The following is a 57,671-nucleotide window of genomic DNA, read 5'->3' as shown; positions in this document are numbered from 1 at the left end:
CAGTAAGATTAATAGCTCAGATATATCAGAGCTATTTCTAAGTGTTTTAAACAATAATATTTCTTAAGTTTTTGATTTAGATCATTTTGTATTAGAATTGTCCATAATTAAATATTTGCCTGTTTCGCTTGGCAAAAGGCAAATATTGTTTGTTGTTAACCAAATATAAAAAACTTCCTTTACCTCTATTTGTAGCTATCCAAAAAAACAACCTTTCCATTTATTTTGCCTCCTACAAAAATGCAATATTTTGTGCTAATCCATTTTTGTTGTTAAAGACACAAAATTAAGATCAGTTTCTTTACTTTGTGCTAGTACCAAACAACTAAGCAATATACTTACTAAGTTAATAAATATTAGCCTTAAGAAAACCCCAAAATAGTTTTTGTTAGATATCTAACTAGATACTTAGCTAAAGATTTAAGCAATGGCATAATAAGCAATATTACTAGAAAAATAAAAAAATAGTCCCTTATAATTTTAATTATTTAGCAAAAACTCTATCCAAAAATTGTTGCTTTTTTCTTCGATAAATATTATATCTAGTGTCCTCAAGCTATATGCCAACAACATATAGTGACTGAAAAGAATATCTACTTAAAACTACTATCATAATAAAACAGCAAGGAAATGTTATGGCTTCTTTTGATTTTGATCTAAGCTACAATAGTCAACAGATAGATTTTGATAGCAATACTCCCACATTTTTAGCTACTGGTATTGATATTGTTAAGCCAGATACTAAATCAAAAACTGATAAGTCTGGGGCATGGTGGCGCAAGAGTGTACATAAAGAAGCAATAAAAATAGACTCTGAGCGCGATAATTTATTAACAGATTTTGGTAAAGCTACTCTAACAGACCGCTATGTTTTAGAAAATGAAAGCTACCAAGACATGTTTGCCCGTGTTGCTGCCGCTTTTGCTGATGACCAAAATCACGCACAACGCCTTTATGATTATATTTCAAAACTTTGGTTTATGCCTGCTACGCCAATACTTTCTAATGGTGGTGCGGAAAGAGGAATGCCAATTTCTTGTTTTCTTAACTCTGTTGGTGACAGCCTTAAAGCCATTGTAGATACTTGGAATGAAAATGTTTGGCTAGCCTCAAATGGCGGTGGTATCGGCACTTACTGGGGAAATGTTCGTTCTATAGGTGAGGCAATTGGTAAAGCAGGCAAAACTTCAGGTATTATGCCTTTTATTCGTGTAATGGATTCCTTGACCCTAGCAATTAGCCAAGGCTCTCTTAGACGAGGTTCAGCAGCCGTTTATTTAGATATTCATCATCCTGAAATTGAAGAATTTTTAGAAATTCGTAAACCCTCTGGAGACTTTAACCGAAAAAGCTTAAACCTTCATCATGGTATTAATATTACAGACGAATTTATGATTGCTGTCTGAGATGATAAGACGTTTAATTTACGTAGTCCAAGGACAGGTGAAGTAATTAGGCAAGTTAATGCACGTCAACTTTGGCAAAAGATTTTAGAAACCCGTTTACAAACCGGAGAACCTTACTTAATCTTTATTGATACAGTAAATAAAAGTATTGCTAAACATCATCAAGATTTAGGCTTAAAAGTAACTATGTCTAATCTTTGTAGCGAGATACTTCTTCCTACAGGTGTTGATCATAAAAACCAAGAGCGTACTGCTGTTTGTTGTTTATCTTCACTTAATGCAGAAAAATGGGATGAGTGGAATAAAGACCCTCTATTTATTGAAGATGTATTTCGATTTTTAGACAATGTGCTACAAACTTATATAGATTCTGCTCCAGAGCAAATGAATAAGGCTAAGTATTCTGCACATCGGGAACGTGCTGTTGGACTTGGACTTATGGGACTCCATTCTTTCTTTCAATCAAAAGGCGTTGCCTTTGAAAGCGTAACAGCTAAGTCTATCAATATAAAGATGTTTCGTCATATTCGAGAACAAGCTAATTTAGCTTCAACTCGTCTTGCTGATGAGCGTGGTTCTTGTTTGGATGCTGAAGACCGAGGAGTTAAAGCCCGTTTTAGTTATAAACTAGCAATTGCTCCAACTGCTTCTATAAGCATTATTTGCGGTGGCACAAGTGCGGGTATAGAGCCAATTCCGGCCAATATTTATACACATAAAACTTTATGTGGTTCCTTTGTAGTTAAAAATCCTTACCTAGAAAAACTTTTATCTAAACGTAGCATAAATAATGAAGCTACATGGCAATCAATACTAGCTAATGAAGGCTCTGTAGCACATCTTAATGAGCTTACAGATGATGAAAAATCTATTTTCCGTACAGCCTTTGAAATTGATCAACGTTGGGTAATAGAACTAGCTAGTGATCGCGCCCCATTTATTTGTCAAGGTCAATCACTTAATATATTTCTTCCCGGTGATATTCATAAATGGGATTTATTAATGCTTCATTGGTTAGCTTGGGAACGAGGAGTAAAAAGTCTTTATTACTGTCGTTCAAAGTCTGTCCAACGGGCAGCATTTGCTGGTGTAGAAAATGTTAAGGCAACAGATATTAAAACAAACTCCACCAATTATGAGGAGTGCCTTTCTTGCCAATAAAGCTTAAATAAATAAAACTTAAATAAATCTTTAATATTAAATAACCAATCGATAAAAAAAGGGTTAAGTGTCTTCGCTATGTATAACACTGCTGTCAGTCAATCTAATATGGACATTGCTAATTCTAATCCTCTTTTGCTTATAGGAACAAAAACCATAGATTTACTAGAATCTACAGGAAGTTATGATGTAGATCGTTATCCTTGGGCTTATGAGTGTTGGAAACGGCAACAACAAATTCATTGGATGGGCGAAGAAGTCCCACTAGGTGAAGACTTAAAAGACTGGCAATCTGACACCATTAGCGAAGTAGAACGTAATTTACTTACCCAAATTTTCCGCTTTTTTACCCAATCAGATGTTGAAGTGGGTGATAACTATATGAAACGCTATATGCGTATTTTCCAACCGCTAGAAGTCCAAATGATGATGGCTGCTTTTAGTAATATGGAAACTGTCCATATAGACGCTTATGCAATGCTACTTAAAACTTTAGGAATGCCTAAAACAGAATTTGAAGCTTTTCGTGATTATGCAGCAATGCGAGCTAAGGTAGACTACATGCACACATTTGGAGTAAATACCTGTGCAGATGTAGCACGTACATTAGCTATGTTTGGTGCATTTACTGAAGGAATGGCACTTTTTGCTAGTTTTGCAATGTTACTTAATTTTCCTCGTCAAAATAAAATGAAAGGGATGGGGCAAATTGTTTCCTGGTCTGTTCGGGATGAAAGTCTGCATTGTGAAGGAATAATTAAGCTCTTTCATGAATGGAATAGGCAAACTGGCGTAGTAACTAAAGCTGTAGCAGATGACATTATAGATGTTGCTAAAACAATGGTGACACTTGAAGAACAGTTTGTAGATTTAGCTTTTTCTTTAGGAGATGGACAAGTAGAAAAAATGTCTGCTCAGGAAGTAAAAAACTATATTCGCTATATTTGTGATTGGCGATTAACTCAGCTAAAACTTCAGCCTGTTTATGGATATTTTGCTAGAGAAAATAACGAATATAAGCAAGTCCAGCCTCATCCGTTGCCTTGGCTACTTCAAATATTAAATGGTGTTGAGCATGCTAACTTTTTTGAAGCTCGCGCAACGGAATATTCAAAAGCTGCTACACAAGGTCAATGGCACGGCGATGAAGGAGCTTGGTCAGCTTTTGATCAATGGCAAAAACAACGTTCTTCCTAGCAATAATCTAAAATAATCTAAAATAAATTTTTTTTCTTAATAAACCTTATTTACTGTTAAAAAGATTGGCATATAATTTTCAATATGCCAAAACTTAGGATTCTACAAGAAAACTTACCCACGCGTTGCGAGATTTGCCATCAGTCGGATCTTTTTAATCCTCAGACTGGCGATTGTAAGCGATGCTCCAAAATAGCCAAACGCCTAAAAAACCAAGCTTGGCATTGTATCAGTCATCCTAATGATGCTGGAGTCTTGCAAGTTTTTGGAGCTTTACTAATATTTGGTGTTCATATTTATTTTCTTCCCTACGCACAAATGTTTATGCAAGATTTCTGGCTTACTTGTGGAATATATTTTTCTTCCTTAATAGTAGGACTACTCTTAATTGTTTGTGGTAAAGGTCGTCCAATATTCTAATTAGTTGTTATTTAAGTAATTTATCAAAAACCTCTTTATGAGCTAAATCACGATGAAGCCGCCAATCTTTTTGCCTAGCTTCAACCAAAATAGGATCTAACAAATCTAGTTTTTCTAGTTTTTCTAGTTCTTTTAGTTCTTCTAGTTCTTTTAGTTCTTTTAGTTCTTTTAGTTCTTTTAGTTCTTTTAGTTCTTCTGATAATCCACTCTCTTTTTCTGTTAACTCTTCTTCAATCTCCAGTTCTTCATTATTTCCCTCAGTTAATAATTTCTCCTTGGCAAATTTAGCAGAAAACTTAGCTTTTTGATCAATAGATTTAGCATATTGTTCTAGGTTTTGAAATTTATTAGCTTTAAGTATTTCTTCAATTTGTCTAAAAGTTTCTTGTGCTAAATCTAATTTTCCTTCTTGGATTTTTAGATAGCAAATATCTAACAAATGAGGTAGAAAAGTAACTTTGATTTGTTTATCAGTCCCATAAAGCCTACTTAAAAACCAAGGTACTAGTCCAAGCTGATTTATTTCAAACCTACTTGTTTCTAAAGCTAATTTTTTTTCAAATAATTTATTAGCTGTTTCAAAATCTTTTTCTAATATACAAATCCAAGCTATATTGTTAATTAATGTGCTGAAATAAAGTTCTTGTTTTGTGTCTGGAAGCGAAGCTAATTTATTATATTTCTCTGTTAATATAAGCCTTGCTTTTGAAGTTAAGCCTTCTTTTAGGTAAATATCTGATAATTTTTCTAAAACACTTATACTTCGATTTTTAAGTTTTTTGTTTGATTCACAAAATTCTATAGTTTTTATTAGTAGTTTTTCTGCCTTGTCGCTATCTTTTTTCTCTATATAAAAATCAGCTAAGGAAATACTATTACTAACTATTAAGTATAATAAGGAATCTATATCGTTGTTTGTGGTTGATAAGTTATTATTTCTTATCTCTAAAGCTCGTTCTAAGTATTGGATTTCTTCATCTGAACGCTTCTTAGGCAAAAATGCAAGTCTTTCTAACAAACTAGCTATTTGAATATCATTTTTATCAAAGCCTTTTTCCATTTGGTTAAGTGCTTGTAAATAGTAATCTTTTACCTCTTTCTCTGGTAAAACTCCTGCTAATCTATTTAAGCTTTCTAAATAGCGTGGATCTTTTAGTCCAAATCCTTTAGCAATTTCAAAAGCTTCTAAATAATATTGTTTAGTTTTTTCTAAAGTTGCATTACTATCAGACTCATAATCTTCTTCTAACTGCCAATCTCCTGCTTCAATTAAAACATCCCAGCGTTTTGCTGGATCAGTAAGTTGTTTTAGTTTTGTTTCCCAATCAGGTTTTTCTATTAGTTTTTCTATTGGTTCTTCTATAGATGTATTTGTGGATGTGTAATTACGTGCTGACCACCAATCAACTGCTACCCAACCAATCAATCCATAAATTGGTAAACCTAACATTAATAAATAGATAAAACCTCCTATTATCATTACTTTAACTGTAGGCATTACATTAGAAAAATGTGAAACTAGCTTTTTTGCTAGTAAATAACGTTCTGCCCAGGTTTGTTTAATAAATGGAGGTGCAGTCAAGACTTGAAAAATAGTTTGCAATCTAATTTTACGATCATGCTCTTTTGGCAAAAGCCTATTTATTCGGCTTGCAGCAATAGAAAATTGCCACTGCACAGGCAAGCTAATAATAGTACTAATAGCTAAAAATAGTATGATTTTATCATTAAGTAACCACCAAGCTAAAAATAGGACTAGAGAATTTATTATATAAATTACTGTTTGCGCTCTTGGAAAACGTACATAAACCAAGGCTTCTAAGACTCGCCCACCATCCAACGGTAAAATAGGTAGTAAGTTAATATAATTAAGAATAATAGAAATTAGTGCTATTTCATACCAAAGTTCATTGAAAGTAATTAAGTAAATATATGCAGCTACAAAACCACCTATTACCCCAGGAACAGGCCCAAGTAAATAAATAACTAGTTTTTGCAGTGGTGTAGCATCTTCTTTATCTCCAATAGTTACGGCCCCTAAAAAAGGTAAAAACAATACTTGAGTATCCTTAAATCCAAATAAAACCATTCCTGCTAAATGACCTAACTCATGTATTAGTAAAACTCCAAGCAATATAAACACTGTTTGCCATGAAAAACTTATACCAAAGGCTAGAGCAGCTACTACCACACTTACTAAAAATAATCCTGCCTTAGTCACCCAACCCCACTTCACCCGATTATTTTCATCTGCAATAGCTTGCTCAAAAGCTAGAATATCTGCGTTTAATTGGGCTTGTGTATTTGATTCACCTAAAAAACTGGTACTATCTGATACATTACTTTTATTTTCTGTAATATTTTTAGACTGTTCTTTAGATATTTTTTTAGATATTTCTGTTAATTTTTTACTAACATAAAAAATAGGTGCAAGTAGTTTTGCTGCCCCTTTAGCACTATATCGCCATTCCCCTTCTGAGCCTACTTCTACGGCCCAACCATTTTCAATTTGATAAGAAAGAGCTTCTTTTGCAAAGCTATTTTGATTTTGTAAAAATTCCTCAACAGTGCAATAAATAGCTTCTGTGTCCTCTTTTTGTCTTATCTGATTAATCCATTGTTGATGAACTAACCATTGTTTTGATAAATCTGCAAAATAATAAGTGTTAGTTTGAAAGTTTTTTGGTAATGGTAAAGTAATATTATCTAAACAATCTGTAGTAATCATTGTCTTTCCATTATCAAAAATTGAAGTAAAAATAACATCAAAAGAGCGTATCCAGCCAGGCAGTAAAGTAGAACTAACAGAAGCAAAAGCAGGAATATTTGGATGCACATATATTTGGTAAAAAGCTACTTTATTTGTTTGAGTCGCTTTTTGTGAGTAAGCATATTGAAATCCCAAAGAATCTAAAGCTTTGTGTGTTTGGGCCCAAATAGGATTAAGATTTTCTGGAACTTGAGAACTATCAACACATTCATTGTAAGGTAATTGGTTTCTTCTCTGCATCAATCTAGCCCAAACAATTGCATATTGTAAACCTTTGACTAAGAAAAATAACGCTGCAATATATGCTATTATTTCAATAAACCACATATTAACCCCTCTTTAGCCAAAACAGTATTATTTCTAGTAAATCACCTATCTTTATACCTGCTTTTGTATAGATATATACTAAGTTACTTTCTATTTGATAAGCACCTAGTAGCTTATATACTATACAGAAAGTTTTATAAGCCAATAGGAAGTTTTTAGCAATAAAATAATTAACTAAAACTAAAAGATTTTTTTCTAGTTTTAGTTAGTTTTATCGAGCAATTATTAAATTTTTATTAGTTTTATTTTTAGTTAATATAAGCTTTGTTTATCCTATCTGTTTATTGTTCAGATATTTAGCTTATTTATTTGACAGCTTGACTTCTCAGCAAAGAAGAAATATGTAAAAATCTTCAAGCTCTTAGACCCTAAATAAAATTAATTTAATTCCAATAAGCTGAGATAAAATAATGACCAAAAACAAAAATTTCTCGTCCCAACCAAAAATAACTCTCCATCTTACTAAACTATTTGCACTAATATTAATATTCTCTTTAACTAGTTCTAATATGGATGTTTACAGTCAATCAACTAATAAACAATCTAAACAATCTAAAAACAAACCCAGCAAGCCACCTCAGCCAAAAGTGATTTCTGCAACAGGTGTTGTAATAGATAACCCTGCGGATAAAGTGGCTAATAACACAGAGGAAGAAATTGATTTTAAGCTTGTAGAGGCTCTTTCACTTCTTAAACAAGGGCGGGTTCAAAAAGAAACTGGTCAGTATCAACCATCAATTCAAACTTTTCTACAAGCAATAACTACAAAAGTAGAAATTAGCGATAAGGTCAGACCTGAACTTGCTGATGCCTATTATAGATTAGCCATTGCACAACGTGAAGAAGGTTTATTAAACGAGGCTATTATTTCTTTTAGAAAAGTTCTAGAACATCAAAATAACTTAGCTGAACAAATTGCACTAACAAAACAGATTGAATCAGAAGTTGCAACAACTTATCATCGCATTGGACTAAGAGAAGCAAAAGCTGAACGTTATAGAGAAGCTATTAGTGCCTACAAAGACGCTTTTAATATTAATCAAGAACCACAAATTAAAATAGAAATTGCTGATAGCTATCATCGTATAGGTTTATCAGACCTCAAATCAGGAAATTATACTCAAGCCATAGATTCTTTTAATAAATCTTTAGAATTTTCTCCTAATTCAGCAAAAGTTTTCTTTAGCCTTGCTCAAGCCTATGAGCAAAAAGGCGATATTTCCCAAGCAATGGATTATTACCGTCAAGCAATACAAGTTAAAAATGATTTTGCAGAAGCACATTTTGCACTAGGCAAAAACTATCAACGCTTAAACCTAGCCACAGAAGCTGTAGCAACTTTGACTACAGCAACTAAAAATAATGAAGCTTATCCAGAAGCTTATTATCATTTAGGACTTAATTTTTTAACCTTAAATAAAACTAATGAAGCAATATCAGCTTTTAGCAAAGCTATCCAACTTAAACCAGAATTAGCAGAAGCACATTATCAATTAGGTGCAACACATACAAGACTAGGAGATTTTACAAAAGCTGTTGACCCTTTAAACAAGGCTATAAAAATCAAACCAAATTACCCTGAAGCAGAGTTTTTATTAGGTATTGCTTATTACAGATTAGAGAAGTTTGATGCCGCTGCTCCTCTTCTAAAAAAAATAGTATCTTTATTTCCTGATCGCCTTGAAGCTTATCAATATTTAGCTAATAGTTATTTAAGCTTAAAAGATTATTCATCAGCAATAACCATACTTGAAAAAATTCGCTCATTAAGTCCAGACGACAAAGACAATGTTTATAAACTAGGTAATAGTTATTTCCAAACTTCAAAATATGAAGAATCTATTGCGGCTTATGAAACTTTATCAGACAATAACAATTATCCTGATCTTCAATATAAAATCAGTCAAGGCTACTTAAAATTAAATACCCCTGAAGCAACTAAAAAAGGAAACAATTTGCTTTCTATGGTGTTAACTAAAGCTAAGACATCATTTAATGAAGGAAAGAAGTTGGAAAAACAAAAAAATTACTTGGCTGCAATCAATAGTTACAAACAAGCTACAAGTATTTATCCTGATTATGTAGATGCAATTTATCGTTTATCGTTTTGTTATTTTTTAGCAGGAGACAATGCTAATGGCAAACTTCAATATGAAGAATTGTTGCAAAAAGCAGGTAAAAAGATCAAAAGAAAGTAAATATCTTAGCTAGTAAGCTGTAAGTTAAATTAATTATGCCACAATATGCACTAGAAAAAGACATTATTACTAAAAAATGTGATGTATGCGGCAAAAGCTATCTAATTACACGTCACACTAAAACTTGTGTACATTGTGGCTATAACAAAAAAAACAAATCCCAGCACCCACATGTAGCACTAGATCTTAATGCTTCTAGTTTTGCAGATGGGATGCAAAAGTTTTTATCTTCAAACAAATATTTTGGCAGCACAGAAAAAAAGATTGTTATTCTTTCTGTTATTCTAGGCTTTGTAGGCAGTTTATTTTTCCAAAGTGGACTGCCAATTTCAAGCAAAATAGTTTTTATTCCTCTAGCAATTGTTCTTAGTTTATTTATTGGTTTAGCCATAACTGGAGCAGCAGCACTAAGTAATATCTTTCAAAAACTCGCCAAACCTTTAAGCTCAGAAGCTACTCAAAAACGCTACAAAGAATGGAAAGAAAATAAAGTGACTAAAAAGATAAATAAGGAATCTTAAAAGATGAGAAACCAACAAAATAAAGAAATAACCCCAGGTCTTAAAGTAAATATAGTGCTAAAACAAGACCAACGAACAGGCAAAACTACCCAAGGAATTGTTAAAGATATTTTGACAAAATCTGCTTATCATCCACATGGAATTAAAGTTCGCATTCAAACAGGCGAAGTAGGTAGAGTTAAAGAAATTATTGATTAATGATCTTAAAAATAGCTATCTAACTAACTTTATAAACAACTCCCAAAAAGTTATAATCTTCTAACTGTTTTCTAAAATTTTTAATCTTAAAAGGAGATTGTTTATGTATCAAACTTTTAATCTTATCCCTATACAATCTAATCTTAAAAATACTAACAAAAATAGATTAGATCCTATTTCAAATAACTTCTTATCTAACAATAACTTATCTTATGATAAGCTATTGTTTTCAATATATTGGAATAATTATTTTGATCAAGCAGTTTATCAAGAAACTGTAGGAAACATTAAGCTTTTTCTAAAAAATGCAAATAAAATAGATTGGATAAATAACTTTCTATCCAATAATAGTTTATCTTATGAGCAATCTTTCCATCCAACTTATAATGACAGCACTGATAGCAGCTATTTTGACAAAATAGTTTATTTGGAGAATTTAACAAAATCTGGAAATATTGGTCTTTTTGTAAAAGAAATAAATAAAATAGACTGGACAAAACACCCTGCCAAGCATTTTATTTATGTCATCCGCCTTGCATTAGAAGTTGAGGCTGTTTTTGCTGCTCAAAAACTTTCACTTCTAGGTGCTAAGTTATATCCTCAAAACCTAGAATTAGAAAAATTTGCTTTTATCCTTAAAAATCCTGTCCTTATCTCTAAAAATCAAATAGCTAATTCTGATTTAGAAGCTAATTCTAAATGGATAATAAACAATAGACAAAAATATAAAGGTCAATGGGTAGCCTTAAAAAATGGCTTGCTACTAGAAGCATCTAAATCTCTTAAAACACTTACCTTAAAATTTTCTGAGCATAAAAACATTTACTTTACAAAGGTACATTGATGGCTCTTTCCTTTGCAGATGGAACGCCTTTTACAAGGGCTTGGACACCTTACGACTATAGACCTGCAACAGGCTCAGATTCTACAGAACGCATTATGATTCCTATAGAAATTGAAAGCTTTCGCACCTCAGCTTTTATTGATACAGCCTCGCCTTATGTTGTTTGTTCGCCAGAAGTAGCAGATGCAATAGCAATAAATTCATCTGCTGCAATACAGGAAATAAAATATAACATCCGAGGTAACAAAATATTAGGGGATTTACACCGTCTATCAATAACTCTGCTTGCTCAGGAAGGAGAAAATTTATCTATAGAGTCGTCTGTTTTTGTTCCACAAAATATAGATAAAGAAGTTTGGGCAAATTATCCAACCGTCCTAGGGCTTAAAACTTTTCTTGAACATCTACGCTTTGCTGTAGATCCTCTAAAAAATAGATTTTATTTTGGATTATGTAGTTATTAGTAGACTATTATATTAACTAATATAGCCTAATGCCCGCATTCGTTCTTTAATTTCTTCCTCTTCGCCATCTTCAAAAGCATTTGAGCTAACACCATCTCGGTATGAACTCCCTTGGCGGCGAATAGGGCGAGACATTGAAACTTCAGGTAAAAAGGCTTCTTGCAAAACTCGTCCGTCCATGTCCTCTGTTAATGCTTCATCCATTGCATAAAGCGCGGTAGGTGCAATGTCTCTCAAATGAGCATTTTCTATTTTTAACCCTTTATGAAATCCCTCTCCACAGGCTATAAAAATTCCATAAGGAGCATGTGCGCCTGAAGTGGTGCTAGAAGCAATAAAAGTTCCTTGTTGGCTACGACCTTCTAACGGTACATAACTTGAATCACGAGTAATTAAAACTAAATCTGGAAGTAGTTCAGAGTAGCGACCTTGAAAAGCTTCCTCTCTAGTCAAAACTTGCTCAAAAGCTGGTAGGTTATCAAAAGGTGACTTAAGCTGTTTTAGCTTTGTTTTTACCTCTTGCAAAAGCGGCAGGTAATCCTTTTGTGGGACAATTCCGGTTGCTTCTCTCCCCTGCAAATTAATCCAAACACCTCGATCTTGACCAAAGAAGACTTTAGTTTTTGACCAATCTATTTCTTCAAAAATTGCTTTTCCCCGCAAAGCTTTTTTATCTAAAGCATTGTCCCACCCGGCTGGAGCAGCTACTTTAATTCGATTTTCTACTTTTTCTTTTAAGCTAGCTAGCTTTTGTTTTGCTTTCCAAGCAAACCCATCTTGATAAGCAAGCCAACCTTGTTCACGTAGCCATTCATTAAGGCGAATTTCATAATGTGAAGCACAAAAACCATGATCAGAACAAACTAAAATCGGTGTGCCTTCTGGAATATGTTTTAGCAGTCGCCCAACAGCTACATCTGCCTTTTCATACATTTCATAAATAAAATTCTTAAACTCGGTTTTTGCCTCATGTTTATGGTGTGTTCTGTCCATATCAGCCCAAAAATCATGCTGAGTTCGGTCTAAAATCGAGTAAACCATCATTAGAAAATCCCAGTCATATTTTGGCAACAGAAAATCTAAGGCTCGTTGACGAGCATCTAGGCAGAGGCGAAATTCAGCAGCTTTTTCTACTTTATCAGTATTTCGCTTAGGTTCAATTATGTAATCTGGAATTGTTTTTAATAATTCGCTTTTTAGCTCTGTTGGATGTGTAAAATTTGACTGCAAAGTTGGGGTAAGCATTCCTGTAACTAAAAAACCTTCTACCGGGACAACTGGATAAGTTGTAGGAACGTTGACCACGCCTACATTGCGACGACGTTCAGAAAGTATTTCCCAAACGGTTTTTGTTTGAATATCTAACGCGCTCATTGCGCGAAATTCATAAGCACCAGGCTGTTTAATAAAAGGTGAGTAAACCCCATGCATTCCTTCAGATGTTCCAGTAGTGCAACTTGACCAGCCAGGAAAGCTATTTGGATGAAGTGTTGAGCGAAGCGGGCCGCTAACACCTTGAGTAATTAATTCTCGCAGATTAGGTAGTTTACCTTCGGCAATCATTGGGTCAATGATGTCAAAAGTTGCTCCATCTAAACCAATAATTACAGCTTGTTTTTTTGGGTTTTTACTCATAGTTTTACTACTGCATATAGCCAAGGCTACGTAATTTATCTGCAATACCTTCGCTAGCAAAAACTTCGTCTGATGTGTTTTGTGATAATTCTTTGTAAGATGTGCCTTCGCGCTTAATTTGCTTGTTAGCAAGAAATTCTGGTGTAAAGATTTCCTGTAAAACTCGTCCGTCCATTTCTGGCGTTAATGCTTCGTCCAAGTGAAAAAGCACGGTTGGGGCAACATCTCGTAGATTAGCACCAGAAATTTGCTCCCCTTGACGAATATTTTTTCCCCAAGCAATAAAAATTCCGTCTGGTGTATGCTCTCCTGTGTTGTGATTAGATGGTGTCAAGTATTTATCGTTAGATAAATCACCAAGATAAGCACCATAGTTGATACATAAAACTAAATCAGGAGCAAAATGACGATAAGGGCCATCAAATGCTTCTTCTTGAGTCAAAATATATCGAAAAACCCTTTCACCATTAGGATATTTATGGTCAATCAATTTATTTTTTATTTCCTGTTTTATGTCTTCTGCCATTTGCCCTGGCTCAACAATCCCGTGTGGCTCACGCCCCTTTAGATTTAGTCTGATTCCACCATCTAAAGTATAGTAAGCTTTGGTCTTAGACCAATCTAGTTTTTCAAAATAATTTTGTGTATCAGACTCTTGAGACTTCATTTTAGCTACGCCGTAACCAATTTCTTTTTGAAAAGGCTTGCGAATTGCCCGATAAACGCTTGCAACTTCATCTAATACACCAATTCGGCGAAGTGCAGATTTTAATTTGGCCTTTTCTCCTCGTTCAACTAAATAGCCGCAATCTAATAGCCAACGAGGAATATCAAACGCGCTATAAAACGGGCCAAAACCATGATCAGAGACAATAAAAACCGTTGTCTCTGAGTCTAAATCAGCTAGCAGAGTCCCTACAGCATGATCAAGCTTTTCATAGATTTGAAAGATTGTATTATAAATACTAGCGGGTTGTTCCTGGTGTTTAGGATGTTCTTTGTCCATTGCTGCCCAAAGGCGATGTTGGGCGCGGTCGGATTCAGTAAAAACTGTCCAAAATAAATCACTAGGATATTTTTTTAGCAGGTAGCGGGAAGCCTCTAGGCGACGATCTAAAGAGGTTAGCAGTTCATCAGCAATCTGCTCTTTATTTTTACCGTGTAAATTTACATCCACAACATAGCCCGGAACAGCCTTTTCTAGCTCATTGGCTAACTCAAGTGGGTAAGTGTAAGGATGTTCGCCACCTGGCCAAAGCATTCCACAAACTAAGTAACCATTGACCTTAACCGCAGGAAATGAACAAGGATCATTGATTACCCCAACTTGTCGGCCACGTTCAGAAAGCAACTCCCAAATAGACTTGGCTTTAATATCCAGAGTTGTCATTGCTTTTAGGGTAAAGTTATCTTCCCGACGTACTAGCGGCATAAAAATCCCGTGTCTACCTTCGCTAGTACCTGTAGCGGCGGAAGTCCAGCCAGGAAAGCTATTTGGAGTAACAGAAGAACGTAAAAAACCTGTACAACCTTCTTCAATCAATCGTTTAAGATTAGGTAATTTACCTTGATCAATTAAAACATCAATGACTTCAAACGTTGCTCCATCTAGACCAATTACTGCGGCTTTCCCACTCATAGATTTTCTTTACCTAAATTATTAATTAAAGTGCTACACCTGTGATTTCACTAGGAATTGCTACCCCTAATTCTTTCATAATTGTAGGAGCAATATCACAAATATGCGGTTTTTTATCTTTAATATCTTTACGGTTAATTAAAAAATGGGCATCGTCCTGGGTGTGCATACCAGTAAAAATTTCTTTATCCATCAAAGTTTGTTTATTGGTAGCACCTTTCATATCAAAACCATAGTTGGACAACACTATTAAATCTGGTGCTTGATCCATAAGTGGGCCTTGAAAAACATCTTCTTTCATAAAAACTTTCTTAATTGCAGTTTTACCATTAGAGGAAATTTCCTTTAATCCTGCTGCAAGTTCTGCACGAAGTCTTTCATATTCTGCACCAGGTTCAACTGTGCCTTGTGGGTATTTACCCTTTAGATTGATATAGATACGGGTAGGATCAAGGGCAAATGCTCGGCTACCTGGGCCTATTTCCTCTACTGACTTTGGTTGCTCAGAAGTAAAATTTAAGTAACCGTTTTGCTTTAACCAATAATTTAAGTAAACCTGTTGGTCAAGACTAGTAAAGCCATGATCAGAACACATCATAAAAGTAGTATTATTATCTAGTCTATCATAAACTTCACCAATTAATTTATCTACCCGACGATAAAACTCAATAAAACCGCTATGATATGGATGATTAGGATTAACTAAAGCATCCCACATAAAGTGATGTAATCGGTCGGTTTCTGTAACTGTACCAATAAATAACGACCATTTTTCTTGGTCAAAGAGTTGTAAAATGGTTTTACGACGTTTCTCAAACACATCATAAATATCTGCTAAGAAAACGTCTTTAGACTCGCGGGCTTTTGAGCATCTGGATCAAGTCTATATTGCAATTCCATAAGCGTTGGGTAGAGTTCTGGAGGGTAAGTAGCTTTCTTTAAGTCTGTCGCTACAAACCCAGAAATCAAAACTCCATTTAATGGTTTAGCCGGGTAAGTTTCCGGCACGTTGATTACTACTGAACGTTTGCCATAATTACCAAGCACATCCCAAAGAGCAGGAACTTTAACGCTTTTAGAATTAGGAAAATAGATTTTATAGCTATTAGGCTGTAGGTCTAAAAAGCCAAAAATCCCATGTTGTGCAGGATTCATTCCTGTATAAAAACAAGTCCAGGAAGTAGAAGAAACTTCAGGAATAGAAACATCCATTTGCCTTAAACTACTGTTAGCAGCAATTTTAGCTAGGTTTGGCATTGTGCCATCTGCACAAAATTGCTTAAGCAAAGTGTAAGGTGTACCGTCTAATCCTAATAAAACTACTTTTTTTTCTTTTACTTCTGGCTGTGATTTTCCTAAAGATCTTAATCGGTCTAAAATACCCATTATTACAACTCCAAATTACTTAACATAAAACCTTACTTAAAAATAACCTAATTCTTCCAGACGACGTTTAACTTCTTCTTCTTCTTCTTCTGAATAAACTTCGTCTGCTGGTTTAGGGACATAACCCATTTCTTCTAGTTTATGGATGATTTTTTTAGCACTTTCTTCAGGAGTTTCTTTTGAACTATCAACCATAACTTCAGGGTTAAGAGGTGCTTCGTAAGGGTCAGAAACACCTGTAAAACCAGGTATTTGTCCAGCCATTGCTTTAGCATAAAGTCCTTTAACATCTCGTTGAGCGCAGACTTCTAGCGGGCAATGGACATAAACTTCTACAAAATCACCTATCATTTTTCTTACTTCATCACGAATTTCACGATAAGGAGAAATTGCAGCACTAATAGCAGCAACTCCATTACGAGAAAGCAGATGACAAACAAATCCGATGCGACGAATGTTTGTATCACGGTCTTCTTTAGAGAAACCTAAGCCTTTGCTTAAATTTGTTCTGACTACATCCCCATCTAGGATCTCAACTTTCAAACCGCGATGGCGTAGTTCTGTTTCAACTATGTGGGCAAGCGTGGTTTTACCAGCACCTGAAAGGCCAGTAAACCACAGTGTAAAACCTTTATCTGACATATAAATGATTACTCCAAAAAGGAATGATTGTAACAAATAGGTCAGTGTACAATAAAACCCTGGCAAGCGAAACTAGTTCATCCTAAACTTCAGAAAGGCAAAAGAAGCATAAACAGGAGACAAAAAATCCGGTCTTAAAACCCTTTCTAACTAGTTAATTTCTTAACCTGATAAACTAATCAATGGTGTTTTTATCATTGCTAATTTAAGCAATTTTTTCTTGCTAACAACAAAATTTTTCTTACATAATCTCTAGGCTTTATCAAATTCTACTAGCTAAAGTTGATGGTTTAATATGTTGAAAATAAATAAATTACTAGCCCTTTCCTTAAGAATAGTTTTTAGTTTTTTTCTAATATTTATTTTATCCAACAATATAAAAGCCAATAAAGACCCAGAGATTTTCACTTATGAAGAGCTTGTAGAATTATGTGAAAAAGAGCAGTTACCTGAGAATTTACAAAAAAAGCTAACCTCTCTTTTAACAACACCTTTTGTTAATAACAGAGCTTTTCAACAAGGGGTAGTTCCACAAAACCAAAGTCTAAAGAAATAGGAGAATTTTTAAGAGTAGTTTTTGGAATATAGAACGTGGCCTTAATTTAGAAGCAATTGAGCTAGTTTTACTAACCCAGAAAAATATATTTCCTACTTGACCAAAAGTCTATTCTGCTGATAGCAAAAGAGGTAGAGAAGTTATTGAGTATGTTAATATGCTTAAACAAGCTGATGTTATTGTACTAAATGAAGTTGATTGGGGTGTAAAGCGTACCAAATATAATAATGTGGTTGAACGACTAGGCACAACACTTAAAATGAATTATGCCTATGGAGTTGAGTTTGTAGAAATAGATCCAATTAGTTTAGGGACAGAAAAGTTTGAAGATATTCCAGAACCAGATAGAAGCGAGTTAGTAAAAAATATCCAAGTAGATAAAAATCTTTATAAAGGCTTGCACGGGACAGCTATTCTTAGTCGCTATCGTCTTGAAAATGTTCAGCTTATACCATTTACATATCAAGCTCATGATTGGTATGAGGAGGAAAAAAAAGCTACCAGTTTTATAGAAAAAGGAAAACGAAAAGCTAGCGAAACTGTTTTTTTAGAAAAAATTCATCGTGAAATCCGTCGTGGTGGTAGAACAACTTTAATAGCCGAGATTGTTGATGAGGCTATCCCAACAGGCAAAGCAGTTATCGTTGCAACACATCTTGAATCAAAAACTAAGCCTGAAAACCGTGCCAAGCAACTAGAAGAACTTTTAGGGAGGCTAAGAAATATTAAACACCCAGTAATTTTTGCTGGTGATATGAATACTTCTACTTCAGATGCTACACCTACTTCTATCTTAAAAGAGCTAAAAAACCGAGTTGGTGATGAAGAATTTTGGGTTAAACAAGGCTTTAAGTATGCAACAGGTGTAGGTTTAATTTTAGATGCTTTTGGAGGAGCAATTAAATTAAGTCGAACCCATTTAGATCCAACAGTTAAAAGTGTTAGATTTATCTCTCCAAATCCAGAAGCAGAATTTTTTACCCTTTTAGAAGAATTTCGTTTTGATGATAAAGGAGCATTTGATCTTCGAGGTGATAAAACACGCTCTTTTGATAGGAAGGCAGGCACATTAGCAAATTCAAACCAACGAAGTACTAAAGGTTTTGTAGAAACTTATCAAGTTAAACGTAAAATTGGGCCTATAGGCAAATTTAAGCTTGATTGGATATTTATTAAGCCTCCAAACTTTACTGACCCAACAGATAGTAAGCAACCTTATGTTTTTGCACCTCATTTTGGGCAAACTTTATCAATACTCAATTTTAGTTTTGGAGAAGGAATTTCCGATCACAACCCAATCATACTAGACTTACCATTTAAGTAATATTTCTAGCGATAAGCAAAGACAAATTGACAGTTTAGTAATGCTGCTGGCACAATGACCAATTGCTATAGCACTCAAAATTTAATCCTACCAAAAATCAAAATTAAAGATTATGCGTATGCGTCGGGCAATTTATCCTGGATCATTTGACCCCATTACTAATGGTCATTTAGACATTATTGAGCGTAGCTCTAAGCTTTTTGATGAAGTAATTATTGGGGTTTTAGTAAATTCACAAAAAACACCTCTTTTTAACTTTGATGAGCGAATAGAAATTATTCGCGCTGTTGTAGCAGATTGGCCTCAAGTTAGAGTAGATACTTTTAATGGTCTACTTGTTAATTATGCACAATCTCAACAAGCTGATTGTATTGTTAGAGGGATAAGAGCCGTTTCTGATTATGAATATGAACTACAAATGGCACTAATGAATAGACGATTAGCACCTAATATTGAGACTGTTTTTATGATGGCGGCTGAAGATTACAGCTATTTAAGTTCCCGACTAGTCAAAGAAGTTTTTATGTTAAATGGCTCAATTACTGGACTTGTGCCTAGTTTAGTTGAAGAAAAAATGAAAGAAAAGCTTCAAGCTAAAAAAAATACTTAAGTTTATTTTGAAAGGTTAAATTAATGTCCTCAAGTATTTCTAAGTTTGTTCCTTCCACACGTGTTGCAAAAATGTCGGCATCATCTACTTTAGCCGTATTGCAAAAGGCGGATAGTTTGCGTCGTGCTGGATATGATGTAATTGATCTAGGCGCAGGTGAGCCAGACTTTAATACTCCAGAACATATTAAACAAGCAGCCCATCAAGCAATAACTGACAATTTCACTCGTTACACCCCCGCGGCAGGAACTAAAGAAATAAAAGATGCGATTATTAAGTATTTTAGCCAGGAAACTAATACAGAATATCATCCTTCTGAAATAGTGGTGTCGGCTGGTGGAAAACAAGCTATTTTTAATGCTATTTTGACATTGATTAATCCAGGCGATGAAGTATTACTACCTGCTCCTTATTGGGTAACTTTTCCTGAAATTGTTACTCTCGCCCAAGGAAAAACTGTAATTATTGACACTGAAATCAATAATTTCCAGTTAACTAAAGAAATGGTTGCTAATTATATTAGCCCTCGTACTAAACTATTAATTCTTAATTCGCCATCTAATCCATCAGGAAGAGTTATTGACCAAAAAGAATTTGTAGCTATTGCAGAACTGGCAGCAAAAAACAATATTTGGTTATTATCAGATGAGTGTTATTACCAATTTGTTTATCCTCCAGAAAGACCCTTTTCAGCAGCAAGTTTAAGAGAAGATTTAAGAGCTAATACACTAATATGTGGTTCATTTTCTAAGACTTATGCAATGACAGGCTGGCGACTTGGTTATGCACTTGGGCCTAAGGATTGGATAGCAGAAATGGTTAAAGTACAAAGCCATTCAACCTCTAATCCTTCTTCTATTGGACAAAAAGCGGCTATAGCAGCATTAGTTAGCCCACAAGATAGCGTAGTAGAAATGCTAGCAGAGTATAAAAAGCGGAGAGATTATTTAATTCCAGCATTAAATTCAATTGCAGGTTTTGAATGTGTTGAACCTGAAGGTGCGTTTTATGCTTTTCCAAACATAAAAAAAGTTTTAGCAAGCAATGAAAAGATCAAAACTTCAGATGCTTTAGCAGAATATTTACTAACACAAGCACATGTTGCTCTAACTGCTGGATCTGCTTTTGGTAGTGAAGGCTATTTGCGTATTTCCTATGCTACTTCGCTAGATATATTAAAGCGTGCCATTGAAAGAATAAATGCTTGCGTAGAAAAATTAATTAAGTAAGATAAAAGAAAAATTTAATTGACCCCAAATTAAGTATGTTTTTAGTCCAGGAGGGTAATTTATGCCTGTACAAATGAAAAATTATTGTGATTATGAGCCATTTAAACCAAAGGTAGAGTCAATGAATGTAATGATCATTGATAATTTACTTAAGTCTGAATCAGATATTTCCCCAACAGCAGTACAAGAAGCAGACTTTAACCCCCTAAAATGGTTGAGAGAAGAGCGTCATATTGCTGGACTAGCACTAGAAAATATTACTAGAAATGTACTTACATTAATAAAAAATAGCCGTACCAAAATTGTCCATCTTTCTGATTTTAGCGAAAATGTTATAGAGATGTTTAACCCTGACGCAATTATCATTAGCGGCTCTTTAAGGGATTGGGATCTTTACAGCCCAGAACTACTAAAAGGTTTTGCTAATATTATCCAAAAAACAACAGTACCAATTTTAGGCATTTGTGGGGGACATCAATTAATAGGCTTAAGTTTTGGTGCTAACATTGTGACACTAGATGGTTTATTACCTAAAGAAAAAAGAAATGGGCGAATTAGAGAATATGAATATCATTATGTTAGAGTAATAAAGCCAGATGATCCTATTTTTGTAGGTTTGGATGATGTTAATTCCCGGTTTTGGCAAGCAGGTAGTCACCAACATGTTTTAAGAGTTTGGCAAAATCATGGGCTAATGATTGATAAAATTCCAGCAGGTTTTGTTAATTTGGCAAAAAGTTATCTTTGCCCCTATCAAATGATGGTTAAGCGAACTGATAACCAATTAATTTATACGGTACAATACCATTTAGAAAAATCTTTTGAAGATTGGAATAAGTTGCCTACTCGTTGGGAACACCGCAATGATAGCCGAGATGGGCGAATTATTTTTGAAAATTTCTTACTAGAAGCCTTAAAACATAAACAAAAAAATAAACTATATAAAATAGCCTAATCTAAAATATGAAAGTTTGCCCAGAGTGTCAAACACAATACCAAAGTAATGCAACCTTTTGCGGCCAAGATGGTAGTAGGCTAAAGTCATTAGAAAAAACTGCATCCATTGATCCTTTAGTAGGCACTTGGCTAGACGCAAAATTTAAGATCCTAAGCAAAATAGGACAAGGTGGAATGGGAGCAGTTTATAAGGCTGAACATGTAAGAATGGGCCGGCTTTGTGCAATAAAAGTAATCCCTCCTGAATTTGCCCAAAATACTGAAGCTTTAGAACGATTTGAAAGAGAAGCAAAACTATCTGCATTACTAAAAGATCCTCATGCCATTGGAGTTTATGATTTTGGTAAAACTACTGATGGTATGTTTTATTTAGTAATGGAATTTGTTGAAGGTGAAACCCTTTCTTCAATTTTACGTCGTGAAGGCCCTCTACCTTTAGATAGAGTAATTGAAATTTGTAAGCAATCTGCTGCTGCTTTGGCTGATGCACACAGCAAAAATATTATCCATCGTGACCTTAAACCCGATAACATAATGATTTGTAATGATAATGGTCGAGATTGGATAGAGGTTTTAGATTTTGGTATTGCTAAATTTTCTACTGAAGATAGTGACTTAACCAATGCAGGTTTAGTTATGGGAACACCTGCTTATATGTCTCCAGAACAGGTTAGTGGAGATAAACTAGATATTCGTACTGATATTTATAGTTTTGCATTAATTGTTTACCAAATGCTAACAGGAGCTTTACCTTTTCCAATAGAAAGTTCCCAAACAACTATGATTAGCCGCCTTCTACATAATCCTCAGCCCCCTAGCCTAATTAATCCTAATATAAAACTACCTAAAGAAGTAGAAAGTGCAATAATGGCGGGGCTTGCTCGTAATAGGGAAGAACGAACTTCAACAATTGAACAGTTTGTTACAGAACTAGAAATTGGTATGGGAATAAAATCTACCACCGTCCCAACACAACCAGTTAAAGCAATTTTAACTAATAAATTAACTGAAGAAAATTTGGTTCCTGAATATGCTAGATATAATAGTACTTATGGTTTACTAAATGTTACTATTCGTCAAGCACTTCTAGGGCATGCAGAAATATTACTTCTAAAAAAAGAAGCTTGTTGGTATAACTTAGTTTTTGGTAAAGATAATCGTCTCTTTAGGCTTTTTGCACATGAAAATAATCCTAGTGATTTTTTAGTAAGAGAGATTCTTAGTTTATCTCATATTACTAAAGAAAAACCTAGTAGCTTTCATATGTCCTATCAAGTTAATAATTTACTTCCATTTTATGTATTTCTAAATACTGATTTAACAAGCAATTATGAAGAAAGCCTTACCCCACAAGATTTTTCTAATCCAACTTTTAATTTATTAGATATAAATTTAAGACAATCTTTAACTCGACGAGCAAAGATTATCTTATTACGTAAGGAAGTTTGTTGGTATAACTTAGTTTATACAAGAGGGTCACTTAATTTTAAGATCTTTGCAAATGAAAATAATGCTTTAGATTTTTCAGTACGTGAAATAATTAATCCTTATGATATGAAAAGTGAAAAATCTAGTATTTTTAATCAAGATTATCAAATTACTAATTTGTCACCTTTTGTTAGTTCTTTATTGGTAGATTTTTGATCTTTGTGTCACCAATAAAACATTAATATTTTGCTAACTTATAGTAATTTTATTCACTTAAGAAAAAAATTAAATACTTTTTTCTATAGCTTAATAATTGACTTTTCAATAATAAATAGTAAAGTTTAAAGGTTTATTAGATTAGTGATGTTTTAAGAAATTACAATACATTAAGTATAGCGTAAACTAAGTAAGTTAATATTTCTTGAATTTCTTGAGTCCTGAGGGGACGAAATAATTGTAGCCTAGGCCGTAAGACCTAAGCTTAGTGATTATACATAGCTAGAGTCGCGTAGTGACGACATAATTAACACAATATTTAAATTATGTCGTCACTACGTGACTCTATAAATACTATACTATCATACGTAGGGTTGAAACCCTACGCTACAAATATGCCGCCCCGTTGGGGCGTTAAGAAATAAAATCTCAGAAAACTTTGTTTACAATAGACATTATTGGGAATAAAGAAATAAGCAATCTAAGTGCTTATAAATCAATATCAAAATTTTTCTAAAATGCTATTCCTGATAATGTCTAATACATTAAGTTAAGGATTTAGTTATCTTCGATTCATTAATTAATTAGAATTTGCCCAAAAAAAGTGGCAAATATAAAATAGAAAAAGGGACTCTAATTTTTAGGGTTTTGATTTAGCCATGAAACAGTGTATTGAATGTAAACGTGCATATGAAGATTCTAATACTTTCTGTGTTTTTGACGGACAAAGACTAGTTTCAGTTGAACCAGACGATCCCTTTATTGCCCTAGAAATAGATGGTAAATATAAAATTGAATCTAAAATTGCTCGTGGTGGTACAGGAATGGTTTATAAAGCCATTCATATACAATTAAATGCCCCTGTAGCAATAAAAATTATTCATCCCCATTTAGCTAATGATCCTAAAGCTGTAGAACGTTTTCGACGTGAAGCACTGCTAACAATGAAAATACGTCACACCAATGCTATTGCAATAATGGATTTTGGTGTTACAAAAATTAAAATGCCAGAAAAGTCTATTGGCGATTTTAAAATTAGTGGAATTGAAACTAAAACTGTTTATGTAGTTATGGAATTACTACAGGGAGATACTTTAGAACAACGCCTAGTATCTAAAGGTACTTTTTCTTTACAAGAAACTAACAGTGTAATCCAGCAAATTTGTAATGCTTTAGCAATTGCTCATGACCATAGCATTGTTCATAGAGATCTTAAACCAGATAATATTTTCTTTCATAAAGATGAGGATAGAGAAATCGTTAAACTAGTAGATTTTGGTATTGCTAGGTTTTTAGGTAAAGTTGATGATGAAGAAGAAGCAACCCGTTTAACACAAGCAGGGTTTGTTGTTGGCACTCCTTTTTATATGTCGCCAGAACAATGTGGAGGTCTAGAAGTTGATACCCGGTCAGATATTTATTCATTAGGAATAATAATTTATCGTATGCTTACAGGTGTTTTTCCATTTGATGGTAAAAAAGCTGGTATTATTGTAATGAAACATATATCAGAAAAGCCAAAACCTATTTATGAAGCCAAATCTGGCTTACCTGCTATTGTAAATGCTGTAGTAATGCACACATTAGCTAAAAAACCCGCTGATAGACCCCAAAATCCTAGAGAACTAAGCCAAGAGTTAACAGCAGCTATTAAAGCTGTTACTGAACATGAGCTACAAAAAGTTTTTATGGATGCTTCAGAACATGATTTAGAAGCAGCCCTTTTACTTACTTCCCAGCCTGGTAGTGCTGTAAATATTTCTGATTCTGTTTCTCGGTTTTCTACTGGAGGATTAGAGGCAAACTTTCTAAAAGCTACTTCTGCTGATACGGTAGAAACACAAGAAATAGGCCCAGGAGTAGAAAATCTTTTTCAAGAACTTTTAAATAGCATAACAGACCTTAGCAATGTTATTTCCATTGCCCAAGCAGATCTAAAAAGCAATACTTTCCCTGATCGTGATACATTTTATGAGCTAAAAACCCTAGTTGATCAACTTAGAGGGGTATTATTTGCTTTACAAACTACCTATTATAAAATACTAGTTTAATTTTACTAATACAAATGTCTATTAACGAATATCATTTTTTTACTAATTGGCAAGTTGAAGGCTCAATAGAAGCAATTTTTCAAATAATAGAAAATGGTGCTGACTTACCACGTTGGTGGCCTGATGTTTATTTAGCAGCAAAAGCAGAAAAATCAGGACGAGCAGACCGCGTAGGAGATAAAATTTATTTTCATACTAAAGGATGGCTTCCTTATACATTAAAATGGACAGCAGAAGTAACAGCATTTAATGCCCCAACTTCTATGGAAATTAAAGCCACAGGTGATTTTGTTGGACGGGGAATTTGGACGCTTTCTCAAGAAGGAAAAATTACTAAAGTTCAGTTTGATTGGCATATTTTGGCAGAAAAGCCATTGTTACGTTACTTTTCTTTTATTGCTAAACCAATATTTTCTTGGAATCATCACTGGGCAATGCAGCGAGGATTTGAAAGCCTACAAAAAGAATTAATAAGAGTTAACAAAATAAAGACGGCCAAGTAATTTAAGTTACTTGGCCTTTAGTTTTGGTAAACAGGTTCACAATGAATTATTTAATAGAGGCGTTAAGAGATTTCTTTTCATCTAAAAGTACATCGCTACAAGTTTGAGGATTCCAACCATAGCGCAAAACTTGCAGCATCACATCTCTTCGACCAAACTGCATAGCTTCCTTACCACTAGCAAGGTAAACATCTATTTTTCTACCTTTAATTTTTGCTCCTGTATCTAATACGCTATAAAGTCCTGTATATCCACCTACTTGTACACGAACTATAGAACCTATAGGTAAATATGCTGGATCAGCAGCAATAATTCCATATTTGCTAGTTACTCCTGATGCAGTGGTTCCTTTAAGACAATAAGCTGTAGCAACCATTTTAACTCTTTTACCATTACGTAAACGGTTAGCAAACTTCAATGTATCTGAAAGAACTTCTTCTATTGTTGGTTCTTCTTTAGCTTCTAAATCTATTCTTTGAGAAGATTTTTCTTCTATTCTTAAAGAATTTGTTTCTGGTAATTTTTCAACAACTAAATCAAGGTTGTTTTTATTATTTTGCTCTATAGGAGACAAAACTTTCTCTTCAGTAAGATTTTTTACTGATGCTACCATTAAATTTTTATTAAAAGAACTTATTAATTTATTTTTACTTTGGTAAATAACATCACTTGCTTTTACTTCATAATAAGCAAATGGAGAAATAACCGTAGCAAATCCAATAGCAAATCCCGCAGCACTGGCTAAATAGTATTTTAGACTTCTACCCTGTTGCTTCATCAATAGAGAGCTACTCCTTAAATAAAATTTTATAATTCTTGGTTTTTAAGGTGTGTTTTTAGGATTAACTATGCCTAATTATTCAGATTAATAAAATTTTGGCAAGATATTTATTCCCAGTTAATTTTCCCTTATTTTTAATAAACCACTTTTTAACACTTAGTTAAGAGTGTTTGGTTAAAGAAGATTATTAGCTATTTTAATATCTAAAAGTCGCTTATTTTGTTAAACTTCCAAGCGAATTTCTAGAATTTAGATCGTTTTAGATCTACTAAAATACTTTATGAATTTTTTGATTAGGACTTTGAAGCAAATATTTATCATTATTAGTTGTATAAATTTCAACTACTACAGTAACTTCTCCTGTCCAGTTTGGCCCGCCAACAGCTAATTTTTCCAATTGATTTTTTTCTGGCGCGGTGCGTTCTTCTGTTAAAAACTCTGTTTGCCAAACTTCTTGTTCTTTAATTACCCAAAGATAAATAGCATTAACCTCTGAAGGAAAGGATTCTTGGCCTTCTGCAACAAGCTGAACTAAGGCTTGTAAGCCGTCTTTAGTGTCTTCGCCTGGCATTAAATTCCGCCACAAATAAGCTTGAAGGCTATAAGTATTTCCATTTATTTCTATATTTTTTGGAGCAGCTAATAAAGTTTCTAAACTAACATTCTTATCCATAAATAATCCTATTTTTAATAATTTATAACCTAAATAAAGAAGTCTCCCAAATTAGGAGACTTCTTTTATACTAGATTTATTTTTTGGTTAGCAGATTTAAGCACCAAACATTGCATCAGCTTTAGCAACAGCAGCAGCAATATCTAATTTACCTTTAGTGCTGACTTTGCCTTCTAGGTCTGGGTCAAGTTCAACAGTAGATAAAATAATTTCTCGTGCTTGCACTGCGGTCATAGTTGGATATTTAGAGAATAAAATTGATGCAGCAGCAGCAACGTGGGGTGCTGCCATTGAAGTACCATCAAATTCTTCATATTTATTTCCAGGAACGGTAGAAAGAATTTTTTCACCTGGTGCTGCAAGCTCTACAACTCTGTCCCCAAAAGAGGAAAAGCTTGCTAGTTTGCCACCAGTTGTATCAAGTGCTGCTACGGTAAGAATATTTGGCTGTCTAGCATTATTTGGAAAACGGTTTAAGTCATTAACGTTTCTGCCTGTGTTACCACCAGAAGCAACTAACATAATGTCAGCAGCAGCTAGTTTATCAAGTGCGGCATTCCAACGAGCTTGTGAAGCTGGATCGTCATAAATCTTAGCAAAGCTACAATTAATTACTCGAACATTAACACCTTGTTCTTTCATTTTAACTACATAATTAACACCAGCTTCAAAATTATCTAATAAGTCGCGTGTGCCAGCACCATCATACATACCGCCAACGCTCATAATTTTTACATTAGATTTAGCTGCAACTCCTGTTGTACCTGTTCCATTATCCTCAGCAGCAATAATACCTGCTACGTGAGTTCCATGATCTGTACCTGAACCCTTAAATGGATCTCCTGTGTTATTGCTAGTATTTATACCAAACACATCGTCTACAACACCATTGTTATCATTATCAATTCCATCTCCAGCAACTTCACGACGATTAACCCACATATTGCCGTCTAAATCTGTGTGGTTATAATCTACACCACCATCAAAAACAGCAACTACAACTTCGCGTCCTTGTTGTGGTGGAGGTGGTGGAGGTGGTGGAGTTGTGCCTTTAGTTTTTAGTGCCAAGCCCCAAGATTTTAATACTCCTTCATCTTGTCGGGCTGTATCTTCTACAGTCAATGTCCAACGCCCCTTTACAGGTTCATTAGCAAATTCTGTGCGATCCAAATCTAATTGTAAATTATCTGTGCTTCCACCTGTTTTATTATGTAGCACTACTTCTTTACCTGATGGTGATTTTAGCTTTACAACTAAGTCACCTTGATAAGTATGTGCAATGTCTAGGTTTACTTTTAGATTTTCAATCTGTCCTTCATCTGTAATGTCAATAAATGAAGTGGTTGTTTGATTATCTTTGACAGCTGCATTTGGTGTAGCAGTTTTAGTTATTGTGCCACCTGTTGGTGGTGTGACATTTTTTGGCTCGCCAGTAATTGAAAGATTCCATGACTTAAATGTTCCTGTATCTTGGTTAGCTTTGTCTTCAACTACTACTGACCACGCGCCTTTGCTGCTTAAACCGTTAAAGTCTGCTGGGTTAGCTTCAAATACTAAATTATCTGCTGAGCCACCTGTGCGATTATGTAAGGTGACTTCTTTACCTTCTGGAGAACGTAATTTAACAACTAAATCACCTTGATAAGTGTGTGCAATATCAATATTTACTTTTACTTGGCTAATATTTACATCATCTGCAACATCAATTGTTGAGCTTACAGATTGTAAATCTCTGATTTGGGAATTTGGTTGAGCAGAAAGAGAAATTGTTTTTGTTGCTTCACGGGGGCTATTGCTACGGCTAACTAAATCTGCTGTTGCAGGCATATTTCGTGCTGGACGATTAGAAACTAAATTGCTTAAACGACGATCTACAACATCGGCAGCCATTGGAATATTACTAACAGAAGCATTACGAATAGGACGATAATCATCTGTATTTGTGGGGTTATTTAAGCCTTGGTTAATTTGTCCAAGTACACGCTGAGCATCTATGTTTGTACGAGATTGACTAAATTGTCCTTGTAGTCTGCTATCTCGCCCAGAATCAGGACGTTCATTAATGGCTGAATGTGTTGTAGTTTGTGTTTGTTGTGTTTGTTGGGGGCTTTGAGTTTCATTATTGCTAATTATTGGGGTGTTTTGGTTCTCGTTGATACGAATAGCCATAGCTTTATCCTTTATATTTTTTATTTTACTAAAAATGAATGATTATTCATTCGGGATTATCGACCTAGTTAACTTCCAAGTTGCTTATTTAAACCTAAGTTTTATTAGTTTTATTTAAAAATTTACTCGCTCTGAATTGTCTTTAATTTTCGCCTGTAAAATTTTGTTAATTAAGGCATAAGAGAGTAAAAAAGCCATAAATCCTACTGCTCCAAGGAATTGCTAACTCAATATCCATAATTACGGTTCTAAAAGATAAGTAAAAGGTTGTACCAAACATAAAAACAACTCCACCAATAATAAAAGGGATTGGGTATAAAGCTTTCTCTAAAGAATTATTACCATTCATTACCCCCGCAACTGCTCCCCCAATTATTACCATAGCCAAAGCAACAAATATATTTACCTCAACTTCCATCCAGCCTGCATAACCAAGCCCAGCTACCCCAGCAGGAACAACACTTGATATTAAAATTATGGTTAATTTAGTTTCCTTATTCATACAATTTATATTTCCTTTCTATTAATTCCAATCTTCTTCTACTAAATACCAATTATTATCTATTCGGCTAAATATCATTTCCTGACCCATATTTTCTGGTAGCTTATAATTTGGTTCATATACATAACTAGGACGACAAAACCCACAATTTATATTAAATTCTGCTGTAGCTATTTTGTTATTTTCCAATTTTATACTAAAAAATAATACATCTGCTTTTGTTTTTTCTAACTCTCTAGCTATTAAATTAAAGTCTTCTTCTGCCTCTTTATTAAATTCTTTTGTCTCACCTTCAAATAAAATGCAAGTTGATTCCTTAGAAGTTTTAGCATATTTTCCTTTAATATAGTTAATATTTTTACACCAATCTTGGTTACGGAAGTCTTTTACTTGGTATTTTTCTATTAGGTTAAACAATTGTTCTAAATCTTTTATTTTTTGATTAATGTTGGATTTATAATGATTACAACTAAGCTGTATTACTAAAAAAAATAGTAATATTAATTTAAGAAGATTTTTCATAAAAAATAACCTATAGAATAAGTATTAGCTATTATCCTACAGGTTATTTTTTTAGCAATTATTTATTTATATATTTTTTAGCCGCCTGTGCCACCGCCCTTAATGCCACCTTCGGTTAATTCTCGTGGATCAAGAAGCTTAGCTAGTTCTTCAGCACTAAGATCTGTCATTTCTTCGGCAACTTCACGGACTCGGCGATTTTCAGCATAAGCCCGTTTAGCAATTTTAGCAGCTAAATCATATCCAATTACTGGATTAAGTGCTGTCACCATAATTGGATTTTTTTCTACTACATCAGCAATTTGCTCGCGGTTTACTGTAAAGCCTGCTACAGCCTTATCCGCTAGCACACGAGAGACATTTGCTAGCACAGTAATTGACTGTAAAAGGTTATAGGCAATTACTGGTAGCATTACATTTAACTCAAAATTACCCCATTGACCGCCTAAAGTAATAGCTGTGTCATTACCAATCACATGCGCACAAGCCATAATGGTAGCCTCAGAAATTACAGGATTGATTTTTCCTGGCATAATTGAAGATCCTGGTTGAAGAGCAGGTAAAACAATTTCCCCTAGCCCTGCTTGTGGGCCTGAGTTCATCCAACGAAGATCATTAGCAATTTTCATTAAGGAAACTGCTACTGTTTTAAGTTGTCCTGATAGCTCAACAGCAGCATCTTGGGCAGCTTGAGCTTCAAAATGATTTTCTGCTTCACATAAAGGTAAATTTGTAAGCCGAGCTAATTCTTGAGCTACGGCTTTAGCATAATCTGGATGTGCATTAATGCCTGTTCCTACAGCAGTACCACCTAAAGCCATTTCTGCAAGTCTTGGAAGTGCTGCACTAACTCTTTCAATAGAATGTTTAACTTGGCTGGCCCAACCGCTAATTTGTTGGCTTAAACGAATTGGCATAGCGTCCATTAAATGGGTACGACCTGTTTTTACTACATCATCACAATCAGCCATGCGATTTGTTAAAGTCTGGTGCAAATGCTTAAGTGCTGGCAACAGGCTTTCACTTGTAGCTAAATAAGCTGCTAAATGAATACAGGTAGGAATAACGTCATTTGATGACTGACCCATATTTACATGGTCGTTAGGATGAATTTGCTTTGACCCCATTTCAACACCAATAATTTGTAATGCTCGGTTAGCAATTACTTCGTTGGCGTTCATATTGGTAGAAGTACCTGAACCAGTTTGAAAAATATCTATTGGGAAATGTTCGTCTAAAAGGCCGTCTGCAACTTCTTGAGAAGCAGCTTTAATTGGGTTAGCTTGTTCAGCCGCTAGCAACCCTAAAGATAAATTAACTTCGGCTGAAGCTAGTTTTATTAACCCTAAAGCGCGGATAAATTCTCTTGGAAAGCGTAGCCCGCTAATAGGAAAATTTTCTACTGCTCGTTGGGTTTGCGCTCCATAGAGGGCTTTAGCTGGAACTCGTATTTCTCCTAGAGAATCTTTTTCAATACGATAATCATTGTCTCATGATGACATGAAAAACTCCTAAAATTACTTAAAAATTAGTAAATTAAAAACTTTGCGGCTAATTTTATTGGGGATTTCATTTGGCTACAATTGTTTATTGCTGTCTAAAAATTCTACTAAAACTTGGTTTACTTTTTCAGGCTCTTCAAGGGTTGAAGTATGCCCAGCACCAGCAATTATTACTAGTTTTGATCCTTCAATTTGTTTGTGAATACGTTCTGACTTGGCTGGCACAGTTGCTGTGTCCTGATCGCCAACAATAATTAATGTAGGCGTTTTAATTTGTTTAATTTCTTCATAAACTCCTTTTCGTTCAATTATCCCTTTAACAGCACGAGTTATGCTTTTACGATTGCTTAAAATACGACGTTTCATTTCTGCTTTTAATTCTACTCGGCTAGGATCGGTTAAAAACTTTTTTCCAAACATAATAGGCATAACTTGACCTATAACTAAACCAAAGCCAAAAAGACCTACAACAAAATTTAACAATTTATACCGTCCAAGGTTTTCTTGGGGTTCTGGATCGGCTGATGTCTCCATCAAAGTCAAAGTTTTAAGTAATTCTGGATAGCGAAAAGCTAGCCGCATACCAACAAAACCGCCCATTGATAGGCCAACAAAATGACAAGGCACAGCATTAAGTTTTTTTATTAGCTCTGCTGCGTCTTTGCAAAGTGTGTCCATGTCGTAACCATCTTGAGTAGCCTCGCTTTGTCCCTGACCGCGAAAGTCAAATGTGATGCAGCGATAACGCTCTTTTAATACTTTAACTTGCTGTTCATATAATTTCCCACTCCAAAGCAATCCATGTGCAAAAACAATTGTTTCTTTGCCTGCGCCTTGTTCCTCATAGTAAATATTAGCTCCATTGACTTGAATATGTGGCATAAAGCTTTATCCTTCTTAAATTATAGAAAATTATCAGACCTAATCTGCAATATTTCAGGAAAATTTTGTTACAGAAAATTTACTAAAATGTTACATCATGATTACACTTGACAGATTAAATAGAAGACATTTCCAAAAATACTTAAAGAAACCTATTATTTATTTTTTAACTTAAAAATACTATTTCCATTTGGAGGCACTAATGTCAGAAAACCAAGCAGCTATCACTGTTGATTTAGGCGGAACTAATCTTAGAGTTGCTTTAGTAGCAAACAACCAGGTTGTAAAACGAATAATGCACCCTACCCCACGCGGAGCAGAAGAAATAGTTGGGTTAATTTCCAAACAAGCACTAGAGTTTACAGATCAAGGAGTAATAGGTATTGCAATTGCCGCCCCTGGCACAGCCTCGCCGCAAATGGATCGTTTATCAAAAGCTCCTAATTTACCAGAGCTTAATAATTATCCTATGGCAGCAGAAATTACCAGACAAACCAAACTGCCTTGTATCATTGAAAATGACGCTAATGTTTATGCAATGGGAGAAACTTTTTTTGGTGCTGCTGTAGGCTTACACACAGTTGTTGTTTACACTTTAGGAACTGGTGTAGGTGGTGGAATTATTTTATCAGGCAAACTTTGGCGTGGGGTAAATGGAGCAGCAGCAGAGATTGGACATATTTCTATTGATGAAGACGGCCATCTTTGCGGTTGTGGTGCGCGTGGATGTTTAGAAACTTACGCATCTGCTACAGCAATGGCTAGATTAGCTAAAGAATATGGCTCAGAAGCTAATACAGCCAAAAAAGCTTTTGAATTAGCGCATGAAGGTGACGAAGGCGCACAACGTGCTTTTGTTCGTGCTGGTTCAGCCCTAGGAATTGCAATTGCAGGCATGCTTAATACTCTTAACCCTCAAGCTGTAGTAATTGGTGGAGGCGGTTCATCTGCTTATCCATTACTTGAACCGGAAATTGAAAAACAACTTAAGGTTAGAGCGTTTCCAGCAGCATTAGAAAACTTTAAGCTACCTAAATGTACACTAGGCAATGATGCTGCCTTACTTGGTGGAGCAGCCTTGCTTAAAGAAGCACTACAGTAATATTTACAAAGCTAAATAACCTCTTATAACAAATGCAAGGTGAAACAGATGTTCCATCTTGCATATTTGTTCCAAAATACTATGGTTACTTCTAAGTTGTATTGGATAATGTGTTGTGTGATTAGTTAAAACATTGTTTTTCATTATTATTTCTCTACAAAAATATTCTTTGTTGTTCTAATTAAAACTAAAAGTAAATAGCAGATTTAGTAATAAAATCAGCTAAAACAGAAACCTCTTAACCAACAAAAGACTATAAGACTTGAGTTTAAGAACAATAGAGTGTTCTATATTTTAAAGGCTTGAAATGGAAATAACAAAAATTCATAAATAAAAAGCTTTAATATTTTAATTATAGTAATTGTATTTCTTTAAGTTACTTAGTCTATTAAGCATAAGAATTAGAACTAGTTAATTGTTGCTTAACAATATGGATAGTTTTTTTCCATTGACTAACAGGGATATCTTTATATTGTTGAATTAATTGATCTAAATAACCATTACGCCCAAAAGCTGTTTTTAATTGAGTAAATAAATTATCAGGTAAAGGTTTAATAAAATCAGGTAAAGAGGCTAATTCATCGTACACGGTAGAAAGTGTTTGGTTATCATGTTGTATTAACTCTGCTCTATTGTTAATTTCTGTTAATAACTCTGCAAAGCTGCAAACATCCTGCCAAATAGTTTTTCCTGTCTCCAAATCAATTGTTTTGTTAGATAACCAGTTTAATATTCTTTGTTGCAATTGTTTAATTAAAACTCTATCAGAAACTCGTAGATGAGAAAAAACATCTCTACCATAAAGAACAGCTATTGCAGAACCAATACGACGTAATCTTTCTCTAATTATCATTGTAGTTAATTCTATATCATTTGCCCAATTTTCTTCTGACACCATTTTAGAAAACTTAGTATAAACTCTACGTATTTCTAAAGAGATTATTAATTGTTCTTTAGATCTATTAGCAAACAGTTCATCTGGTTCTATTGCTTCATAATTGCATAAGGTTTCTTCAATAGCTTGAGAGCCTTTAAATATTGCACTGCAAATATTACAAATAGATAACAAAAGACTTAAAGAATCTTCAGACTCTAGTTTTGATGTTAAGGCTGCCGATTTCCATTCATAATCCCATTTAGCTATAGCAATAGTATTACTTAATTGACTAATAGGAGTAGAAAGATCTATATCATCTTCTACATTTGAACTTTCTATTTCACCTTGAATGTTATTATTTGATATTTTATTAGACTCACTTAAAATTATTGCATAGTGAGTATCTATTTTATTTAGAAATGCTTGCCATTCATCAAATAATGGAGTTAATTCTAATTGTAAATTGTTAAGAATATATTGATATGTAGCTTCTTCATATTTTTTTAGGTCTATGTTTTGCAATTTTAAGACAATATTTTTTATTGAGCTTTGAATCTGTTGCACAGGCATTTCTTGCATATGAAACCTCCTATTTATAAAAATAAAACCACAAGGTTTTTGTTTATAAAGGAAGTGTCTTTTACAAAACACTTATATTGTTATTAATTGTTTTGACAAAAACTGAAAGTAGTTGGTAATAAAACTTTCTTGAGAATTTGTTTGAACATAAGCACGATTTACTTTTCTTACTGTTGAAAGTGCCTCTTCTGCACTTTGGCCTAATGAAACTAAGGTACAAGCTAACATTAATCCGGTGCGGCCTTGACCAGCTTTGCAATGAAATAATACAGGTAGTTTATTGTTTATAGATTCTATAACTTGATTACATATTTCTTGACAAGCACGAGGCATAGGAAATCCCATATCAAGAATAGGAAAATGAATTACCTTAAAACCAAAATTTGATAAACATGGATTTAATGGTGATTCTGTCAAAGTAACGATTAAATGAATATTCATTTGTTTTAAGAAAACTATATCTTCTTCAAGCTCATTCATTAAGCCTGGCATATCTGAACCAGCTAAAGAATCTTTTATTACCCAATTAAAGTCCATATTTTCCTAACTTCCCCAATTAATAAATTGTTTTGTCCTTAATTTTTTTGGATTATTAAAAAATGTTTCTTTGTCTGCACTTTCAATTATTTCACCGTCAAGCATAAAAATAACATAGTCTGCTACTTCATAAGTAAAAGCTAAATTATGAGTAACAATAATAATGGTCTTATAGCCATTAAGAGATTGAAGCTGTTTAATCAGCCAATTTTGTTCTTTAGCATTAATATCTACTTCTGGCTCATCTAACATTATTAAGTGGTAACGCTCACTTAATGTAATAGCAAGTTGCAGTAACTTTTGTAATGATAAAGATAATTCATCAAAAGGCTTATCTAAATTTTGTAATAGTAACGTTGGAGCATTAGGAAGAACTTTCCAACAGTTTAATAACCAAGTGATATTTAAGTAAGAAGCATTTTCTTGTATCAAAACTTGGCGTAATGTTTTTTGTTGCTAGAAAATTTTTGTGGTAAATAAGCTAAATTTTGAGAACTGATAGTGAAACTACCTTTTTTCCAAAGAGTAGCTTCACCATCATTACCACTTAATACTTTTAATAAGGTACTTTTTCCACTACCACCAGGCCCAACAATCGATGTAGTACGTAAATCAGGTAGAGAGAAAAATAGCTTTTTTAACACAATTCTTTCGCCGTAACCCACACTGAGTTTATTAGCTTTGATCATGGACGAAACCAAAATAAATTAAATAGTTTCTCTATTGGTAATATCTCTAGCTTTTGTTACTACTAAGCCTAAGTTAGCATCCATACGACAAACAACCGTTAGTACAATTGATTGTCTTGATTTCAAACGGCTAAAAAAGTGTAGTAAGTTAGTAGAAGTTACAATAATTTCGCGAAAATATCTTTCATCGCTTTTCACTCCTCTAGCTCGTTTAAAAACGTTCTCAATAGTCATTACATTATCACCTTCAAAAAGATCTTTGGTTGCTGCTGCAAGTAAATCCAAAACTTGTTGAGGGTGACTATCTACTGTTTTTACTGCTATTAACATTCCACTGTCCATATCAACTACACCAGCAGCTACTGCTTTTGGTACTTCTTTTAAGAGAGAATTTACAATTGAATCAACGCTCATTTTATCCTCCAGATAATATAAATAAACTATGTCTTTCTTACATAGCTTAAAGATAGTAAAAATTTCTAGTTATTTACCTTAAGTGGAAGAAGTATAAATAAATCTTACAATGTAATCATAGTCAGTCAAAATTTCTTTTTTTATTATCTTAGAAAATTTATGCTCACCCACTTAGTAAGGCTTTCTTAGCTTGTTTGAATTGAATAGTATTTTAAATTTATTAGACATTATCAGGATTAAGGATTTAATAGGGTTTAAGAAATTATTGTTATTTATTTTCGGGGGTCTTACGAAACTGATTTTTTATTCCTGATAACGCCCATTGTAATCGAAAAAATTTTATTAATTAAAAATTAATAAAAAAAAATTAATAAAAATTAATAAAAATTAATAAAAATTAAAATTTTATTAATTAAAGCTTTTTAGCTTAAGTCTTTTTATTTTAGTAAAATAATAAATTTCTTTAATAATCAAGAAATAAATTTACGCTATTAATTAATACCAAATATAAATTGTTTATGTTTAAAACATAAGTTTTATATCTAGTAAAACTATGCTTATTTAATTTTCTCATTAACTAGAAACTAATTTACAAGGCCAAGCGTCAAGGTAATGCCACATTCGTCCAAATATCTCTTTTTTTCCAGCAGCATAAAATGTTCCATGACGAAATTTTCCTTGCCAAACTATTTCACCAGGTATTGGCCGTGGAGAATTTACTATTTCCCAATTTGATTGCAACAAAGTAGAATCAATATCAAGTTCTTCAGAATTAAAATAAATTATGTTTGTTTCTTGGTTTTCCACTGTCACTATCCCTCAAAATCAGATATCCCTAATATTTTGGTTAAGTTAACTTTTGTAACTTGTGTATTGAATATTATCTTGAGGCCATTATAAGTAAAAAAAATATTATCTGTTCATCTTTAATGTGTTGTTAATGCGGTTTTTATAAGTTATTAATAAGTGGTAATTAAGACATCCATTCTTAACAAAATACTGATAAATTTATCAGTATTTTTATCAGTTATAAGGTTTTGGATTAGAGTTTTTCTTATCTCTTTATGTGAAGCAGTATTACAATTTATTGCAATTAAAAATACAATTTATCCTTGAAGACCAGTTTTTAAGGCTATTTTTCAAGTAAAAACTCTTTAAAACAAAAAGCACAACAAAGATTTGTTGTGCTTTTTATCCTAAATTTTTCTTTTTACTAAAATTCTACTTATGCAGTTTGTTGTAAGGACTCAATTAAAAGTTGTTCTGTTTGTTTAACTAGACTACGTTTTCTAGAAATTGCTAAACAATATCGGGAAAGCTTTTGACAAACAGACATTAGCTCTAAACTATTGGTAAAAGGTTCTAGCACTAACATATCTGGTTTAGTAAATGATTGTACTAAAAACTGTAAAAGACTATACCTTTCATTACTTTCTATATTTGATAAAGAGCCATTATTAGTTGTTAGGGAAGAATTAATCAGTCTAGTTTCTGAAGCAAAAGGAACATAAGAAGGAGAACCTTTGCTAGCCCATAAAATAGCCAAAAATGGATCTATGTTATCTGTAGATTTTTCAACACGTTTCTTTTGCCATAAATAAGTAGTATTGTAATTTAGTCCTGCCTTAAGCAAAGCATCAACATAAGAGCCTATAGATTCAAGCGGACTAAAAACTAGCAGTGAGCTATTTTCTTTCATAAAAAGCTCTGTATGAGCAATCCAAGTTGTATTAGGATGACAACGCTCTTGTAATCTTTTTTGCTGATTATGGCTTTTGCTACTAACACCTGGCTCAGCAATAACTAAATCAAAACAACCTATTAGATCACTACTGTCACCTGTTTCTTCTGAATCATCCAAACACCAGGGAAACTCTCCCTGAAGGATCGACAAATAGGGGTTGGTAGGAGGTATTTCACAATCTATTGTATTGTTTTTTCTAGTTGTTAAGGGCTGATTCATATTTTCTAATCACTACTTATGGTATTGTGAACAACTTCAAAATCAAGATATAGTTCTAATCTAATAAAGTCAAGATTAAAGATCCTAAACTACCACATCAGCTAGTGGTTTGTAAGATTTAGCACTCATTATATAGATAATTTTGATCAGATCTCTGTAAATCCATTAGATCAAAATGATCTTATGCTTAGTGTCTTTAACACCTTTTTAAGCCCTAAATCTTTATCCAAGCAAGATGTCGTCCCTAAAATACTTGTGCTATGCTTTGGCTATTGATTTTCTTAAAAACTTTATTTTTATCTAAAAGTACTTACTTAAATCTAAAGTTTTTTTAAATCTATGTAGAATTACATTTTGCAATTATTTTGCAAATTATCGTTCACTACCCCCATTTAAATTAGGAACAATAAATGAGATCTACAGATGTATTACGAGCATGGAAGCGCATTCTAGGTGGTCATTACCCTTCTTTATCTATTGAAATTACTCGTGAGTGTCCCTTACGTTGTCCGGGTTGTTATGCCTATGAACCACAACATTTAGGAAGCCTTGGAACACTTCGCCAACTTGCTGACTATAAAGGTCAAGCTCTAGTTGATGGTGTTGTAGCTTTAGTAAAACAACATAAGCCCTTACATTTATCTATTGTAGGAGGCGAGCCTTTAGTAAGATTTAAGGAATTAAATACCTTATTACCTATTTTATGCGATATGGGAATTGCCGTCCAAGTAGTTACTAGTGCAGTGCGTGAAATCCCTGTTGAATGGGCAAAGCTAAAGGAAGTCTACTTAGTGGTATCCATAGATGGTTTACAACCAGAACACGATGTAAGAAGAAAACCTGCAACTTACGAAAAAATACTTAAAAATATCGTAGGGCATTCTATTACTGTACATTGTACAATTACTAATCAAATGACCAAAAAGCCTAATTATTTCAAAGATTTCTTATCCTTCTGGTCAGATCGTCCTGAAGTTAAAAAAATTTGGTTTAGTCTTTTTACTCCTCAAGTTGGAGATACAGCAGAGGAAATTCTTTCTCCTCAAACTCGTGAAGCGGTATTAAATGAACTTGCCAGCTTAAGGGTACAATTTCCTAAGTTAAATCTTCCAAACTTAGTGCTTGAGGGTTATCGTAAACCTCCAGACTCACCTAAAGACTGTATTTTTTCCCGTACAACCTTAAATATTACTGCTGATTTGCAAAATAAAATTAGCCCTTGTCAATTTGGGGGTAATCCAGATTGTAAACAATGTGGATGTATTGCATCTGCTGGGCTTAATGCAGTTGGGGACTATAGATTACTAGGGCTTCTACCTGTAAGAAAAATTTATAATTTATCAGACCGTGTTGGTAAAGTATTTGCCTAATTAGCTTAAAAGCATTAGGCAATTAATTTACCAAGCTGTTTTACTAGTACCACAAACTTTAACTTAGCAAACATACTAAGTTAAAGTTTGTGATCTTTATTTTAGCTATTATTAAATTTTTCTAAATGAGTGCGAACTTGCCAAAGTTCTGGAAAAAATTTATTACCTAAAGTGCGTTGTAGATAACCAATTCCTTCGCTACCACCTGTACCAAATTTATTACCAATCATTCTTTCCACCATTCGTAAATGATGAAATCGCCATAAATTAGTATATTCATCCACTTCAACTAACCGTTCTGCAAGCCTATAAATATCATAATGTTGCGAAGGTGTAAGATAGACCTTTAATAATTCTTTTACTACTTTTTCCTGCCAATTATTCCAAATTTCATTTTCAGACCTTGGAGGTGGGACAGTTACATCAAAACCTCGGCGAGCAAGCAGTTGATAAAAAGCATCTGCTAGAGTTGGAGAGTTTAAGCGTTGTTTAAGTCTTTCTAATGCTTCGGGTTGGTCAGCAAATGCCCCTAAAATACGCTCATCTTTTAATCCACAACTAAATTCTACTTCTCGAAATTGTGCTGACTGAAAACCACTTGCGGGTTTTAAGTGATCTCTAAAAGCCAAAAAATCAACTGGAAGCATAGTTTCTAAAATATGTATTTGAGGAACTAAGATTCGATTAATTTCAACTACTCGCCCAAGTTGTCGTTCTGCAAGAAATAAATCATCATTTTTCATTGCCATCATTGCCGAATCACATTCATGCAAAATTAGCCTAAACCAAAGTTCATAAGTTTGATGAATAATTATAAATAACATTTCATCATGATGAGCAGGTGTAGAACGGCATTCTTGTAAATTAATTAACTGAGGCACTTTTAAGTATTCATCATAGTTAAGCGGTTTTATTCCATCTATATTAGCCCCAAAGTATCCTGGCATTATTTTTATTCTCCAAAGTTTTAATATCTAAATTAAGCAGTCTTTTCTTTTACAGCAGGTTTAGCCCTAACAAAATCATTATCTAACGGCAATATTAAACTAAAGGTACTGCCTTTGCCTATCTCACTTCCTACTGTAATTTTTCCTCCATGCATTTCCACCAATTTTTTTACTAAAGTCAAACCTATACCAACTCCTCCATATTTGCGAGTCGTTGAAGCATCTGCTTGGCTAAATCTCTCAAATATATGTGGTAATACTTCTTCCGTTATACCTATCCCATTATCGGACACGCTAATCAAAACTTCTTTTTCTATCATTTCACTACGAACTACTATAAGACCATCATTATTAGTAAATTTCACAGCATTATTAATTAGGTTAGAAACAATTTGTTGCAATCTTAAAGGATCAGCAAAAAGAAAAGGTAAATCTAAAGCTAGTTGGCAAGTTATTTCAATATTTTTAGCTACAGCATCAATAGTGTTATCTTCAACAGCATTTTTTATAGCATCATTAACATTGATTTTCTGTAACTCAAGTCTAAAAGAGCCTTTTTCTATTTTAGAAAGATCTAGTAAGGAATTTACTAAATAAAGTAGCCTAGTAGAAGATTTATTAATTTGTTCTATAGCAGAATTATGTTGTTTTTCTGAGAGTCGGCTATAAGCCATTAGTTCCCCCCAGCCAATAATTACAGTTAGAGGTGTGCGCAGTTCATGACTAATATTATTAAGGAACTCATCTTTCATGCGATTAAGTTCACGCATAGAAATAAAGTTTTTTTCCATTTCATTATAAAGGCGAGCATTACGAATTGCTCCAGCAAGTTGGCCTGCAATGGTAAAAAGCAACCGACGATCATTACTATCAAAAGCTCTTGGTTGCTCTTTTTCTACTGCAATAACACCTAAAACATCATTTCCATTTAATACAGGTACAGCTAAAAAAGATTCAGGAATTGGATGATTAGGACTTATACCATAGGAAAGTCTTAGGTTTTTCCATTCTGCTCTATCACGCCAAAGCAGAGTTTTCTTAGTATTAATTATATGGCTTAGAATACCTTCACTTAATGGTAAAACTTGTTTTTCACATAAAACATCTTTTTCCATTCTTAAAGCTATTTCAATTTTATTATTTTCGCTGTCAAATAATGCAATAGTAAATGTTGTTGGATTAAAAAGATCTGTAACTTCTCGATAAACTCGTTTTAAGAGTTCTTCTTTATTTAACAATGTATTGGCAGCATAGCCAAAGCGGTTAATTAGTCTTAAATCTGTTAGCCTTTCTTCTAAATCTACCAAAGTGTTTGAGTGATCACGTAATAAAACACCTACTGCGATAAGAATTAATAATGCCCAAAACAGCGCACCCCAGCCCATTACTTGATAAACAGCAGCTAGTAGCACACCAACAGGAGTTGTAGCTAGTTCAAAACCTGCACTAGATAAAAAGTCTTTAGAAAAAAATTCTTTTACAGAATTACCAGAGAGTTTTTGATAAAGCCCTAGAAAAATAGAGTTAGTAAAATTATTAGCAATAGTAACTACTAACAGAATAGCTAAATCTAGGCTAAATATGTAGTTAATGGCAGTACAATCTGAACAACCTAAAAATTTATAAGTAAGACTGCCAATAGTCCACATAAAAGCGGCCATACCACTACTAAAAACAGAAATAAAAAATTGATCATTCCAAGGTCTTAGTAATGGAAGTTTGCGAATATAGAGACGATCTAAAGATCTAAGAATTGGCCCACCAGCAAAGCTTATAGCTGAAATCCAAATAGTTGCCAGAGGGCCAAAAGAAAGAAGTAACATTATTTCAAAAATCGAAGTAAGAGAAACATGCAAAGAGCCTCGGCCAATATTAAAGCCTAATGTGCTTAAAAAAGTGGCAAACAAAGCAAGTAGCCAAAACTCTCCTGAAAAAAGCGGCAATTGACTAGTCCAGGATTTGGTTAGAAAAAAAAGTAAAAACATTCCTCCAAGACCTGTTAAGAGGCAATAAGGTCTAAAAAATGGATGTTCTTCTTTATTAGCTGGCATTTTTACCTACATTTTTAGATTAGCAGCAGATAAGTGCTTTTCATAGGCATTAGTTTCTAAAATTTCTTTAATATTTTTAACTGTAATTTCTAGCTCTTCGTCTTTGGTATAAAAATGCGGAGCAATACGAATTCCTGCCCCAGGGCGATAATCTACTAGAATTTCTCGTCTAATTAATTCTTTTGTTACAGCAGCACCATTATTAACATCAATAACTACTGCTCCTCCGCGTTCATTTGGGTTTCGCGGTGTTGGTACACGCCAACCTTGTTCTAAAGCAGAATTAATTAACCAAGTAGTTTGACGAGTAGATTTTGCCCTAATACGTTCTACACCAATTTCATTAACAATATCGTAACCAGCCTGCGCACTATAAAGACAAGGAATATGAGGTGAGCCATGCAAAAATCGGAAAGCATTTGGAGCATAGCGAATTGCTCCGGTTTCAAAAGCAAATGGGTCTTGATGGGCTTGCCAGCCTGTAGTGCGTGGCTCTAGGCTATCTCGTAAATCTGGTCGGACATAAAGATAACCTGCACCAGGGCCACCGCAAAGCCATTTAACTGAGCCTCCAACAACAAAATCTACATCTAAATCTTTAACATTAATTGGAACAGTACCAGCAGATTGATATGTATCTAAAATTACATAAGCACCAACTTCATGTTGCGCGTTTAATAATAGCTTTTGCATCTTGTAGAAAAGAACTCTTAAATAAAACATGTGAAATAGGAACTAGCAAAGTTTGTTCATCTATAGCAGCTAACATTTTTTCTAGCGAAACCGTCATCCCATCATCGGATTCTACAACATTAATACGAAAGCGACCATCACGGGCAAAAGACTCATAAACATACATTACACTAGGAAAATTTAGAGATGAATAAACAACCTTGTTTCGTTTTGTAGTAGGTTGAAAGCAAGAAATAATCAAAGATTGAGCTATAGAAACATTTTGGTGCATTGCAACTTCGCCTGGGTTAGCACCTATAATTTTGCCAACTTTATCACCAACTGTTATTGGCATATCCCACCAACCTTCAGTCCAAGCCCGTACACCACGACTAGCCCACATATCTGCAAATTCATTCAATTTTTCATAAACCCTGCGTGGCATTGCCCCTAGAGAATGGCTGACCATATAGACAGTCTTTTCTAGGATTGGAAATTCTTTACGCCACTCTAATAGATCATCAGACATGATATTTTTCCTTTTTAAGTTTGTTATAAATAAATTGTTGTTTCTTTAGCGGCGATTTTATCATTGCTAGAACTGAGTGCAAACCAGAAAATTTGCTATTAGTTAACTTTATTTACTTGTATTTACTAATAGTTAACAAACTTTTAATTTTCCTCGAAATTTTAAAAAGAGAGCCGCAAACCTAACTGTATTTGACGAGCAGGAAAAGCACCTCGAAAATTTGCTGGTGGAGCAATAAAACGACCATTTTCTACTGGTGGAAGCATAAAACTACGAGTTCTTCTAATTGGTAAAAAGACTCGGTTAATTTGATTAGGATCTATATTTACTCTATTAAATAAATTAAAGCCTTCAATAAAAGCTTGGATACGATAGGTTTCTTTGACAGAAAAATTACGAGTTAAACGAAGGTCTACAGTAGCAAAACCTGGTGTAATACCAACATTTCTTCCTAAAAAAGCAGGTCGATCTCTTGGTGGAGTGTCTCCGCTACGATCTAAATCTACACCTGCAAGCAAGTTATAAGGACGGCCCGAATTAAGACTAATAATTGTAGAAAGACGAAAATTTCTTAAAAAAACATTTTTACTATAATTTAAGTCCCAAACACCTGTCGAAACTAATCGACTCCGTACATCTTGAATAGAAAGCCCTCGCTCTAAACCTGGTTGTAAAGGGTTAGCTATTTCTTGAAATAATGGGAAAAAGTCTACAGTATTATCAATAGCTTTAGAAAAAGTATAATGTGTAAGAAGGCTAAAACGGTTGTTAAAGCGTCGGTCTAAGGAAACAGTAAAAGCATGATAATAGCTATCAAAAGCTGATTCTAATTCAAAAATACTTCCTCTTGATGGGTTAACACGTCCTCTTATCGCGCTTTGTATAGGATCGCCCAAAATTGGCCTAACAATAGGGTTAATATCTCTTGATCCAAAAAGTTTTATTCCACGAACAAAGTTGTAACTTAAGGAAAGCTTAGTTACTGGGTTAAAGGTATAATCTATGGCTAAAGTGGCTTGTTGAGCATAGCTATCACGCAAATTATTATCTATAGCAAAATTTTGTGAAAGCTGAGGAATGGCTAGTCTTCTAAATTCCTTTGGGATTTCATTACCTATAGCAAAGCGTCTTCCTGGCTGGTTAAAAGCAAGAATAGAAAAAGGAAAAGGAAAAGTAAGATTAGTCAATCTACCAGAAAGTTCTGCCGTAAGTATTACACCAGCTAAAGGCGCACCAACAAAAATACCATAAGCTGCCCTAATATTAGCTTTAGGCAATTTAGTAGGCTGATAAGCAATAGCCAACCTAGGACTAAAGCTTAATTTTGACCTAGGAGAAAACCTTACAATATTAAGGTCATACCTTAGACCTGCTTTGATAATTAAATTAGGACGTACCCTTATATCATCTTGAAAATATGTAGAAAAAAACTTGTAATCACTAGCACTTTCAGCATTACCAAAGCTTTGAGTAAAACCTATTGGAATAGCTAAATTTTGTATTGGTAACCCTCTAGGAAAATCTGAAAATCTGCTTTCTAGCACTATCCTTAATAGTTTTAAGTCCTGTCTTTGGTTAAAGTTACGCTCTGCTGGAGAAAAAGCGTTAAAAGGCATTAAAACTCGTCCAGGAACAGAAATTCCAAGTGCCATGTTTATATCAAACATATTAAAAATTGCAGCACCAGCTTTTAGAGAAGGTAAAGAAAATTTACCTAAATTAGAGTAAAAAATATCTACTCCAAACTTTATTTGATGGCGATTTCTTGGCAAAGAAATATTATCAACAAATTGATAAACATTTTCTTCTCTAAGTTGTGGTAGCAAAACATTCCGCCCAAACAAAATTCCCCCTCAACAGCATCAAGTTGAATTTGTGGGCCATTTTCATCAATAGGCAAAATATCCTGATCCCGCCGGCTAAAAAGCAGCCGCGCTTCATTAACTAAATTAAATTTTGTACTTATATAAGTATTGCTTGCAGCAATTGTATTATCAGAAAGTCTTTGTATTCCTCCAGCAGTTTCAGCAATTAACCCTCGGAAGTCTTGAAACGATCCATCATAGTTAAAGCCTCCATTGTAGCGAACCCACAATGTACTGTTAGGAGAAAGCTGGCTATCCACTCTAGCAAGCACTGAAGTTGTACCAACGGCATAAGTAACTATCCCATTTCTTAAGTTAAATCCTTCATTTTGAGTTACTCTAATTGCATCTTGGCTTAGAGTAACAATATTGCTTTGTTCAGCAGTTAAACGCTCAAAAGAAGTAAATAAAAATGTCTTATCTTTTTTTATAGGCCCACTAAATAAAGCTCCAAATTGATATTGATTTAGAGCTTGTTTTTTACGTGCAAAAACATCACGAGCAGCAACAGCATCATTTCGGTTAAGAAAAAAGCTTTCTCCTCGAAATTCATTTGTCCCGCCACGAGTTACAATATTAACAATTCCTCCTAAAACCCTTCCAAACTCTGCACTGTAGCTATCTGTAATTACTTGAAACTCTTGTACAGCATCTTGTCCAAATGATGAACGCGCTGCACCGCTTACGTGATCATTATTATCCAGACCATCTATAGTAATATTATTAAATCTAGCCGATTGACTATTAGCAGAAATTCCAGAAGTTGCAACAACGCCATTTGACGGCAATCTATCAGCTAAAACACGAGGAGAAATAATTGAAAAGTCTAAAAAATTACGCTGTTGGGAGGGTAATCCTTCAATCCGAGCTTGTTCAATATTTGTGCTACTTTCTGTTTTTGGCTCAAGATTTTGATTAACAGTAACCAAAATAACATTTGGGTCTGTGCCAGCAATATCCATGAAAAAATCTATAAGTGCAGTAGTCCCTAAAGTTAAAATTACAACTTCTTTAACATTAGTAAAACCAGTTGCTTGAGCAATAATTTCATATTTTCCCGGTGGAAGCTGTGCAAAAATATAGTTTCCTTTTTCCTCAGAAACTACTTCATAAGTTAAATTTGTTTCCACCTGTCGAGCCGTTATTTTTGCTCCAGAAATTACAGCATTTGTCCGATCCTGGATAACTCCCGTTATTGTGCCAGTTGTAGCCCCTGTTTGCGCTAAAACTAGTGGTGTCAAACAAATAAAAAAATTAGTGCCAATTAATAAAAATAAAGCTACTGTCCGAATAAAAAACATTATCGGCCTCGAAATAATAAAATTGACTATATTTATTTATAATAATTGATTTTAGCTTATCTTGGAACTTGGACAGAAGCAAAGGGTGACAATTATTTTTAACTAATTTTTTGTAATGTGCAATTTATAAATTTAATAAGAAAATTATGCTAAATACTCTGTAAACTAAATTTTCTGATATTTTAATCTTAAGCCCCAACGGGGCGATATAGTATTTTCTTAGTATTAAAAGACTATGTTGCCCTTACAGGGCTTAAAGAGACTTAACTATTATTTCCTAGGGTTGAAACCCTAGGCTACATTTATTTCGCCCCTCTGGGGCTTTAAGAAATAAAAATGTCAAAAAACTTAGTTTACGCTGTACTAAATACCTGCACGTTTTACTAAATGCTTATATTCTTGGTGGGCTGTGGCAATAACTTCTTTTTCATCCATTATTTGTAGTTGCTGGTCTTTCATTACAATTTGACCATCAATTAAAACTGTCTCCACATCACTAGCATTAGCTGAGTATACTAACGTAGAAAGTAGGTCTGGTGTAGGGGTACAATGTAACTTATTTAGGTTAACAATAATGATGTCAGCACGTTTACCAATTTCAATTGAGCCTATTTCTTTTTCTAAGCCTAGGGCTTTGGCACCAGCTAATGTAGCCAAATAAAAAGCGGTTCTTGCAGGCAGGGCAGTAGAACCATACTGCATTTTTTGTAGTAGTGCTGCTAGGCGCATTTCCTTAAAAATATCTATATTATTATTACAAGGTGCGCCATCTGCGCCAATAGAAACAGAAACACCTTTAGCTAGCATATCTGTTATAGGTGCAACGCCTGAGCCTAGTTTTAAGTTTGATGAAGGACAATGTAAAACATGCGTGTTAGTTTCTGCTAAGATTTGTTGCTCGCGGTCATTTACGTGGATGCAATGAGCTAGAGCAACATTTTTACCTGCTAGACCAACTTTTTGCAAATATTCTATGTTACGAAGTCCTGTTTCGCTTTCTACTACTTCAATTTCTCGGCGATTCTCTGAAGCATGAGTATGAACTATCATTTCCTTTTCTTTAGCAATACTAGCAACTGTTTCAAGCAGTTCTTGAGTGCAAGAAACAGCAAAACGAGGTGCAAAACAATAGCGTACCCGTCCGCTAGGGCTATGCCAGGACTCGATTAAATCTAAAGAAGCTTTTAGAGAATCTTTTGTATTTTCTGCTAATCTACTAGGAACGCCTAACCCTTTATCCATCATACATTTACCAATAATGGCTCTAAACCCTGTTTTTTCAACAGTTTCTAAAACCGTTTCTGTATGATGAACAGTTTCCATAGTCAAAGCTGAAGTTGTGCCAGATTTAATTAATTCTCCTACTGATAGGCGGGCCGAAGCTGCAAGTGAGGCTGGATTATGTGCTGCTTCCATCGGCCAAACACGTAAGCGTAGCCAGTCGAGTAGCTCTAAATCATCAGCAGAACCACGAAAAAGAGTTTGACAAAAATGTAAATGAGTTTGGATAAATCCAGGGCTAACTAATTTTTCTGTAGCATCAATGATGGTTAATTCTGAAGACTTGTTTTTTAACTCAGCAATATCAATATCTTTTTTTATATCAACAATAACACCATTTTCTATCAACAAATCCAAATTTTGAATTTGTGCATTTTCCCCAAAAATCACTTGACCATTTCTAATCAAAATTTGCGTCATAAAAGATATTTTTATTGCCCCACAATTGAAAATTCTCTAGTTTTCCAACGAAAGGTTTTTTAAGACCCGATGTAGCAGTTGTGCTAAACGTTCATCGCTACTTGTAATAACTTTTTTTGCTGTTACTTTTGCATGACCAAAAATTGGCAGCAACGGCAACTGCATCCCTGCACGCGCTTTTAAAGCATTGCGATAGCGGGCAATAGGTTTAATTTCATAAGCTGCGCGAAAATGTTCTCTTGCTTTATCAAGTAAATTGCGCTCTAAATAAATAGTCCCTAAATTATATAAAGCTGCGTCAAAAGCTGGATCTAGCTCAATAGCTTTACATAAATGCTTTAGGGCCAACTCTTCTTGTCCTTTGATCATATAAACATGCCCTAGAACAAAATACATTTCAGCATTTGGTTCTAACCTTAATGCATGCTTAAAATGCGGCAAAGCATCATCTAATTGGCCTTCACTTGCCCAAATACGGCCCAAACTATAATGAGCTAAAAAGGAATCAGCCTTAACACTTAAAGCCCTGACAAGCCTGGACTTAGCTTTTTCTATCTCTCCGCCATCACCATAACTAATACCTAACATTAGCAAGGCTAAATAATGATTAGCGTCATGTTCAACTGTATTTTCTAAATAATGTTGTGCAAGAGTAAGTTTATTTTTATAGAAAAAATACTCCCCTAAAAAGAAATTTAGCTCAATATTTTCTGGATTTAGCAACACTGCTTTTTCTAGTAAACGTACACCTCGACGTGCATCTTCTTCGCCATTAGTAATTAAAAGTAACCCTTCAGAGACAAAAAAATTAAATTTTTCATCCACTGATTTGCTTGCACCTAAAATTTTTTGACGGCGTACATCTAGTTTTTCTCTTAGGTTGTTTTGTTCATGTTTTTCTGCCAAACGTATTTGCCAGATAGCAACTAGCTTTTCTTTATTAATCAGCCCATCTTCAGAAAGTAGCGAAATCAACGCATCAATCATTGAATGGTCATAAAGGCTACTAGTAGCTTGGCGTTGAAAAAGCTCTAAAAGGCGGTCAAAGCGTTCCTGCATACGGCTAAGAGAATACTCTAAAGCACTAATGCGTTCTAAGAGATGTTCTTCTACTCCGCCAATAGGAAGTATTTCTTCAAGTGCTGCGCGAGGAACAACAGTAATCATTAATCTTGTATAACATTTAGAACAAAGTTCTTGTGTTACAGAATTTGGGGCTTTACATGCTTGGCAAAAAATCATAGGGCTTATCTTTATTTATATTTTTATTAGTTAATATTGATAGAATCCTCGTCCGCTCTTACAACCTAACCAACCAGCATCAACATATTTTTTTAGTAAAGGGCAAGGACGATATTTTGGATCATTAAAACCTTCATAAAGAACATTCATAATAGCTAGACAAACATCTAGCCCAATAAAATCAGCTAGTTGCAGTGGCCCCATAGGGTGACGCATACCTAGCTTAATAACTTCATCTACAGCCTCAGCCGTTGCTAGACCTTCATAAACTGTAAAAATCGCCTCATTAATCATTGGCATTAGAATCCGATTAGAAACAAAACCTGGTGCATCATTGACTAGGATTGCTACTTTTCCAAATTTTTCTGCTAGTTTTTTTACAGTCTGGAAAGTTTCATCTGAAGTAGAAAGTCCGCGAATTAGCTCTACTAGCTTCATTATAGGAACAGGGTTCATAAAGTGCATTCCTATTACTCTATCTGGTCGAGCCGTTGCACTAGCAAGTTTAGTAATAGATATAGAAGAAGTGTTGGTAGCTAAAATTACTTCTGGTTTTAACATACTGTCTAGGTTATAAAAAACTTCCATTTTTTTAGCTAAATTTTCACTAATAGCTTCTATTACTAAATCAACACCTAGAAGTGTTTTAAGGTCTATACTTGTAGAAATACGTTTAATAGCTTGTTTCTGTAGTTCATCCGTTAAACGACCTTTTTCTACTTCTAGCTTAAGGTGACTATTTATTGTTTGTTTGCCATGGCTAACAAATTCTTCTCGCACATCATGAAGAATTACCTTAAATCCTGAGCGTGCCGCCACTTGAGCAATACCTGTTCCCATTGTGCCGGCACCAATAACGCCAATTGTTTTTATTTCTGCTAATTCTTCACTCATACAAGAAACCAAAAAACAATTTTAATAACAAACAATAATTTATTTATCTTTCCACAGCCATTGCTACAGCATTACCGCCGCCTAAACAAAGTGTAACTACTCCGCGTCGAGCATTACGGCGTTTCATTTCATAAAGTAAAGTAATTAAACAACGTGTTCCGCTAGCTCCAATAGGATGTCCTATAGCCACGGCTCCACCATTAACATTTACTCGATTAACATCTAATGATAATTCTCGGCATACAGCTAAAGCTTGGACAGAAAAAGCTTCATTTACTTCAAAAAGGTCAACGTCTGAAGCTTGCCAACCAATTTTTTTCAATAATTTTTCTACAGCAATAACAGGTGCCATCATTACTTTTTTAGGGTCTGTTCCCCCAACAGCTTGTCCAACAATTCGCGCTAGCACTTCACGATTTCCAGCACGTTTACTACTCATTACAACCACTGCTGCACCACCGTCATTAACTCCAGGGGCATTGCCTGCTGTAACTGTGCCTTGAGGGTCAAAAGCTGGTTTTAACTTAGCTAAAGATTCTAGCGAAGCATCTGAGCGAACAGATTCATCAGTCTTAAATGCTAAGGGGTCGCCCTTTTTTTGAGCAATTTCTATAGGTAAGATTTCTGCTTCAAAATGTCCTGCGGCTTGCGCTTCTAAGGCTTTTTTATGAGAATTTAAGGCATATTCATCTTGTTCTTCACGAGAAATTTTATACTCTTTTGCTACCCATTCTCCGCTATTGCCCATATGCCAATTTTCAAATGCACACCAAAGACCATCTTGAATCATAGAATCTAAAACTTGACCATGCCCTAAACGGTAGCCATCTCTTAATTTAGGAAGTAAATAAGGAGCATTCGTCATAGATTCCATTCCACCGGCAACCACAATTTCTGCATCGCCACATTGAATTGCTTGCGCGGCTAACATGACAGATTTTAGCCCTGAGCCACAAACTTTATTGATTGTCAGTGCTGAAACAGCAGCAGGTATTTTAGCGTTAAGTGCTGCTTGACGTGCAGGGTTTTGTCCAAGTCCAGCACTAAGTACATTACCCATAATAACTTCTTCTACTTCACCTGCTTCTATTTGCGCTCGTTCATAAGCAGCTTGAACGGCTTTTGCTCCTAACTCTGTAGCCTTAAAACCTTTAAGACTTCCTTGAAATCTTCCTACAGCAGTACGAACAGCACTAACAATTACTACTTCACTCATGCTAATTCCCTTTCCATTTAGCAAAATTTAGCTAATAAATTTAGTTGATAACACATTGATTTATTGTAGTTTGTGCCTTTAACTTACAACTTGTGATAACTAACTGTCAAGGTATGAAAAGCTATAGACTACCATTTAGAAAGAGAAGTTAAGTATTTTTTATTTATTTTTATTAATCTCTGCTAATACAAAATAAATTTATTTTTATCAATCTATTAAATTTATATAGTAAATTTATATGTTTATATTATATAACTTACCTTTACATAATTAATTTATTGGAAATTGTGCCTTAATATTTAAAAGAAATTTACCTTAAATTTCTAACAATATTTCTTTTAAAATTAAGCTTTTTTAGAACATAGAATTAACAAAACCCCAATTAAAAGTTGTTAACTCTCTAAACTCTAAACTTATTAATCCATCACTAATTTAGGGAGAAATCTAGTGTATAGCAAAAATGATTATGACCGTTTAGTATTTTCCAATATAGCAGGATGCACAGATATTGGATTAGTAAGACAAAATAATGAAGATGCTTTTATTATGGCAGACCTAACACTAAAACGCACTCTGCCAGATACTTTCTCTATTAGTCATTTGATTACGGAAAACTGTTTATTATTAGTTGTTTCTGATGGGGTAGGTGGAACTAATGGAGGTGAGATTGCTAGCGAATTAACAGTTCTAGCTGTTAAAGATGCTTTAATGAAACTGCCTACTTATCTTTCAGCTTATGATCGTCTAGTAGCAGCGATAGAGGAAGCAAATCATATAGTTTGGAATGAACGTCAAAACAATCCTACTTTAAGTAAAATGGCTGCCACAGTTACAGCAGCACTTATTGAAGGCAATCAAGTTTATATAGCAGAAGTAGGTGATAGTCGAGCTTATTTAATACGAAATAACAATATTAAACAAGTTACTACTGATCAGTCATTTGTAGCTCATCTAGTAGCAAAAGGTGTTATTAAGCCAGAACAAGCCGCTACACATCCACGCAAAAATGTTGTTTTACAATCTATTGGAAGTCAAGAAGCAATTAAAGTAGCTGTTAGTATGTTTCAACTAAAACGACGAGATACTTTGCTACTTTGTTCAGATGGATTATCTAATTTAGTTCGTGCTGATGAAATTTGTTTTGTTGCTAGCTCACTTACTCCAGAAAATGCTTGTTGGCGATTAGTCCAACTAGCAAAAGAACGTGGTGGACAAGACAATATCACACTAATTTTAGCTAACTTTGAAGGAGAAGTCCTTAATCAAGACTTTTCTAACGAATCCCTAACAGCAGCACTTAAACCTTTAGCTGTCTTTGATCCTGATGAAGAAATAGAAAAAAGTCATAAACGAACTAAATTACTAGGCAATAACACTAGTAGCAAAAAATTTGCTACCCTTAGTGATTTCTCTCATGTTCCTTCACTAGTACCTGTTTCAACTCTTTTTGCTTTTCCAAACTCCGCTATTATCAAACAAGACTGTAATTCATTAATGGAATACTTAACTTATTGTGAACAATTACTTATGTTAAAAACTGACCAAGTAGAACAAGCATCTGTATGGCTAGAGTCTAATGGTATGCAATATACAAAGTTAGCAGAAACTCTTGAACAAATACAAAAAGCTTTATCAGAGCTTTCAACTCTAAAAGAAACTATAGAAGACTTTCAGAAAGTTTGGGAAAAACCAAAGCGTTAGATTATTGTTTAGCAAAATATAACAATTTTGTTAAATATTTGTTAAATAGATGGCATAGCCTCTAATGCTATTTTTTCCTCGCCATTTTCCATTGCTTTAAGTGGCAACCAAACACGAAAAGTAGTACCTTCATCAACAACACTATTAACCGTTAAATTACCCCCATGACCCTCAATAATACGTTTTACTAGGGCAAGTCCTAAACCTGTACCTGTTTCTTTTGTTGAAAAATAAGGCTCAAATATTTTTTCTAAGTTTTGTGTTTCAATACCGCTACCAGTATCAATTATCATTACTTCTAGCCCAATATTTGTTGGGTTAAATTTAACTTCTAGCTTTCCACCATTAGACATTGCTTGTTGAGCATTTAGAATTAAATTAGAAAAACAACTTTTTAAGCGTTCCACATCTGCTTCAATAATAGGAATTTTTGTTTCTTCATCTAGCAGCATTTTTATATTTTGTTGCTCAGCTTGTTCTGTAGTTAAGGCTAAAATTCCTCCTATTAACTCTCGTAAATCTATAGGTTTAGGATTAAGGTTTAGAGGTCGGCCATAACTTAGAAAATTGCGTATTAGTCTATCTAAACGTTTAATTTCATCCTTTATACCATCCATTTTTTCTGTGTAGCGTTCTCTAGCATCTTGATCCAATGGGGCAAACTTGCTACGTAGATAATCTATAGTTAAAGAAATATAGTTCAGAGGGTTTTTTACTTCATGTGCAATACCTGATGCTAGTCGTCCAACTATTGCAGATTGTTCTGCACGATGAAGCCTAGCTTCTAGTTCTCGTCTTTCTCGTAAACCCTTTACCATTTCATTAAAGACTTTCATTAATTGTCCTAGCTCGTCTTGCCTTGTAACAGTTAAGTTGATATCAAAATCTCCTTCAGCAACTCGACGTGCAGCCGTGACTAAATCTGCTAAAGGTTTAATAAAACCAAAAATTAAAAATAAAGATATTGCTACGGATAAAGTCAAAACGCTCCCCGTTCCTAAAAGCCTTATAGTTGAAGTATCTCTTAATTGTCCACTTAAATCATCTGAGAAAATAATGATTATATAAGTCTTTTGTATGGAAGGTTCATCTACTAACTCATAACTAGCAGGAACTTGTGTTTCAATTGGGAAAGTATAAACTTTATAAGGTAAATTCTGATTAGTTAAAACAGCAAAATCTGTTGCTTGTTCAAATGTACCATAATCTAAAGTATCAAAGTGTTTATCTCTATCATCTTCATTAGAGCTATCAACAATTACTCCATCTTCTCTTACAACCAAAATTCGCTTAACATAAAAACTTGTAGCATCCTTCATTTTTTCTTGTTTAAGAAATGTCCTAACATATTCATCGCTAGTTATAGAACGTTGTGCAACATTGATGGCTAAGGCAAACTCAGCACGTTGTTTTTCTACTTTTTTAACAATTGCTCGTTCAGCCCATTGATTTAATAAAAATAATACCCCTGTAGCAATTACTAAAGTAAGAATTAGGACTAACGCAATACGGGCGCGAAAAGAATATAGATCGACTATTCCCATAAGTTCCCCATAAGTTTTTTTGTGAGAAGGTTTGGTTGGTTAGACGAAAAAAGCAGCCCTAAAGGCTGCTTTTTTAAGAGAAAATTTAATGGGCGGTACTGGACTCGAACCAGTGACCCTTGGTGTGTAAAACCAATGCTCTACCAACTGAGCCAACCGCCCAAGGGACTAACTAAAACTATTTTTTTGTGAAGTGGGGAGTTTAATGCTTAAGCTCAGTTTATGTCAAGACTTTATTACCTTAAATTTTATTTTCTTCCCAGTTTTTTGCAAAACGTCAAAAATTCTTTAACTATTTGCTAGAGTTCACCACCTCAATTATTATATTGGACGTTTTTAACTTCTGAAAGTGATTATAAAAATGTCAAAAAACCCTAAATCTTCTCCTAAAGATTTAACCTTAGAACGTCCTCTGCCACATAATTTAGAAGCAGAACGAGCGGTATTAGGAGCAATTTTGCTAGATAATAGCCTTTGTAATCAAGCAATAGAACTTCTAAAAGTAGATGATCTTTTTTTTGACTCTCACCGACGTATTTTTGAAAAAATGATAAATCTTTCAGAAGTTAGTCAGGCCATAGATTTAATTACACTTCAAGAACAGCTTTCTCGAACTGCTGAACTAGAACAAATAGGAGGTGTGGCCTATCTAGCAAGCCTTTTAGATGGTGCTATCCGTATGGGTAATATTGATAGCTACGCTAAGATCATTAAAGGAAAAAGCGTACTCCGTCGCCTAATTACAACCTCTAATCAAATTATTCATACCTGTATGGATCAAGAAAATGATCCTTATGAGATTTTAGATGAGGCAGAAAAGCTTATTTTTCAAATTGCTGAAGACCGAGTTCGTACAGGCTTTGTTAGCATTTCTGAAATAGCACAACAGCATTTAGAGCTAATAGAAAAAATGTCTCAACGCCAAGAAGTAATGTCTGGCATACCTACTGGTTTTACTGAACTAGATCGCTTAACTAATGGTCTGCAACCATCTGACTTAGTAATTATTGCTGCTCGTCCTAGTATGGGAAAAACTGCCTTTGGCTTAAACATTGCTCAAAATGCTTCTATTGCAACAGATAAAATTGTAGGCGTTTTCTCGTTAGAAATGACTAAAGAAGCTTTAGTTTCTCGTTTACTTTGTTCTGAATCCCAAGTTGATGCACATCGTTTGCGAGGAGGATTTCTTAATCGGGATGAGTGGGCGCGTTTAGGTGCAGGTCTTCAAACTATTTCACAATCAAGAATTTTTATTGATGACACGGCTGGAATTTCAATTTTAGAAATGCGTGCCAAGGCTCGTCGTCTAAAAGCAGAGCATGGTTTAGATATGCTAATTGTTGATTATTTACAACTAATTAGAGGCAGAGGAAAGATAGAAAATCGCCAACAAGAAGTTTCTCAAATCTCGCGCGACTTAAAAGCTTTAGCAAAAGAACTAAATATTCCTTTAGTAGCACTTAGCCAACTTTCCCGCGCTCCAGAAACCAGAACCGAGCATCGCCACCACCTAGCTGATCTTAGGGAATCTGGTTGTCTTAGTGGAGAAGCCTTAGTTTATTTGCCTGACATTGGTCATTACTCTCCTATTAAGGATTTGGTTGGCAAAACCAATTTTCAAGTCTTAGGCTTAAATACTAAAACTTGGCAACTTGAGCCAGCTATTGTAACTAACTCATTTTCAACAGGAAAAAAAGCTGTTTATAAACTAACAACCCAACTAGGGCGTACCATAAGAGCAACTGCAAATCATAAGTTTCTTAC

48 protein-coding genes, 1 tRNA gene and 2 pseudogenes (1 of these 51 only partly in view) are annotated in these 57,671 nt (G+C 34.2%); 20 read left to right on the top strand and 31 right to left on the bottom strand.

Features of this window, described 5'->3' with window-relative positions; all coding sequences use genetic code 11:
• The first annotated feature begins 635 nt into the window (after nucleotides 1-635).
• From IPK14_15420 to IPK14_15410, 3 genes and pseudogenes are all read left to right on the top strand, one after another.
• Nucleotides 636-2,567 (top strand): annotated as a pseudogene (locus IPK14_15420) (ribonucleoside-diphosphate reductase subunit alpha).
• Between the two features lie 108 nt (nucleotides 2,568-2,675).
• Nucleotides 2,676-3,764 (top strand): ribonucleotide-diphosphate reductase subunit beta, encoded by a 1,089-nt coding sequence (locus tag IPK14_15415; GenBank protein MBK7994713.1) that lies wholly within the window; start codon nucleotides 2,676-2,678, stop codon nucleotides 3,762-3,764.
• An 84-nt stretch (nucleotides 3,765-3,848) separates the two neighbouring features.
• Entirely contained in the window at nucleotides 3,849-4,184 is a 336-nt protein-coding gene (locus IPK14_15410; protein ID MBK7994712.1) for a hypothetical protein, read from the top strand.
• Nucleotides 4,185-4,191: 7 nt separating this feature from the next.
• Here the strand turns inward: IPK14_15410 and IPK14_15405 are convergent, their stop codons facing one another.
• The gene (locus IPK14_15405; protein MBK7994711.1) at nucleotides 4,192-7,281 is read right to left on the bottom strand and encodes a site-2 protease family protein; all 3,090 of its coding nucleotides are present in this window, start codon (nucleotides 7,279-7,281) and stop codon (nucleotides 4,192-4,194) included.
• 509 nt (nucleotides 7,282-7,790) lie between these two features.
• Here IPK14_15405 and IPK14_15400 point away from each other — a divergent pair.
• The 5 genes from IPK14_15400 to IPK14_15380 all read left to right on the top strand — a co-directional run bounded on the left by IPK14_15400 (nucleotide 7,791) and on the right by IPK14_15380 (nucleotide 11,506).
• Nucleotides 7,791-9,479 (top strand): tetratricopeptide repeat protein, encoded by a 1,689-nt coding sequence (locus tag IPK14_15400; GenBank protein ID MBK7994710.1) that lies wholly within the window; start codon nucleotides 7,791-7,793, stop codon nucleotides 9,477-9,479.
• A gap of 35 nt (nucleotides 9,480-9,514) precedes the next feature.
• Nucleotides 9,515-10,000: a hypothetical protein gene (locus IPK14_15395; protein ID MBK7994709.1), complete on the top strand. Its 486-nt coding sequence runs from the start codon at nucleotides 9,515-9,517 to the stop codon at nucleotides 9,998-10,000.
• A 3-nt stretch (nucleotides 10,001-10,003) separates the two neighbouring features.
• Complete coding sequence (locus IPK14_15390; protein MBK7994708.1) at nucleotides 10,004-10,198, top strand: YwbE family protein; 195 nt, start codon at nucleotides 10,004-10,006, stop codon at nucleotides 10,196-10,198.
• A 103-nt stretch (nucleotides 10,199-10,301) separates the two neighbouring features.
• The gene (locus tag IPK14_15385) at nucleotides 10,302-11,042 is read left to right on the top strand and encodes a hypothetical protein (GenBank protein ID MBK7994707.1); all 741 of its coding nucleotides are present in this window, start codon (nucleotides 10,302-10,304) and stop codon (nucleotides 11,040-11,042) included.
• A gap of 248 nt (nucleotides 11,043-11,290) precedes the next feature.
• Nucleotides 11,291-11,506, top strand: a complete 216-nt coding sequence (locus IPK14_15380) for a hypothetical protein (GenBank protein MBK7994706.1) — start codon at nucleotides 11,291-11,293, stop codon at nucleotides 11,504-11,506.
• 12 nt (nucleotides 11,507-11,518) lie between these two features.
• Here IPK14_15380 and IPK14_15375 read toward each other — a convergent pair whose 3' ends face one another.
• From IPK14_15375 to cysC, 5 genes are read right to left on the bottom strand one after another with little or no spacing between them, the layout of a single operon-like run.
• Nucleotides 11,519-13,141, bottom strand: a complete 1,623-nt coding sequence (locus IPK14_15375; GenBank protein ID MBK7994705.1) for an alkaline phosphatase family protein — start codon at nucleotides 13,139-13,141, stop codon at nucleotides 11,519-11,521.
• A 7-nt stretch (nucleotides 13,142-13,148) separates the two neighbouring features.
• Nucleotides 13,149-14,780, bottom strand: coding sequence for an alkaline phosphatase family protein (locus IPK14_15370; protein ID MBK7994704.1), 1,632 nt, complete (start codon nucleotides 14,778-14,780; stop codon nucleotides 13,149-13,151).
• A 25-nt stretch (nucleotides 14,781-14,805) separates the two neighbouring features.
• The gene (locus IPK14_15365) at nucleotides 14,806-15,600 is read right to left on the bottom strand and encodes an alkaline phosphatase family protein (GenBank protein MBK7994703.1); all 795 of its coding nucleotides are present in this window, start codon (nucleotides 15,598-15,600) and stop codon (nucleotides 14,806-14,808) included.
• A 14-nt stretch (nucleotides 15,601-15,614) separates the two neighbouring features.
• Entirely contained in the window at nucleotides 15,615-16,166 is a 552-nt protein-coding gene (locus IPK14_15360) for an alkaline phosphatase family protein (GenBank protein MBK7994702.1), read from the bottom strand.
• A gap of 36 nt (nucleotides 16,167-16,202) precedes the next feature.
• Nucleotides 16,203-16,808, bottom strand: a complete 606-nt coding sequence (gene cysC, locus IPK14_15355) for an adenylyl-sulfate kinase (GenBank protein MBK7994701.1) — start codon at nucleotides 16,806-16,808, stop codon at nucleotides 16,203-16,205.
• Between the two features lie 295 nt (nucleotides 16,809-17,103).
• On the opposite strand from cysC, the gene IPK14_15350 reads away from it, so the two are divergent.
• From IPK14_15350 to IPK14_15315, 8 genes are all read left to right on the top strand, one after another.
• The gene (locus IPK14_15350; protein MBK7994700.1) at nucleotides 17,104-17,364 is read left to right on the top strand and encodes a hypothetical protein; all 261 of its coding nucleotides are present in this window, start codon (nucleotides 17,104-17,106) and stop codon (nucleotides 17,362-17,364) included.
• 157 nt (nucleotides 17,365-17,521) lie between these two features.
• On the top strand, nucleotides 17,522-18,688 hold the full coding sequence (locus IPK14_15345; protein MBK7994699.1) for an endonuclease/exonuclease/phosphatase family protein: 1,167 nt from the start codon (nucleotides 17,522-17,524) through the stop codon (nucleotides 18,686-18,688).
• 118 nt (nucleotides 18,689-18,806) lie between these two features.
• Nucleotides 18,807-19,298: a pantetheine-phosphate adenylyltransferase gene (coaD, locus tag IPK14_15340; protein MBK7994698.1), complete on the top strand. Its 492-nt coding sequence runs from the start codon at nucleotides 18,807-18,809 to the stop codon at nucleotides 19,296-19,298.
• A 23-nt stretch (nucleotides 19,299-19,321) separates the two neighbouring features.
• Complete coding sequence (locus IPK14_15335) at nucleotides 19,322-20,527, top strand: pyridoxal phosphate-dependent aminotransferase (protein MBK7994697.1); 1,206 nt, start codon at nucleotides 19,322-19,324, stop codon at nucleotides 20,525-20,527.
• 61 nt (nucleotides 20,528-20,588) lie between these two features.
• Nucleotides 20,589-21,482 carry a gamma-glutamyl-gamma-aminobutyrate hydrolase family protein gene (locus IPK14_15330; protein MBK7994696.1) on the top strand — a complete coding sequence of 298 codons (894 nt, stop codon included), beginning with the start codon at nucleotides 20,589-20,591 and terminating at the stop codon, nucleotides 21,480-21,482.
• Between the two features lie 8 nt (nucleotides 21,483-21,490).
• Complete coding sequence (locus IPK14_15325; protein ID MBK7994695.1) at nucleotides 21,491-23,128, top strand: serine/threonine protein kinase; 1,638 nt, start codon at nucleotides 21,491-21,493, stop codon at nucleotides 23,126-23,128.
• Nucleotides 23,129-23,787: 659 nt separating this feature from the next.
• Nucleotides 23,788-25,179, top strand: coding sequence for a serine/threonine protein kinase (locus IPK14_15320; protein MBK7994694.1), 1,392 nt, complete (start codon nucleotides 23,788-23,790; stop codon nucleotides 25,177-25,179).
• A 20-nt stretch (nucleotides 25,180-25,199) separates the two neighbouring features.
• Entirely contained in the window at nucleotides 25,200-25,682 is a 483-nt protein-coding gene (locus tag IPK14_15315) for a polyketide cyclase (protein ID MBK7994693.1), read from the top strand.
• A 46-nt stretch (nucleotides 25,683-25,728) separates the two neighbouring features.
• On the opposite strand, the gene IPK14_15310 is transcribed toward IPK14_15315, so the two are convergent.
• The 7 genes from IPK14_15310 to IPK14_15280 form a co-directional block, all read right to left on the bottom strand.
• Nucleotides 25,729-26,463 (bottom strand): 3D domain-containing protein, encoded by a 735-nt coding sequence (locus IPK14_15310; GenBank protein ID MBK7994692.1) that lies wholly within the window; start codon nucleotides 26,461-26,463, stop codon nucleotides 25,729-25,731.
• Between the two features lie 268 nt (nucleotides 26,464-26,731).
• Nucleotides 26,732-27,136 carry a hypothetical protein gene (locus IPK14_15305; GenBank protein MBK7994691.1) on the bottom strand — a complete coding sequence of 135 codons (405 nt, stop codon included), beginning with the start codon at nucleotides 27,134-27,136 and terminating at the stop codon, nucleotides 26,732-26,734.
• A 96-nt stretch (nucleotides 27,137-27,232) separates the two neighbouring features.
• Nucleotides 27,233-29,305 (bottom strand): proprotein convertase P-domain-containing protein, encoded by a 2,073-nt coding sequence (locus tag IPK14_15300; GenBank protein MBK7994690.1) that lies wholly within the window; start codon nucleotides 29,303-29,305, stop codon nucleotides 27,233-27,235.
• 166 nt (nucleotides 29,306-29,471) lie between these two features.
• Nucleotides 29,472-29,807, bottom strand: a complete 336-nt coding sequence (locus tag IPK14_15295) for a hypothetical protein (protein MBK7994689.1) — start codon at nucleotides 29,805-29,807, stop codon at nucleotides 29,472-29,474.
• Between the two features lie 21 nt (nucleotides 29,808-29,828).
• Entirely contained in the window at nucleotides 29,829-30,329 is a 501-nt protein-coding gene (locus IPK14_15290) for a hypothetical protein (GenBank protein MBK7994688.1), read from the bottom strand.
• Between the two features lie 77 nt (nucleotides 30,330-30,406).
• Nucleotides 30,407-31,804, bottom strand: a complete 1,398-nt coding sequence (locus IPK14_15285; GenBank protein ID MBK7994687.1) for a class II fumarate hydratase — start codon at nucleotides 31,802-31,804, stop codon at nucleotides 30,407-30,409.
• Between the two features lie 102 nt (nucleotides 31,805-31,906).
• On the bottom strand, nucleotides 31,907-32,713 hold the full coding sequence (locus IPK14_15280) for an alpha/beta hydrolase (protein ID MBK7994686.1): 807 nt from the start codon (nucleotides 32,711-32,713) through the stop codon (nucleotides 31,907-31,909).
• A gap of 202 nt (nucleotides 32,714-32,915) precedes the next feature.
• Here IPK14_15280 and IPK14_15275 point away from each other — a divergent pair, with 202 nt between their 5' ends.
• Nucleotides 32,916-33,815 carry an ROK family protein gene (locus IPK14_15275; GenBank protein MBK7994685.1) on the top strand — a complete coding sequence of 300 codons (900 nt, stop codon included), beginning with the start codon at nucleotides 32,916-32,918 and terminating at the stop codon, nucleotides 33,813-33,815.
• Between the two features lie 388 nt (nucleotides 33,816-34,203).
• Here the strand turns inward: IPK14_15275 and IPK14_15270 are convergent, their stop codons facing one another.
• From IPK14_15270 to IPK14_15240, 7 genes are all read right to left on the bottom strand, one after another.
• On the bottom strand, nucleotides 34,204-35,271 hold the full coding sequence (locus IPK14_15270) for a hypothetical protein (GenBank protein MBK7994684.1): 1,068 nt from the start codon (nucleotides 35,269-35,271) through the stop codon (nucleotides 34,204-34,206).
• A 72-nt stretch (nucleotides 35,272-35,343) separates the two neighbouring features.
• Nucleotides 35,344-35,808, bottom strand: coding sequence for a tyrosine-protein phosphatase (locus IPK14_15265; GenBank protein MBK7994683.1), 465 nt, complete (start codon nucleotides 35,806-35,808; stop codon nucleotides 35,344-35,346).
• A gap of 6 nt (nucleotides 35,809-35,814) precedes the next feature.
• Nucleotides 35,815-36,240, bottom strand: a complete 426-nt coding sequence (locus IPK14_15260) for a hypothetical protein (protein ID MBK7994682.1) — start codon at nucleotides 36,238-36,240, stop codon at nucleotides 35,815-35,817.
• Nucleotides 36,237-36,497, bottom strand: a complete 261-nt coding sequence (locus IPK14_15255; protein MBK7994681.1) for an ATP-binding cassette domain-containing protein — start codon at nucleotides 36,495-36,497, stop codon at nucleotides 36,237-36,239. The genes IPK14_15260 and IPK14_15255 overlap by 4 nt, the downstream gene beginning before the upstream one ends.
• Nucleotides 36,498-36,515: 18 nt before the next feature.
• A complete protein-coding gene (locus IPK14_15250) occupies nucleotides 36,516-36,911 on the bottom strand; it encodes a hypothetical protein (protein MBK7994680.1) in 396 nt (131 codons plus the stop codon).
• A gap of 573 nt (nucleotides 36,912-37,484) precedes the next feature.
• Nucleotides 37,485-37,718: a hypothetical protein gene (locus tag IPK14_15245; protein MBK7994679.1), complete on the bottom strand. Its 234-nt coding sequence runs from the start codon at nucleotides 37,716-37,718 to the stop codon at nucleotides 37,485-37,487.
• Between the two features lie 418 nt (nucleotides 37,719-38,136).
• Complete coding sequence (locus IPK14_15240) at nucleotides 38,137-38,874, bottom strand: site-specific DNA-methyltransferase (GenBank protein ID MBK7994678.1); 738 nt, start codon at nucleotides 38,872-38,874, stop codon at nucleotides 38,137-38,139.
• A gap of 410 nt (nucleotides 38,875-39,284) precedes the next feature.
• On the opposite strand from IPK14_15240, the gene IPK14_15235 reads away from it, so the two are divergent.
• Nucleotides 39,285-40,244, top strand: a complete 960-nt coding sequence (locus tag IPK14_15235; GenBank protein ID MBK7994677.1) for a radical SAM protein — start codon at nucleotides 39,285-39,287, stop codon at nucleotides 40,242-40,244.
• Between the two features lie 101 nt (nucleotides 40,245-40,345).
• On the opposite strand, the gene IPK14_15230 is transcribed toward IPK14_15235, so the two are convergent.
• From IPK14_15230 to IPK14_15190, 9 genes and pseudogenes are all read right to left on the bottom strand, one after another.
• Entirely contained in the window at nucleotides 40,346-41,191 is an 846-nt protein-coding gene (locus tag IPK14_15230; GenBank protein MBK7994676.1) for a tryptophan 2,3-dioxygenase, read from the bottom strand.
• 32 nt (nucleotides 41,192-41,223) lie between these two features.
• Nucleotides 41,224-43,242, bottom strand: coding sequence for a GAF domain-containing protein (locus IPK14_15225; GenBank protein ID MBK7994675.1), 2,019 nt, complete (start codon nucleotides 43,240-43,242; stop codon nucleotides 41,224-41,226).
• Nucleotides 43,243-43,248: 6 nt separating this feature from the next.
• Nucleotides 43,249-44,443 (bottom strand): annotated as a pseudogene (locus tag IPK14_15220) (aminotransferase class V-fold PLP-dependent enzyme).
• A gap of 161 nt (nucleotides 44,444-44,604) precedes the next feature.
• Entirely contained in the window at nucleotides 44,605-46,287 is a 1,683-nt protein-coding gene (locus IPK14_15215; protein MBK7994674.1) for a TonB-dependent receptor, read from the bottom strand.
• Nucleotides 46,191-47,609, bottom strand: a complete 1,419-nt coding sequence (locus IPK14_15210) for a TonB-dependent receptor (protein ID MBK7994673.1) — start codon at nucleotides 47,607-47,609, stop codon at nucleotides 46,191-46,193. The genes IPK14_15215 and IPK14_15210 overlap by 97 nt, the downstream gene beginning before the upstream one ends.
• A 363-nt stretch (nucleotides 47,610-47,972) precedes the next feature.
• The gene (locus IPK14_15205; protein MBK7994672.1) at nucleotides 47,973-49,310 is read right to left on the bottom strand and encodes a 5'-deoxyadenosine deaminase; all 1,338 of its coding nucleotides are present in this window, start codon (nucleotides 49,308-49,310) and stop codon (nucleotides 47,973-47,975) included.
• Nucleotides 49,311-49,346: 36 nt separating this feature from the next.
• Nucleotides 49,347-50,552 carry a tetratricopeptide repeat protein gene (locus IPK14_15200; protein MBK7994671.1) on the bottom strand — a complete coding sequence of 402 codons (1,206 nt, stop codon included), beginning with the start codon at nucleotides 50,550-50,552 and terminating at the stop codon, nucleotides 49,347-49,349.
• Nucleotides 50,553-50,582: 30 nt separating this feature from the next.
• On the bottom strand, nucleotides 50,583-51,446 hold the full coding sequence (locus IPK14_15195) for a 3-hydroxybutyryl-CoA dehydrogenase (GenBank protein ID MBK7994670.1): 864 nt from the start codon (nucleotides 51,444-51,446) through the stop codon (nucleotides 50,583-50,585).
• A gap of 43 nt (nucleotides 51,447-51,489) precedes the next feature.
• The gene (locus IPK14_15190) at nucleotides 51,490-52,662 is read right to left on the bottom strand and encodes an acetyl-CoA C-acetyltransferase (protein MBK7994669.1); all 1,173 of its coding nucleotides are present in this window, start codon (nucleotides 52,660-52,662) and stop codon (nucleotides 51,490-51,492) included.
• Between the two features lie 447 nt (nucleotides 52,663-53,109).
• Between IPK14_15190 and IPK14_15185 the strand changes: the two genes are divergently transcribed.
• The gene (locus IPK14_15185; protein ID MBK7994668.1) at nucleotides 53,110-54,363 is read left to right on the top strand and encodes a serine/threonine-protein phosphatase; all 1,254 of its coding nucleotides are present in this window, start codon (nucleotides 53,110-53,112) and stop codon (nucleotides 54,361-54,363) included.
• Between the two features lie 41 nt (nucleotides 54,364-54,404).
• Here the strand turns inward: IPK14_15185 and IPK14_15180 are convergent, their stop codons facing one another.
• Nucleotides 54,405-55,907 carry a HAMP domain-containing protein gene (locus IPK14_15180; GenBank protein MBK7994667.1) on the bottom strand — a complete coding sequence of 501 codons (1,503 nt, stop codon included), beginning with the start codon at nucleotides 55,905-55,907 and terminating at the stop codon, nucleotides 54,405-54,407.
• A gap of 89 nt (nucleotides 55,908-55,996) precedes the next feature.
• Nucleotides 55,997-56,069, bottom strand: a tRNA-Val gene (locus IPK14_15175).
• Between the two features lie 199 nt (nucleotides 56,070-56,268).
• Here IPK14_15175 and IPK14_15170 point away from each other — a divergent pair.
• Nucleotides 56,269-57,671, top strand: partial view of a replicative DNA helicase gene (locus IPK14_15170; GenBank protein MBK7994666.1) — the 5' portion only. Its footprint extends 1,234 nt past the window's final position; the window shows 1,403 of its 2,637 coding nt (coding positions 1-1,403); it begins with the start codon at nucleotides 56,269-56,271; the stop codon falls past the right edge of the window.

The organism is Blastocatellia bacterium, from assembly GCA_016713405.1.
GTDB lineage: Bacteria > Acidobacteriota > Blastocatellia > Chloracidobacteriales > JADJPF01 > JADJPF01.
This window is presented reverse-complemented; position numbering and strand designations above follow the sequence as displayed.

Coding starts and splice junctions, on each gene's coding strand:
- IPK14_15415 (MBK7994713.1), top strand. CDS start 2,676: ATGGACATTGCTAATTCTAATCCTCTTTTGCTTATAGGAACAAAAACC.
- IPK14_15410 (MBK7994712.1), top strand. CDS start 3,849: ATGCCAAAACTTAGGATTCTACAAGAAAACTTACCCACGCGTTGCGAG.
- IPK14_15405 (MBK7994711.1), bottom strand. CDS start 7,281: ATGTGGTTTATTGAAATAATAGCATATATTGCAGCGTTATTTTTCTTA.
- IPK14_15400 (MBK7994710.1), top strand. CDS start 7,791: ATGGATGTTTACAGTCAATCAACTAATAAACAATCTAAACAATCTAAA.
- IPK14_15395 (MBK7994709.1), top strand. CDS start 9,515: ATGCCACAATATGCACTAGAAAAAGACATTATTACTAAAAAATGTGAT.
- IPK14_15390 (MBK7994708.1), top strand. CDS start 10,004: ATGAGAAACCAACAAAATAAAGAAATAACCCCAGGTCTTAAAGTAAAT.
- IPK14_15385 (MBK7994707.1), top strand. CDS start 10,302: ATGTATCAAACTTTTAATCTTATCCCTATACAATCTAATCTTAAAAAT.
- IPK14_15375 (MBK7994705.1), bottom strand. CDS start 13,141: ATGAGTAAAAACCCAAAAAAACAAGCTGTAATTATTGGTTTAGATGGA.
- IPK14_15370 (MBK7994704.1), bottom strand. CDS start 14,780: ATGAGTGGGAAAGCCGCAGTAATTGGTCTAGATGGAGCAACGTTTGAA.
- IPK14_15360 (MBK7994702.1), bottom strand. CDS start 16,166: ATGGGTATTTTAGACCGATTAAGATCTTTAGGAAAATCACAGCCAGAA.
- cysC (MBK7994701.1), bottom strand. CDS start 16,808: ATGTCAGATAAAGGTTTTACACTGTGGTTTACTGGCCTTTCAGGTGCT.
- IPK14_15350 (MBK7994700.1), top strand. CDS start 17,104: ATGTTGAAAATAAATAAATTACTAGCCCTTTCCTTAAGAATAGTTTTT.
- IPK14_15345 (MBK7994699.1), top strand. CDS start 17,522: ATGCTTAAACAAGCTGATGTTATTGTACTAAATGAAGTTGATTGGGGT.
- coaD (MBK7994698.1), top strand. CDS start 18,807: ATGCGTCGGGCAATTTATCCTGGATCATTTGACCCCATTACTAATGGT.
- IPK14_15335 (MBK7994697.1), top strand. CDS start 19,322: ATGTCCTCAAGTATTTCTAAGTTTGTTCCTTCCACACGTGTTGCAAAA.
- IPK14_15330 (MBK7994696.1), top strand. CDS start 20,589: ATGCCTGTACAAATGAAAAATTATTGTGATTATGAGCCATTTAAACCA.
- IPK14_15325 (MBK7994695.1), top strand. CDS start 21,491: ATGAAAGTTTGCCCAGAGTGTCAAACACAATACCAAAGTAATGCAACC.
- IPK14_15320 (MBK7994694.1), top strand. CDS start 23,788: ATGAAACAGTGTATTGAATGTAAACGTGCATATGAAGATTCTAATACT.
- IPK14_15305 (MBK7994691.1), bottom strand. CDS start 27,136: ATGGATAAGAATGTTAGTTTAGAAACTTTATTAGCTGCTCCAAAAAAT.
- IPK14_15300 (MBK7994690.1), bottom strand. CDS start 29,305: ATGGCTATTCGTATCAACGAGAACCAAAACACCCCAATAATTAGCAAT.
- IPK14_15295 (MBK7994689.1), bottom strand. CDS start 29,807: ATGAATAAGGAAACTAAATTAACCATAATTTTAATATCAAGTGTTGTT.
- IPK14_15290 (MBK7994688.1), bottom strand. CDS start 30,329: ATGAAAAATCTTCTTAAATTAATATTACTATTTTTTTTAGTAATACAG.
- IPK14_15280 (MBK7994686.1), bottom strand. CDS start 32,713: ATGCCACATATTCAAGTCAATGGAGCTAATATTTACTATGAGGAACAA.
- IPK14_15275 (MBK7994685.1), top strand. CDS start 32,916: ATGTCAGAAAACCAAGCAGCTATCACTGTTGATTTAGGCGGAACTAAT.
- IPK14_15270 (MBK7994684.1), bottom strand. CDS start 35,271: ATGCAAGAAATGCCTGTGCAACAGATTCAAAGCTCAATAAAAAATATT.
- IPK14_15265 (MBK7994683.1), bottom strand. CDS start 35,808: ATGGACTTTAATTGGGTAATAAAAGATTCTTTAGCTGGTTCAGATATG.
- IPK14_15255 (MBK7994681.1), bottom strand. CDS start 36,497: ATGATCAAAGCTAATAAACTCAGTGTGGGTTACGGCGAAAGAATTGTG.
- IPK14_15250 (MBK7994680.1), bottom strand. CDS start 36,911: ATGAGCGTTGATTCAATTGTAAATTCTCTCTTAAAAGAAGTACCAAAA.
- IPK14_15240 (MBK7994678.1), bottom strand. CDS start 38,874: ATGAATCAGCCCTTAACAACTAGAAAAAACAATACAATAGATTGTGAA.
- IPK14_15235 (MBK7994677.1), top strand. CDS start 39,285: ATGAGATCTACAGATGTATTACGAGCATGGAAGCGCATTCTAGGTGGT.
- IPK14_15230 (MBK7994676.1), bottom strand. CDS start 41,191: ATGCCAGGATACTTTGGGGCTAATATAGATGGAATAAAACCGCTTAAC.
- IPK14_15225 (MBK7994675.1), bottom strand. CDS start 43,242: ATGCCAGCTAATAAAGAAGAACATCCATTTTTTAGACCTTATTGCCTC.
- IPK14_15210 (MBK7994673.1), bottom strand. CDS start 47,609: ATGTTTTTTATTCGGACAGTAGCTTTATTTTTATTAATTGGCACTAAT.
- IPK14_15205 (MBK7994672.1), bottom strand. CDS start 49,310: ATGACGCAAATTTTGATTAGAAATGGTCAAGTGATTTTTGGGGAAAAT.
- IPK14_15200 (MBK7994671.1), bottom strand. CDS start 50,552: ATGATTTTTTGCCAAGCATGTAAAGCCCCAAATTCTGTAACACAAGAA.
- IPK14_15195 (MBK7994670.1), bottom strand. CDS start 51,446: ATGAGTGAAGAATTAGCAGAAATAAAAACAATTGGCGTTATTGGTGCC.
- IPK14_15190 (MBK7994669.1), bottom strand. CDS start 52,662: ATGAGTGAAGTAGTAATTGTTAGTGCTGTTCGTACTGCTGTAGGAAGA.
- IPK14_15180 (MBK7994667.1), bottom strand. CDS start 55,907: ATGGGAATAGTCGATCTATATTCTTTTCGCGCCCGTATTGCGTTAGTC.